Source organism: Salinicola sp. DM10, assembly GCF_017306975.2.
Classification (GTDB): domain Bacteria; phylum Pseudomonadota; class Gammaproteobacteria; order Pseudomonadales; family Halomonadaceae; genus Salinicola.
Map to the genome: position 1 here is coordinate 548,950 of NZ_JAFLEN020000001.1, position 48,734 is coordinate 597,683.

Here is a 48,734-nt window from a genome sequence, read left to right on the forward strand (position 1 = left end):
GGGGTGGATGATGGGGATCGAACCCACGACCACCGGAGCCACAATCCGGGGCTCTACCACTGAGCTACATCCACCATTTCTGAGTGCGTGTCGAAAGTGGGGTGGATGATGGGGATCGAACCCACGACCACCGGAGCCACAATCCGGGGCTCTACCACTGAGCTACATCCACCATCTCGACACTGGCATCGCTTGGAACTACCACACCCCATCCAACACTTCACGACGTGAAGACCATCCGGAGAGTGGCGCGCCCAGCAGGACTCGAACCTGCAACCTACGGCTTAGAAGGCCGTTGCTCTATCCGGTTGAGCTATAGGCGCATTCCAATACCGGCTGCCTGTTCATCGATCGCCGACCCAAACTGGTCGGGGTAGAGGGATTTGAACCCCCGACATCCTGCTCCCAAAGCAGGCGCGCTACCAGACTGCGCTATACCCCGTCGCCGGGCGATGCGATCGATGACGCTACGAGCCCCTCGATGCGCTGCGTATTCTACGGATCATTTCTGTCAGGTCAAGCCCTTACGTGAATTTCAGGCTACCCCGGGTCGCATCTGCCCTGCCCCACTGTCGCCTCAGTGACAGCCATCCTCAACGCCTGCGTTGACTGGATCGGCTGGCGTGCGAAAATTGCCGCCTTCGCCGGCCTGGTCGAAGCCCTGCTTCGCCCAGCGAGACCGGCCGCTATTTCCGCTACTCAGAAAGGACAGTCGATGACCGCTCAGTTGATCGACGGCAAACGCATTGCCGGCGCCATCCGCGAACAGGTGACCACCGAGGTGGCCGAGCGCCTCCAGCTGGGACGCCGACGCCCGGGCCTGGCGGTGATTCTGGTGGGCCATGACCCCGCCTCCGAGATCTACGTGAGCCACAAGCACCGTGCCTGCGAACAGGCCGGCATTCTCTCGTTCAGCCATCGGCTCGATGCCACCATCAGCCAGCAGGAGTTAGAGGCGGTCATCGACGAACTGAATGCAGACGACACGGTCGACGGCATCCTGCTACAGCTGCCGCTACCCGAGCATCTCGACGCCAACCCGCTGCTCGAACGCATCCGCCCGGACAAGGACGTCGACGGCTTCCACCCCTACAACCTGGGGCGCCTGGCCCAGCGCATGCCGCTGCTGCGCCCGTGCACGCCCAAGGGCATCATGACCCTGCTCGAACACAGCGGTATCGAGCTGCGTGGCCTCGAGGCGACGGTGGTCGGCGCCTCCAATATCGTCGGTCGACCCATGTCACTGGAGCTGCTGCTGGCGGGCTGCACCACCACCGTGTGCCATCGCTTTACCCGCAGCCTGGAGGAGAAGGTGCGCCAGGCCGATCTACTGGTAGTGGCCGTGGGCAAGCCGGGCCTCATCGATGGCAACTGGATCAAGCCGGGCGCCGTGGTGATCGATGTCGGCATGAACCGTAACGATGACGGCACCCTGGTCGGCGATGTCGACTTCGCCAGTGCCGCCGAGCGTGCCAGCTTCATCACCCCAGTACCCGGCGGGGTCGGCCCGATGACGGTCGCGACCCTGTTGCAGAACACCCTGCAGGCCGCCGAACTCCACGACGCCCATTGACCCTCGCTGCCACTCAAGGAACCTCGTGATGCAAACTATCGGCCTCATCGGTGCCATGGAGCAGGAAGTCACCCTGCTCGCCTCGCAGCTGGAAGACGCCCGCGTCGAGCGCCACGCCGGCGCCACCTTCCACTGCGGTCGTCGCCACGGCGTCGAGATCGTGCTGCTGCAGTCGGGCATCGGCAAGGTCAATGCCGCCGTCGGCACCACCCAGATGATGAATCGCTTCCGCCCCGATGCGGTGATCAACACCGGCTCGGCGGGCGGTTTCGGCGCCGAGCTCGAGGTCGGCGACGTGGTCATCTCCAGCGAAGTGCGCCACCACGACGTCGACGTCACCGCCTTCGGCTACGCCCTGGGCCAGGTGCCGGGCATGCCGGCGGCGTTCACCCCCGCACCCGAGCTGGTCAGCGCCGCACGCGCGAGCATCGAGAGTCTCGGCGAGCTGCGCGTGTTCGAGGGCCTGATCTGCACCGGCGACAGCTTCATGTCCGACCCGACCAGGGTCGAGGGGCTACGGGCAGACTTCCCCGAGATGCTGGCGATCGAGATGGAAGCGGCGGCGATCGCTCAGACCTGCCACCTCTTCGACTGCCCGTTCGTGGTCATTCGCGCGCTTTCGGATATCGCCGGCAAGTCATCGCACCTCTCCTTCGACGCCTTCCTGGAGCGTGCAGCCACCCACTCGGCACGCATGGTCGATGCCATCGTCGCGCGCCTGGCGACGCGCTGACACACCCGATTTGAGGCGCCCAGAAACCACAGACTCTGACAACGACCGCCTCTGAAAACGAATAGGCCCCGCCGGATCGGCGGGGCTTATTCGTCACTGGCCGGGGCCTATTCGTCACTGGCAAAGACACGGCAACAGTCGCCGACGCAGCTTTCGCGCTCGATCGCGGCCGTCTTCAGCTCAGTCGCCAGCCGCCTCCAGGCTCCAACGGGTACCCTCGCGGGAATCCTTGAGCACGATACCCAGCGCCGCCAGCTCGTCGCGAATCCGGTCGGCGGCGGCAAAATCGCGCTCGCGCTTGGCCTGAGCGCGCGCCTCGATACGTGCCTCGATCTCGGCTTCCGCCAGCGGCAGCGCCTGGGCGCCGGCTTTGAGAAAGTCCGCCGGCTCGCGCTCGAGCAGCCCCAGCACCCCGGCCAGGCGCTTGAGCTCGAACGCCAGCGCCGCGGCCCTCGGGGCATCCGTGTCGCGCAAGCGATTGACTTCGCGCACCAGCTCGAACAGTCCCGACAGTGCTTCGGGGGTATTGAAGTCGTCGTTCATGGCCGCACTGAAACGGGCCGCGTAGTCCGGCTCGACCTCGCCCTGACACGGCTTGACGCCATCCAGCGCGTGATAGAAGCGCTCCAACGAGCGCCGCGCCTCACCGAGGGAGGCCGGCGCATAGTTGATCGGGCTGCGGTAGTGGCTGGCCACCAGCAGATAGCGCACCACCTCCGGATCATGACTCTCGAGCACCTCACGAATGGTGAAGAAGTTGCCCAGCGACTTGGACATCTTCTCCTGATCGACGCGCACCGCCCCGGCGTGCATCCACACATTGACGTAGGGCTTGCCGGTGGCGGCCTCGCTCTGGGCGATCTCATTCTCGTGGTGGGGAAAGGTCAGATCCGGCCCGCCACCGTGAATATCGAACGTCTCGCCCAGGCAGCAGGTCGACATCGCCGAGCACTCGATGTGCCAGCCCGGACGCCCCTCGCTCCATGGCGAGGGCCAGCTCGCCTCATTCGGTTTGGCGGCCTTCCACAACACGAAGTCAAGCGGGTCCTCCTTGTGGGAGTCGACCTCGACCCGCGCCCCGGCTCGCATCTCGTCCAGATTGCGATTGTTGAGCTTGCCGTAGGCGGCGAACCGGCGCACGCGATAGTAGACGTCACCGTTGTCCGCGGCATAGGCGTAGCCGTTGTCGATCAGGCGCTGGATCATCGCCACGATTTCGTGGATATGGCCAGTGGCGCGCGGCTCCAGATCCGGACGCAGTACGCCCAGGCGCGCCTCGTCTTCGTGCATTGCCGCGATCATGCGCTCGGTCAGCGCCGAGATCGGCTCTCCATTCTCCTCGGCACGCTTGAGGATCTTGTCGTCGATATCGGTGATATTGCGCACATAGGTGACGTCGAGCCCGGTCTGGCGCAGCCAGCGGGTGATCACGTCGAACGCCACCATCACCCGAGCATGCCCCAGGTGGCAGTAGTCGTAGACCGTCATGCCGCAGACGTACATGCGCAGCTTGCCGGGCTCGATCGGCTGCAGCGGCGCCTTGCGCCGCGTCAGCGTGTTATAGACCTGCAGCTCGCTCATGCCGTCCCCTGCTGCTTCTGCTGAATCTTGGCCCAGGAGTCCTTGAGCCCGACCGTGCGATTGAACACCAACTTGCCATCGCGACAGGCATGGCGGTCGGCGCAGAAGTAGCCCACGCGCTCGAACTGATAGCGCGCCTCAGGGGCCGCATCGGCCAGGGCCGGCTCGGCGATACCCTGCACGGTAACCAGCGACTCGGGGTTGAGATGATCGAGAAAGTCGGCGTCCTTGTCGCGATCCGGGGCTTCGTCGAGGAACAGGTTGTCATAGAGGCGCACTTCCACCGGTACGCCGTGCTCGGCGCTGACCCAGTGGATCACCCCTTTCACCTTGCGCCCCTCGGGATTCTTGCCCAGGGTCTCGAAGTCGACCGAGCAGTGCAGCGCCGTGATCTCGCCGCTGGCATCCTTGATCACCTCGTCGCAGCGGATCACGTAGCCATTGCGCAGGCGCACCTCCTTGCCCGGCGCCAGCCGGAAGAACTTCTTCGGCGGCTCCTCCATGAAGTCGTCACGGTCGATCCAGATCTCGCGGGTCAGCGGCAGGCGCCGGGTACCCATGTCTTCACGCGCCGGATGCCCCGGCACCTCGAACACTTCGCCGTGGTCGGCGGTGACATTGGTCAGCACCACCTTGAGCGGGTTGAGCACACACATCGCGCGTGGCGCGTTGTCTTCCAGATCGGAGCGAATCGCGAAATGCAGCATGGCGATATCGACCACGTTGGCCGCCCGGCTGACCCCGGTCATGTCGCAGAACTTACGCAGCGAGGCGGGCGTGTAGCCGCGCCGACGCAGCCCCGAGATCGTGGGCATGCGCGGATCGTCCCAGCCGTCCACCACCTGCTCGTCGACCAGCAGCTTGAGCTTGCGCTTGGAGGTCACGGTGTAGTTGACGTTCATCCGGGCGAATTCGGTCTGGCGCGGCTGCGACGGCACCGGCAGGTGTGCCAGGAACCACTCGTAGAGCGGGCGGTGATCCTCGAACTCGAGCGTGCACAGCGAATGGGTAACGCCCTCGATCGCATCCGACTGGCCGTGGGCGAAGTCATAGGAGGGATAGATCTTCCAGGCATCGCCGGTCTGATGGTGATGGGCGTGGCGAATCCGATAGAGGATCGGGTCGCGCAGATTGATGTTCGGCGCGGCCATGTCGATCTTGGCCCGCAGCACCTTGGCCCCCTCGGCGAACTCACCCACGCGCATGCGCTCCAGCAGGTCGAGGTTCTCCTCCACGCTGCGCTCGCGGTAGGGGCTCGGCCGGCCCGGCTCGGTCAGGGTGCCGCGGTATTCACGAATCTCTTCCGGCGAAAGGTCATCGACATAGGCCAGACCCTCGCGCACCAGATGCTGGGCCCAGGCATAGAGCTGATCGAAGTAGCTCGAGGCGTAGCGCACCTCACCGCTCCAGCGATAGCCGAGCCACTCGATATCCTCGCGAATGGCATCGATATAGGCCTGCTCTTCCTTGGCCGGATTGGTGTCGTCGAAGCGCAGATGACAGCGACCGCCGAACTGTTCCGCCAGACCGAAATTGACCCAGATCGACTTGGCGTGACCGATGTGCAGAAAGCCGTTGGGCTCCGGCGGGAAACGGGTCACGATCGTCTGGGTCTGCCCCGATTCGATCTCGTCACGAATCTGATTGCGCAGGAAATTCGGGGCTCCGTGCTGGGTATCGTCGTTCTCGACGCGACTCTCGACGCTCATGGAATGCAGACAACCTCTGTAATTCGTCGGACCGTGCAATGACGGCGCTGGTGAAGGCAGGTTAACACGCGTGCCGGGCGGTTTCTCCCACCCGCGCAAAGCGGCTATTATAGCGCGACGCGCGGTCTCGGCGCCAAGCCGGCGCCGGCCCGGAACACGCCCTTTCGCTCAGGAAATCCCATGATCGTTCTGCACACCAATTACGGCATCATCAAACTCGAGCTGAACGCCGACAAGGCACCCAAGACGGCCGCCAATTTCGAGCAGTACGTCCGCGACGGCCACTATGACGGCACCCTGTTCCACCGCGTGATCGACGGCTTCATGGTGCAGGGCGGCGGCTTCGACACCGACTTCGAGCAGAAGGCGACACGGGCGCCGATCGAGAACGAAGCCGACAACGGTCTCACCAACCAGAAGGGCAGCGTCGCCATGGCGCGCACCCAGGACCCGCATTCGGCCAGCGCGCAGTTCTTCATCAACGTCTCCGACAACGACTTCCTCAACCACCGCGACAAGAGCCTGCCGGGCTGGGGCTACTGCGTGTTCGGCAACGTCGTCGAGGGCATGGACGTGGTCGACCGTATCCGCCAGGTCGCCACCGGGCGCCGCGGCATGCACAGCGACGTGCCGGTCGAGGATGTGATCATCGAACGCGCCGAAGTCGTCTGAACGGCCCCCTTCGCCTCTCCCACCGACCGCCACTGCCATCGAGTCCGCCATGCAACTGCTGATCGCCGACCTGCATCTACAACCCGACCAGCCCGAGATCGCCCAGGGTTTCATCGACTACCTGCGCGGACCCGCCCGCGAGGCCTCGGCACTGACCATTCTCGGCGACCTGTTCGAAGCCTGGATCGGCGATGACTACCGCGGCGAGTTCGAGCAGCGCATCATCGCCGAGCTACGCGCCTGCCATGACGCCGGCACGCGGCTCGCCTTCATGCACGGCAATCGTGACTTCCTGATCGGCGAGGCCTTCGCCGCCGACAGCGGCTGCGCCCTGCTCGAGGACCCCACCGTGGTCGAGCTGGGCGGACGGCGCGCCCTGCTGATGCACGGCGACAGCCTGTGCACCGGTGACACCGCCTATATGGCGTTCCGCCGTCAGGCTCGCGATCCGGCATGGCAGGCACAGATCCTGGCGCTGCCGGTGGAGGAGCGCCTGGCGCTGGCGCGCAAGCTGCGCCAGCAGTCCGGCGAGGCCAACTCCAACAAGGCCGAGGACATCATGGATGTGACACCGGCGGCGGTGGTCGATACGCTGCGCGCGCATGAATCACGCCTGCTGATCCATGGCCATACCCACCGCCCGGCGGTGCACGAGCTGGCGGTCGACGGCGAGAGCGCCGAGCGCTATGTCATCGGCGACTGGCGGCCCAACCAGGGCTGGCAGTTGAGAGTCGAAGGCGACGACATTATGCTGGAGTCTTTCGCCCTCGCCTGAACCGGCCTTTTCCGCCGCCGGCCCCGCCTGAGTCTACGCACAACGGCGTGGCCGGCGGTGCTACCACCCATCCACTGATGTCACTGCCCAACGCTCGTCGCCCCACCCGTGACGGGTGGCGTGCCTTTAGTCAGCCATGCCGCGCCCGAGTCGTGGCGGTCCGCCGGGGACGCTGCGGCGGGCGCGCCTCTCCGCTGAGGTTGTCGAGCAGCGTGCGCCAGCGAATCAGCACCGGCGCATCGCAGAGCGCAATCTCGCCCAGGCGATAGCGCAGCGCCCGCTGACTCTCGGCATCATCGGGATCCACCAGGGTTAGCCACAGCGCCAGGCTGTGAAGCTCGAGATGGGCACAGCCGGCCTCCTCCGCCCACGCCCGCGCCTCGGCGATCAGCGTTTCGATCTCAGCCATTGGCCGGCCCTGACGATGCTGGATCCGGGCCATCTGCAGCAGTAGCTGCGGCAGCATGGTCGAGCGATTGTCACGCGCCTGCGCCAGACAAGGCATCAGGTAGTGCGCCGCGCGCTCGAGCTGATCGAGCGCCAGACAGGCATCGCCGTACCAGAGCGAGGCGCGCTGGTGGCGGGCCCGACCGGTGAGCTCGATCAAACGCTCGACCCCCGACTCGACCTGATCCAGACCGGCCGTATCGCCGGCCAGCGCCTGCCCCCAGCCGAGCACGCAGAGCGCTTCCAGATGCCAGCGCTGCAGATCCTGTGAACGGGTCATCTCGAAGGCACGCTGGCCGCGCTCCAGGGCCAGGTGGACATGCCCCAGCTGACGGTAGAGCGAGGCGGCAAAGATCAGCGCCATGGCCAGCGATGCGGGATGGCCGATGCCCTCCGCCAGCCGGATCGCCGCCTCCATCTGCTGCTCGGCGCGCCGATAGTCGCCGCGCAGGCACAGCGCCCAGCTCTGATAGCAGCTGGCCGCCACCTGCGGATGATCCGAATAAGGCAGCCACTCGAGCACCATCGGCTGACGCAGGGGATCGATCTGCTCCAGATGCTCGAAGGCCCGCCCCACCTCGCCGCTCCAGTACTCGCCGTAGGCGCGGGCATAGAGCGCCAGGCGGCGGTAGCGCGGGTCGTCGATGCGCTGTGCCAGCTCGCGCAGATGCTCGGCCAGAGCGTCGGCGTCGCGGTTGGCGTAGCGCTGGCTGGCACCGACCCATAGGCCCCAGGTGACCAGGAAGGCCTGATCCTCGGCGTCCTCTTCCTGGGCGGGGCCATCACGCCACAGCTGCTGCGCCTCGATAAAGCACGCCTGGGCCGGGCGCGAGCCGTGCCCTTCCAGCGCGTAATAGGCCTGCCCTTGTACCGTCAGCAGGCTGATTCGCCGTTCCACCGCCCCGCCCGGTACGCGCGCCAGACAGGCAAGACCAGCCTCGGCCAGACGCAGTGCGGTGCGATTGGCGCTGGCGCGCAGGGCGCCACGCGCCGCCATCTCGAAGTAGCGGGCGCCGCGCCCCGGGTCACCGCTGCGCTGCAGATGCTCGGCGAAATCGCCGGGATGCCGGCTAATCCAGGCTGGGCGCTGGGACTCGATCAGCCCGACCAGACGGCCGTGCAGGGTCACGCGCACATCCTGGGGGCAGGAGAGATAGGCGGCCTCGTGCAGCAGCGGATGAGTGAACTGGAAATCGAACGGCGCGCTCTCGCACGGCTCGATGATCTCGAGTCGGCGCATCTGTTCGAGCGCCCCCCGCAGCGCCGCATCGGTGGTATCGAGACACGCCCTGAGCAGTGCGGTCTCGAACTGGCGCCCGCACACCGCCGCCATGTGCGCCACGCTGCGATCCTGGTGCAGCTGATCGATGCGGCTGGCGAGCAGACCCAGCAGCCCACGCGGCAAGGCAGCGGCATCGAGGGTGCGCCCCTCCCGGCGGTCGATCTCGAGCCAGCGGCAAATCTCCTGCAAATAGAGCGGCACGCCCTCACAGCGTGCGATCAGCTGCTCGCGCAGGCCCGGGTCCAGCGTCAGACAGTGACGCCGGGCGAGCACGTCGAGCATCTCCGCCGACTGCTCGGGGCCCAGACGCCCGAGCGCGATCTGCTGGTCCCAGTTGAGCCGGATCGAGGGCATCTCGCGGTTCTGGTGCGAGGCCAGCAGCAGCAGCGAGGAGTGGATCGGCAGACGCACCTGCAAGTTGTGCAACACCTTGAGCGAAGGTTCGTCGAGCCACTGCAGATCGTCGATGATCATCACCAGCGGCCGGCGCGAGGCAGTCAGTTGCAGGATCAACGACTGGGTCAGATGGCTGACCAGCTCTACCGCCTCCTCGGCCGCCTCGCGGTTGGTGACTTCACGCATCAGCACGTCGAGCAGCAGGCGGCGCCGTTCGACGCCGACCTTGGCCAGTGTCGGCGTGGCGTCGATCAGCGCCTCCAGACTGGCGAGCGCCGGCTCCGCGCCGAGATGCCAGCGCAGCAGCGACTGCACCAATGCATAAGGCGTCTGACTCGACAGCCGCGTGGTCTGGCGCCAGAACAGCGCGACATCCTCGTGCTGCAGGCACTCGCGAAACCGAATCATCAGCGCCGACTTGCCGATGCCGGTATCGCCCAGCACCAGAAGGCTCTGCCGCAGCCCCAGCGCAGCCCGAGCCAGGGCGTCGCGCAGCTGACGCAGCTCGGCATCCCGACCCAGCAGGCTTGGCACCCGAGCCACCCGATTGCCGTCGCCAGATGCCAGCGCCAGGGCGCGCCGCGCGACCCGCCCCTCGGCACTCAACAGCCGCGGTGTCAGTCGCGCCTGCAGATCGAATGCCGGAGGCAGATGCTGGCTGGCATTGAGCGAGATCATCAGCTCACCCGGCTCGGCCATGGCCAGCATCCCCAGCGCCACCTGTGTGACATCGCCGAGCGGGTCGATGGTATGGCGCTCCGGCAGCCAGATCACCCGGCCACTGTCCAATCCCGCGCAGAGCCTAAAAGCGGGTGGCGGCGTGGGCGCTTGCCAGCACGCAGCCACCTGGGCCGACAGCCCCTGCTGACAGTGGTCGTAGAGCGCCACCAGCTCAGCCAGTTGATGCGTCGGGCCGTGAGTGGCGAAGCAGGCCATCCCTACCCCGCTGCCCACCGCTGCCTGCCAGAAGCCGCCGAGCTGATGGCACTGGGTTTCCAGCCAGCGGAACAGCCGCTCCTGCAGATTCAGACAGGCCAGCGCCTGACCGATATCGTTGCCGCTTTCCGGCGGTTTGAGCGCGATCGCCATGATCGCCACCTGGCGAAAGTCGATCTCCGCCGCCGAGTAGCCCTCGGCCGGGGCGGGAGATGCCGGTGCCGGCAGCGCGACCTCCGCCGCCGGGGTAGTATCCGGCCAGTCACCAGCGAACTGCAGGAAATCCGCGCTGGGCTGCTCACCGGAGAGCGCCAGTTGACGCAGCAGGGCATGAAAGCGCTCGCGCGCGGCGGCCAACTGGCCGTGGCCGGCGAGACAGCGGATCAACTGTTCCTGGAACGCCGCATGCTCGGGGAAGCGTGTCACCAGCGTCCGCAATAGCGCCTCGGGCAGTGTCTGCGCCTGGCTCAGGGCTCGTTCGGCGTAGTCGGTCACCCGGCGGCGCCAGTGACCACGCGCTTGCACAAGCCATTGGCTAAAGGCCTCGCAGTGGGGCAGCGCCAGCTCCGCCACCAGCGCACCGTGATAGTGGCTGAGCAGCCTCTCGAGCCCTGCCAGGTCCGGCGTCAGCGCGAGCTCGCGCTCGATCTCGCGCAGGTCCCATGTCACCGATGCCGGCGGCAGGCAGGCGATGGTCTGGCGGGTGACCGTCAGCGCATCCTCGGCGCACGCGCCCAGGGCGTGACGCAGTGAATGCAGCGCATGGCGCAGATTGGTGCGCGCGGCGTCGAGGCGCTGCTCCGGCCATAGCAGCGCCGCCAGTTGGGCCCGGCTGACCGGCTCGCGCTGCAGCAGTAGATAGACCAGCAGTGCCTTGACCTTGTCGTAGCTGAACTGGGTCAGCGTGGTAGCACCCCGGTGCAGGCCGAACTGCCCGAACAGGGTCAGGGTCGCGCTAGCGGATGGCTGCGTCATGCGTCTCCTCGAATACGCCCAGAAGCGCCTACAGCGGCGTCAGCCGCCGTCATACCGCGGCCGGCACCCCACTGTGGAAGCGAAAGTGAGTGTCCGTCTCCTCGATCAGGGCCCGCTCGTGGGCGGCGAAGAAGGCGATCCGCTCGTCGACCGCGGCGGCACCGGCATAGCGCTGGGCGAGACCGATATAGTCCTCGAAATGGCGCCCTTCCGAGCGCACCAGCGAGCGGTAGAACTTGGCCAGCTGCGCATCGAGCCGCGGGATCAGCCGCGCGAAGCGCTCGCACGAACGCGCCTCGATGAAGGCACCGACGATCAGGATGTCGATCAGGCGCTGCGGCTCGTCACGCGCCACATGGCGTCGCAACCCTTCCGCGTAGCGCGACGCCTGCAAATGGCTGTAGTCGACCCCGCGCTCCTGCATGATCTCCACCACCTGTTCGAAGTGCAGAAGCTCCTCCCGCGCCAGCTGCGACATCTTGGCCAGCAGTTCCGGGCGGTCGACATAGCGGAACATCAGGCTCATGGCGGTGGAGGCCGCCTTCTTCTCGCACTGGGCGTGGTCGATCAGCAGCAGCGCCGGATTGGCGAGCGCCGCCTCGATCCAGCTCTCGGGGGTCGCGCAGGGCAGGAACTCGAGCAGTTCCTGCGGCAGCGCGGCATCGGTCTCGGTAGCGGTATAAGCGGTCATGGCGATGTCGTCCGTGGTCGATCTCGGGCGGCCTCATGTTAGGGAAAGCCCGTGCAAATGTCTCCACGCGCACCTCAGGCGACGCGGCGAGCCCCGTAAAGGGGCCCCACGACACCCGTCGAGCGCCTTCATGACGGGGCCTGCACGCCTCGCCTTAACATTGTCGACAGTTTCACGTAGACTGCGCAGCGCCCACCGCAGCCGGTCGTCTGCCGCCGCTTCCCCCCGCCGTTCACGGCGGAGTCATCGCGCGCCGGCGCCGCCGCTCTCGCTGCGGGCTCTGACATTAGATGAGGGTTCAACCGTGCTCGAAGCTTACCGCCAACACGTCGAGGAGCGCGCCCAGGAAGGCGTGCCGCCGAAACCGTTGACCGCCGAAATGACCGCCCAGCTGGTCGAGCTGCTCAAGCAGCCGCCCGCTGGTGAAGAGGCCTTTCTCCTCGAACTGATCACCGATCGCGTGCCGCCCGGTGTCGACGAAGCCGCCTACGTCAAGGCCGGTTTCCTCACTGCCATCGCCAAGGGCGAGGCGACCTCGCCGCTGATCGACAAGATCCACGCGGTCAAGCTGCTGGGCACCATGCAGGGCGGCTACAACATCGCCACCCTGGTCGAGCTGCTCGACGACAGCGAGCTGGCTCAGGAAGTGGGCGAGCAGCTCAAGCACACCCTGCTGATGTTCGACGCCTTCCATGATGTCGCCGAGCGGGCCAAGAACGGCAACGCCGTGGCCCAGGGCGTACTCGAGTCGTGGGCCGAGGCCGAGTGGTTCCTGGCCAAGCCGGCGCTGGCCGACAAGATCAGCATCGCGGTGTTCAAGGTGCCCGGTGAGACCAACACCGACGACCTGTCGCCGGCGCCGGATGCCTGGTCGCGCCCCGACATCCCGCTGCACGCCAACGCCATGCTCAAGAACCCGCGCGACGGCATCGAGCCGGAAGTGCCGGGCAGCAAGGGCCCGCTGGCGCAGATCGAAGCGGTCAAGGCCAAGGGCCTCCCGGTCGCCTACGTGGGCGATGTGGTGGGTACCGGCTCCTCGCGCAAGTCAGCGACCAACTCGGTGCTGTGGTTCTTCGGTGACGACATCCCCCACGTCCCCAACAAGCGCGCCGGCGGCTTCTGCTTCGGCGGCAAGATCGCACCGATCTTCTTCAACACCATGGAAGATGCCGGCGCCCTGCCGATCGAGATGGATGTCGACAAGCTCGAGATGGGCGACGTCATCGACGTCTACCCGTATGAAGGCAAGGTGACCCGTCACGACAGCGACGAGGTGATCTCCACCTTCGCGCTCAAGACTCAGGTGATTCTCGACGAAGTGCGCGCCGGTGGCCGTATTCCGCTGATCATCGGACGCGGCCTCACCGAGAAGGCCCGCGAAGAGCTCGGCCTGCCCGCCTCCGACGTGTTCCGCAAGCCGGAGCAGCCCGCCGATAGCGGCAAGGGCTTCACCCTGGCGCAGAAGATGGTCGGCAAGGCGTGCAACCTCGAGGGCGTGCGCCCGGGCATGTACTGCGAGCCGAAGATGACCACGGTCGGCTCCCAGGATACCACTGGCCCGATGACCCGTGACGAGCTCAAGGATCTGGCGTGCCTCGGCTTCCAGGCCGACCTGGTGATGCAGTCCTTCTGCCACACCGCCGCCTATCCCAAGCCGGTCGACGTCGAGACCCACCACACCCTGCCGGACTTCATCCAGAACCGTGGCGGCGTGTCATTGCGCCCGGGTGACGGCATCATCCACTCCTGGCTCAACCGCATGCTGCTGCCCGACACCGTGGGCACCGGCGGCGACTCGCATACGCGTTTCCCGCTGGGCGTGTCTTTCCCGGCGGGCTCCGGTCTGGTCGCCTTCGCCGCGGCCACCGGCGTCATGCCGCTGGATATGCCGGAATCGGTACTGGTGCGTTTCAAGGGCAAGCGCCAGCCGGGAATCACCCTGCGCGATCTGGTCCACGCGATCCCCTACTACGCCATCCAGCAGGGGCACCTGACGGTCGCCAAGTCAGGCAAGAAGAACATCTTCTCCGGGCGCATCCTGGAGATCGAAGGCCTCGAGGATCTCACCGCCGAGCAGGCGTTCGAACTCTCCGACGCCTCCGCCGAGCGCAGCGCCGCGGGCTGCACCATCACCCTCTCCGAGGAGAGCGTGACCGAGTACCTGACCTCCAACGTCACCCTGCTCAAGTGGATGATCAGCGCAGGCTACGGCGACGCCCGCACCCTGGAGCGTCGCATTCAGGGCATGGAAGCGTGGCTGGCCAACCCCAGCCTGATGCGCGCCGACGCCGACGCCGAGTACGCCGCGGTGATCGAGATCGACATGAGCGAACTCGACCAGCCGGTACTCTGCGCCCCCAACGACCCGGACGATGCGCGCCTGCTCTCCGAGGTCGCCGGCGAGAAGATCGACGAGGTCTTCATCGGCTCGTGCATGACCAACATCGGCCACTTCCGTGCCGCCGGCAAGCTGCTCGAGAAGCAGCCCGCGGGCAGCCTGAAGACGCGCCTGTGGCTTGCGCCGCCCACCAAGATGGACCAACATCAGTTGACCGAGGAGGGCTACTACGGCATCTACGGCAAGGCCGGTGCTCGTATGGAGATGCCGGGCTGTTCGCTGTGCATGGGTAACCAGGCCCGTGTGGCACCGAAGTCGACCGTGGTATCCACCTCGACCCGTAACTTCCCCAACCGTCTCGGTGACGGCGCCGATGTCTATCTGGCATCGGCAGAGCTCGCGGCGATCGCTGCCGTAGAGGGCCGCCTGCCGACGGTCGAGGAGTACAAAGCGACCATGGGCGAGTTCGATGCGATGGCGGGCGAGATCTACCGCTATCTGAACTTCCATGAGATCGAGGACTTCCAGAAAGCGGCCTCCACCGTCATTCCGGTCGCCCAGGAAGCCTGATACGACTCTTCCGATGCTCGCAGCTTCATGAAGAGGCTACCGAAACGCCCCGCACCGTGCGGGGCGTTTTTTATGCACGAGGGCCGCCGGACCAATGGCGCTAGAGGCTACGTCAGCGTGCCGCCAGCCCCTCGATGCCGAGGCACCAGTGCGCCGCGAAGGCCGCCCCGGCGGGTGCCGCGCGCTCGATCGCATAGCGCTCCGCCGGCGTGGCGTAGACGAGGTAGTCGACCTCGAAGCGGCGGCACAGCGAGAACACCTCGCTGGGGTAGTAGAGCCGCACGCCCTCGACACGAGTGGCGTGCTGCCAAGGCGCTTCGGTGACCATGGCGATCACCTCGTGGGTCGCGCTGAGGTCACGCAACCAACCGTAGTGGCGCGCGTCGCAGCCGCAAAGCACGACACGTGGTGAACGGCGACGGCCCATGGGACGGCCAGCAGTCAGGCGTCGCAGCGCGTCGAGGGGGCGAAAGAAGTCGATAACGGCAGCGCCTCGTGGCGGGATAGTGGGTTGGCCCATTGTCGCGCGCCCCCGTGTCGACGCCAAGCCTGGCCAGGCCAGGGTTGCGCCGGGGCGGTTAGCAAATTAGAGTTTTTAGATAAAAGAACAGCGTTCATCAACGGGATGGAGATGGAAAACATGAAGATCAACACCTGGCTGGCACTCCCGCTGGCGCTGTCGCCGCTGCTGCTGGCACCCGCCGCCCAGGCGGCCAACGCCGATGGCCTGTATGTCGGCCTCGGCGGCGGCTACGGCAAGGTCACCAGCAGCGACAGTGATGTCGGCCGCTTCGCCGGTGCCAGTGGCGGCGGCTATCACGTGGATGACGACGACAGTGTCTACAAGGCCTTCGTGGGCTACGAGTACAACCCCTACTTCGCCACCGAGGCGTTCTACGCCGACCTGGGCAAGCCCAATATCATCCGCGGCGGCAACGTGGTCGATTTGAAGACCCGCGCCTATGGTCTCAACCTGATCGGCAAGTATCCGCTGGCCGCCGGCTTCGAGGTGTTCGCCAAGGCCGGTATGGCGAAGTGGGACGTCGACGCCCGGGGCGATCTCGGCGCGGGCTCGAACCTCGACGACAACGACGGCATCGACCCGGTCTACGGCGCCGGCGTTCAGTACCACTACCAGCATCTGCTGCTGCGCACCGAGTACGAGCGCTACGACTTCGACAGCGACTATAAGGTCGATGCCTACACCGCCTCGGTGGGCTGGCAGTTCTGATCTTGGGTCATCGCGCGACCAAGGCCGCCTGCGGGCGGCCTTGACGTTTCACGCAGATGAAAACGCCTCTCGGACAGGGGGATCACCTGTGCGACTTGCGCCGATGACACTTTGAAGACAAGACTGACAGGGTCACACGGATGATGACCCCACACTGACCAGGACGTCGACGACCGCTACATGCTTGCCCCACGCCCGCTGATCAAGGACATCACGCGCCAGATCGCCGTACACTGGCGCGCGCTCATCGCCTTTCATCTCTTCTTCACCCTACTGGCCACAGCAATCTGGGTGCCACTCTCCGCAGGCACCCTGGCCGGGCTGCTGCAGCGTATCGGCCAGCCGGTGCTCAGCAACGGCCAGATCGTCGATGTCGCCCTCTCCGCCTGGGGGCTGCTGTGGCTGCTGGCGGCCCTGGGGCTGAGCTTCCTGGTGATCTTTCTGCAGCAGGCGGGCATGATGCGCGTGGTCTCCAGCCGCGATGGCGGGCGCTATCGGATCGCCATGGGCGCCCTGTGGCATGTGCTGCGGCGCTTTCCGGCGCTGGCCGCGCTGGCCTTTCTCCAGGTCGGCGCGCATCTGCTGCTGGCGGCGCCCTTCGCCCTCGGCGTGGCCCATCTCTATGCCTGGCTGCTGGGAGATACCGAACCCTATGTACTGATTCGCGTACTACCTGCGGCGCTGTGGCAGTTTCTCGCCCTGGCGCTGCCGTTACTGTTGGTATGGGCAGTGCTCGCCGGCACGCTCTATCTGCGCTGGTTTCTCGCCCTGCCGGCGCTGGTGCTGGAGGGCCTGGGTCCGCTTGCGGCGCTGACCCGCAGCCGTCAGTTGACGCGCCGGCGACGCTGGCGCATGGCCCTGCTGGTGCTGGGCACGGCGCTGTCGGTGGCGGCGATCCCGATCCTCTTCAGCCTGCTCTTCAACGCCCTCGGCGGGCCGCTGCTGGGGCATCTACCCGAGCGCACGAGCGTGCTGATTCCGGCCATGCTCGCGTATCTGGCACTCTATATCGTGGCCACCATCGCGCTGACCTTCCTCGGCGTCAGCGCCAACAGCCTGCTGGTCACCACCCTGTTCCAGCGCGCCAGCGGACGCGCGCCGGTGCTCGACAGCGAGCTCGCACCGCGCCGCTCGGGGGTGATCGCCTGGGGTGCGGAGATTCTAGTGCTGGCGTTCGCGCTGCTCCAGGCGGGCTGGATTCTCCAGGGGTTCGAGATCAACGACACGGTCACCATCACCGCCCACCGCGGCGCCTCGCACCAGGCGCCGGAGAACACCCTGGCGGCGCTGGAAGGCGCCATCGACGCCGGGGCCGACTACATGGAGCTGGACGTGCGCCTGAGCGGTGATGGCCACGTGATCGTCGCCCATGACGACAACCTGCGCCGGCTCACCGGTATCGATCGCCGCTTGAGCGAGATGACCCTGGACGAGATCGCCCAGGTCGACGCCGGGGCCTGGTTCGGCGATGCCTTCGTCGGCGAGCGCATCCCCACCTTTGCCGCGCTGCTGGCGCGCGCCCGCGGGCGGATCGATCTGTACGTCGAACTCAAGCCGGCGCCGCTGAGCGCCGACCGCCTGGCCCGCCAGGTGATCGCCCAGATACGCGCCAGCGGCATGGCCGACCACGTCGTGATCGCGTCGCTCTCGCCGTCAGTGGTGGCGCGGGTCAAGCAGCTGGCGCCGGACATTCGCACCACCCTGTTCATGCAGTTCATCCTGCCCGGGGCGCTGGCGGAGACACCCGCCGACATCATCGGCCTGCGCCATACCCAGGCCAACCCGAGCCTGCTGCGCACACTGCACGGCAGCGGCCGTGGGGTGGCGGTGTGGACGGTGAACAGTCCCGGCGCCATGTCGCGCTATATCGACATGGGCGTCGACAACATCATCACCGACCGTCCCGAAGCGCTCAGTGCCCTGCTCGCCGAGCGCCGCGACATGTCCGACGGCGAGCTGCTGCTGGTCAAGCTGCGCAATTGGCTACGCTCATGACACCACGACACCCATGCAAACGGAGCACCCGAGAACATAAAAAGCCGGTGCGATCGCTCGCACCGGCTTGGATGACGCTACCTCGCGAGGCGAGGCCTGGCTGGCAATCAGCCGAGGGTTTCGCCGGCCAGCATGAACCAGGTCTCGAGCACCGCGTCCGGGTTGAGGGAGACGGAGTCGATACCCTGCTCCATCAGCCACTTGGCCAGTTCGGGATGATCCGAGGGACCCTGGCCGCAGATGCCGACATACTTGCCCTGGGCCTTGCACGCCTGGATCGCCATCGACAGCAGCTTCTTCACCGCCGGGTCACGCTCGTCGAAGAGGTGGGCGATGATCCCCGAATCGCGGTCGAGCCCCAGGGTGAGCTGGGTCAGGTCGTTGGAGCCGATCGAGAAGCCGTCGAAGTACTCGAGGAACTCGTCCGCCAGCAGCGCATTGGCCGGCAGCTCGCACATCATGATCACTTTGAGACCCGGGTCTTCGGGAGATGAAGAGGCGCCGCGCTTGAGCCCGTTGGCCTCGAGCAGCTCGACCACCCCCTTGGCTTCCGCCGGAGTACGCACGAAAGGCACCATGATCTCGACGTTGTCCAGGCCCATCTCGTCGCGCACGCGCTTGAGCGCCTGACACTCCAGCTCGAAACAGGGGCGGAAGTCGTCGGAGAGATAGCGTGAGGCGCCGCGGAAGCCGAGCATCGGGTTCTCTTCGCCCGGCTCGTAGAGCTTGCCGCCGATCAGGTTCTCGTACTCGTTGGACTTGAAGTCCGACAGCCGCACGATCACCCGCTTGGGATAGAACGACGCCGCCAGGGTCGAGATACCCTCGACCAGCCGATCGACGTAGAAGCTGACCGGATCGGCGTAGCCGGCGGTGCGCAGGTCGATGGTCTGCTTGAGGTCGCTGGAGAGCTTGTCGTAATCCATCAACGCCCGCGGGTGCACCCCAATCATGCGATTGATGATGAACTCCAGCCGCGCCAGCCCCACGCCCGCATTGGGCAGCCCGGCGAAGGCGAAGGCGCGATCGGGGTTGCCCACGTTCATCATGATCTTGAACGGGATATCGGGCATGCTGTCGACGCTAGTGGCCCGGCACTCGAACTCGAGCTTGCCGTTGTAGACATGCCCGGTATCGCCCTCGGCACAGGAGACGGTGACCTCGAGACCGTCTTCGAGCAGCTCGGTGGCGTCGCCACAGCCCACCACCGCGGGGATGCCCAGCTCGCGGGCGATGATCGCCGCATGGCAGGTGCGCCCGCCACGGTTGGTGACGATCGCCGAGGCGCGCTTCATGATCGGCTCCCAGTCGGGATCGGTCATGTCGGTCACCAGCACATCGCCGTTCTGCACCTTGTGCATCTCCTCCGGCGATGCCACCAGCCGGACCTTACCCTGGCCGATACGCTGACCGATGGCGCGGCCGTCGACCAGCACGCGCCCCTTCTCCTTGAGGGTGAAGCGCTCGAGGGTGCCGGCATCCTGATTGGAGACCACGGTCTCGGGCCGTGCCTGGACGATATAGAGCCGGCCATCGTCGCCGTCGCGCGCCCACTCGATGTCCATCGGGCGGCCGTAATGCTGCTCGATGGTCACCGCCTGACGCGCCAGCGCCATGACGTCGTCGTCACTCAGACAGAAGCGCTGACGATCGGCATGCGCGACATCCACGGTCTTGACCGAGCGCCCGGCGGCGGCGTCCTCGGTGTAGACCATCTTGATCCGCTTGGAACCCAGGGTACGCCGCAGCACCGCCGGCCGGCCGGCGGCCAGGGTCGGCTTGTGCACATAGAATTCGTCGGGGTTGACCGCGCCCTGCACCACGGTTTCGCCCAGCCCCCAGGCGCCGGTCACGAAGACCGCGTCGCGATAGCCGGACTCGGTATCCAGGGTGAACATCACACCGCTGGCGGCGGTCTCGGAGCGCACCATCTTCTGCACCCCGGCGGAGAGCGCCACGTTCTCGTGGGCGTAGCCCCGGTGCACGCGGTAGGAGATGGCACGATCGTTGAACAGCGAGGCGAACACTTCGTGCACCGCGCGCTTGACGTTGTCGAAGCCGTCGATGTTGAGGAAGGTCTCCTGCTGCCCGGCGAAGGAGGCATCGGGCAGATCCTCGGCGGTGGCCGAGGAGCGCACCGCCACCTTGAGCTGCGGGTAGCGCGCCTGCAGAGTCTGGTAGGCATCCGCCAGCGCCGCTTCGAAAGCCGGCGGCAGCGGCGTATCGATCACCCAGCCGCGAATCTTTTCACCCACCTTGGCCAATGTCTCGGTATCGTCGACGTCCAGCGTGGCGAGTTCGGCATTGATGCGGTCGTTGAGCCCTTCGTGCTTGAGGAATTCGCGATACGCGTGTGCCGTGGTGGCAAAGCCTCCCGGCACGGTGACGCCGGCATCGGCCAGATTCGAAATCATCTCGCCGAGGGAGGCGTTCTTGCCGCCCACCCGCTCGACATCGCCCATACCCAGCTGATCGAAAGTGATGATGAAGGGTTCCAAGGTCCTCTCCTGCTCGTTTCGGCTGACGTTGCGGCACGTCCTCTGCGCCTCGCTGGAGCCAGAAGCTAACAGCCGCCCCCGGGCGGCGCCAGCAGTTTAAGGGCGTAGGGTTTGGAGTATTTCTACAAGAATCCGGCCTTTTCCACGGTTCTTGTAGTCAGCAGGGGGATTCGCGCCGACGTGGTCACAAGTGGTTGCCTGAACAGGAAATCCGGGTCGACAATGGCCTATCCACGCCGAGGAATGCCCACCATGACACGCACCGCCTTCTTCATCTCGGATGGCACCGGGATCACCGCCGAGACACTGGGACGCAGCCTGCTGTCGCAGTTCGAGAATACCGATTTCCACCTGGTCACCAAGCCGTACATCGACACCCTGGACAAGGCGCGCTCGCTGGTCGGCATGATCGAGGTCACCGCCGAGCGCGACGGCGTGCGCCCGATCGTCATCGACACCATCGTCGACCAGTCGGTGCGCGCGATCGTCGCCGAGGCGCCGGCGTTCATGGTCGATATCTTCTCGACCTTTCTCGCCCCGCTGGAGGAGGAGCTGGCGACCCACTCCACCTACACCGTCGGCCGCGCCCACGCCATGGGACGCGACGATGTCTACATGCACCGTATCGACGCGGTGAACTTCGCCCTCGATAACGACGACGGGGCACGCACCCATCAGTACGAGGAGGCTGACATCATCCTGGTCGGGGTGTCGCGGTGCGGCAAGACGCCCACCTCGCTCTATCTGGCGCTGCAGTTCGGTATCCGCGCCGCCAACTATCCGCTGACCGAAGACGATCTCGACGAGAACGGCATTCTGGCGCTGCCGGCATCGCTGGCCAAGCACCGCCACAAGCTGTTCGGCTTGACCATCGATGTCCGGCGTCTGGCCGCGATCCGTACCGAACGCCGCCCCAACAGCCGCTACTGTTCGATGGACCAGTGCATGCAGGAGATCGAGCAGGCCGAGGCGCTCTACCGGCGCCAGAACATCCCGTTCATCGATACCACACGCTTCTCGATCGAAGAGATCTCCACGCGGATGATGAACGAGACGGGCTTACAACGACGCTTCAGCCCCCGCTAGCGGCAACGGCGGGACGCGGAGCAGAGCGCGGGACACCGGCGGGAGAGGCGGCGGGCCGCGATGGAAAGCCTCAGCGGCGGACGCACTGCCTCCAGGCTTACAGGTTCTTGGGCGCGAAGATGCCGGGGGCGTTGCGCCAGTAGCCCTTGTAGTCCATGCCGAAGCCGAACACGTAGCGATCGACCACTTCCAGACCGCAGTAGGTCGCCTTGAGATCCGGGGAGGCCTTGCGGTCGTGCTGCTTGTCGACCAGCACCGCGGTGGAGAGGCTCGCCGCGCCCGCCTCACGGCAGTAGTCGAGAATCGCTGCCAGGGTCGCCCCCTCGTCGAGAATGTCGTCGACGATCACCACATGGCGCCCGGCCATGGGGATTTCCGGAGAGACCCGCCAGAACAGCTCACCGCCGCGGAGCCCGCCGCGATAGCGCGTGGCATGGAGATAGTCGACCTCGAGCGGGAACCCGAGCCGGGTCAACAGGTGCCCGGTGGTGATAAGGCCGCCGTTCATCACGCAGTAGAACACCGGCAGCTTGTCGCCGAGATCGCGGGTGATCGCCGCGGCCATCCGGTCGAGGGCCTGCTCTACCTGGGCCTGGTCGATCAGACAGTCGGCGTTGTCCATGACCTCCTGCATCGAGTTCAGCGCGTCGGGGAGCGTAGATTGAGTCATCGTATTCCGTATCAATAGCAGTCGGCGGCAACCGGCAGAGCCGGCGCCGCCTGGGGACAGAGGGCGGATCACTCCGCCTCGTTGAGGGCTTCCAAACGGGCGTGGGTACGCCGCCAGCGCGAGATCACCGCCAGCGACTCGAGGCTCGGCCGGGCGCGGGCGTAACGCAGCTTGGCGATCCGCGGCGCCTGGCGTCCGCTACACGCATCCACCACCTCCCGCGCCGCCGCGGGGTCATTGCAGATCACCGCCATATCGCAGCCGGCGGCCCAGGCCGCCTCGGCGCGCGCCGCCGGTGATCCGGCAGCGTGGGCCGCCGCCATGGTCACGTCGTCGGAGAAGATCGCGCCCTTGAAGCCGAGCTCTTCGCGCAGCAGCCCCAGCCAGCTGGGCGAGAAGCCCGCGGGGCGCTCGTCGAAGGCGGGAAAGATCACATGGGCCGGCATCACCGCGTCGAGCTTGCTCGCCAGCCGCGCGAAAGGCACCAGATCGTGCGCGCGCAGCGCCTCCAGCGAGCGTGGGTCACGGGCCACCGCGTGGTGGGAATCCTGCCGCGCACCGCCATGGCCGGGAAAGTGCTTGCCGATGGCGACCATGCCGGCATCGTGCAGGCCATCGATGAAAGCACCGGCCAACGCCACGACCACCTCCGGGTCGGGCGAGAAGCTGCGCGAGCCGATCGCCGGCGACTGGTCGTCGTCGAGGTCGAGCACCGGGGCGAAGGTCAGGTCGAAACCGCACGCGGCCATCTCCATGCCCAGCAGCCAACCGGTATCCAGGGCCAGGGCCAGCGCGGCTTCCGGCGACTCGGCGAACTGCCGCCCCAGGGTCGCCATCGACGGCAGTCGGGTCACACCCTGCTTGAGCCGCTGCACGCGCCCGCCCTCCTGGTCGATGGCCACCAGCAGGTCCGGCCGGCAGGCGCGAATCTCGCCGATCAGCGTCTGGGTGGTTCCCGCATCCGGGGTGTTGCGCGCAAACAGAATGACGCCCCCGACCTCGGGGCGCGACAGCAGCCGCCGCTCTTCCTCACGCAGTCGAGTGCCCTCGACGTCCAGCATTACCGGACCCAGCGGTTGTGTCATAGCCGTTACCTGAAACCGTGAAGCGCCCGATTCTAGACGACCCGCCAGCGTCATGACAGAGGTCGGCGCCGCCGCATCAGCTCACTGCGGTCTCCGCCGGCTCCAGCGGTGCCAGCATGGCGGCCGCCACCACCGGCTTGAGGCGCCGGATCAGGTCGCGCACGGTGACATGCTCGTGATACTCGGTGTCGGCGATATCACGCAGCGCATCCAGTCCGGAGAGCGTGAATACCACGGTCCCGAGCATGAAGTGGAGGCGCCAGAAGCGCTCCGCCTCCGGCAACCCTGGCGTGGCCAGACGCAGGCAGGCGACGAAGCGGTGAAAGGTTTCGCCGTAGTGCGCCTGAATGTAGCGCCGCAGATGCCCCTGGGCCTGGGTATAGGCGAGCCCCAGAAGCTTCATGAAGATCTTGAGACTGTGACGCTCCGCCGGGACCTCGAGCACGCTCTCGGCAAGGCGCTCGAGCAGCACCTCGAGCGGGATGGTCTGCCCACCGTAGTGGCGCTCGAGCCCATCGAGCGCAAGATTGAGGCGCTCGGAGAAAGGGTCAAGATAACGCGCGAAGACCGCCTGGATCAGCGCCTTTTTGGAACCGAAATGGTAATTGACCGCCGCCAGATTGACCTTGGCCCGGGTGGTGATGTTGCGCAGCGACGTCTCGGCGAACCCCTTCTCGGCAAACAGCACCTCGGCGGTGTCGAGAATGCGGGTCACGGTGTCGGACTGGGCCATGGACTACCTCTTTCCTGTCGCCATCGGCCGCGGTTGGCTGACATTCCATCCACCGGCCGACGCCTGTCGAATCAGCTAAAAAACGCCTGTTTTAAACGCTCTCGAATCTAACCACTCCCGACGCAACGACACAATCGCGGCAAACGTCGAAGGCGCCCTGCCGCTCTGCTTTCCTTGCCCACCCTTTTCCCTTTCCCTCCCCCCCTTTCCCTGCCCCGCATGACTGGATACAATTCCAGACTGTATACATGACCAAGCCCTGACAGGCCTCGGGGAGACGCCCAATGTCGAGACCGCTCACCGCCCGGCAGCAGAACGTCTACGATTTCATCGTCAAGACGATGACCGAGTTCGGCTATCCGCCCACCCGCGCCGAGATCGCCAAGGCGCTGGGATTCCGCTCTCCCAATGCCGCCGAAGAGCATCTGCGTGCGCTCGATCGCAAGGGTGTGATCCGCATGATCCCGGGCACCTCCCGCGGGATCCGCCTGCCCGCTGCGGCGAGCACTCCGGAACCTCTGGAGCCCGCCGAAACCGGCCTGCCGATCGTGGGTAACGTCGCCGCCGGCAGCCCGATCCTCGCCGCCGAGCACATCGACCGCTACTGCCCACTGCCGCCGGACTACTTCGCCCCCAGGGCCGACTACCTGCTGCGTGTGCGTGGGCTGTCGATGAAAGACATCGGCATCCTCGATGGCGACCTGCTCGCCGTGCATCGCACCCAGGAAGTGCGCGACGGCCAGATCGTGGTCGCCCGGCTCGACGACGAGGTCACGGTCAAGCGCTTCCAGCGGCACGGGCGTCGCGTCACCCTGCTGGCGGAGAACGCCGACTTCGCCCCCATCGAGGTCGATCTGGAGCATCAGCAGCTGGATATCGAGGGTCTCGGCGTGGGCATCATCCGCGGCGGCAACGGCCTGGGCCTGCAGTAGCCGCCAGCGGCCATGCGCAAGATCCTCCACGCGGACTGCGACTGCTTCTACGCCGCGGTGGAAATGCGCGACGACCCCGGGCTGCGCGACCTGCCGCTGGCGATCGGCGGCAGTGCCGACAAGCGCGGGGTCATCGCCACCTGCAACTATCCGGCGCGGCGCTACGGCATCCATTCGGCGATGCCCACCGCACGCGCCCTGCGTCTATGCCCCGAGCTCAAACTGCTCAAGCCTGACTTCGATCGCTACCGCCGCGTCTCGCATGACATTCAAGCGGTATTCCACGAGCTGACTCCGCTGGTGGAGCCGCTCTCCCTCGACGAAGCCTATCTCGACGTCAGCGAGGTCACCCGTTTCCAGGGGAGTGCGACCTGGATGGCGCACTGGCTCAAGCAGGAGGTGCTCGCGCGTACCGGCATCGTGGTCTCGGTGGGCGTGGCACCCAACAAGTTTCTGGCCAAGATCGCCAGCGACTGGGACAAACCGGACGGCCTGTTCGTGATTCCGCCCGCACAGATGGCGAGCTTCATCGAGGGTCTGGCGGTCGACAAGCTGCATGGGGTCGGCCCTGCCACCGCCGCCAAGCTGGCGGGACTCGGCATCGCCACCTGCGCCGAACTGCGCGCGCGGCCGCTGGAGCAGCTGATCGACGCCTTCGGCAAGTTCGGCCAGCGCCTGCACGAGCTGGCCCACGGCATCGACGACCGCCCGGTCAACGTCACCCGCGAGCGCAAGTCGGTCAGCGTCGAAACCACCTACGACAGCGACCTGCCGGACCTCGCCCAGTGCCACCAGGCACTGGCACCGCTGATCGCGCGTCTCGACGAACGCTTGGCCCGCCACGGCAACCCCGATATCGGCAAGCAGTTCGTCAAGGTGCGCTTTCACGACTTCACCAGCACCACTCAGGAGACCGGCGCCCGCGGCGTGATCCACGCCCGCTTCCATGAGCTGCTGGAGAGCGCCTGGCAACGCGGCGAACGCCCGGTGCGCCTGCTCGGCGTCGGCGTGCGTCTGGCGCCGGAGGCCGAACAGCGCCAGCTCAGCCTGTTCGACGGCGAGCGGCCGGCCTGACGCCGCAGACGCGACGCCCGCCATGGGCACAGGAGAAAACGCCGTCCATGGGCTCAGGAGAAGACGACGGTCTTGTTGCCGTGGATCAGCACGCGGTCCTGCAGGTGCCAGCGCAGGCCACGGGCGAGCACCGCCTTCTCCACGTCACGCCCCAGCCGAACCAGATCCTGGGGCGTATGGCAGTGCGACACCCGCTGAATGTCCTGCTCGATGATCGGCCCCGCGTCCAGCTCCTGGGTGACGTAGTGGCAGGTCGCACCGATCAGCTTGACCCCGCGCTCGAACGCCTGGTGGTAAGGCTTGGCGCCGGCGAAGGACGGTAGAAAGCTGTGGTGGATATTGATGATGCGTCCGGCGTAGCGCTCGCACAGCGCCGGCGGCAGGATCTGCATGTAACGTGCCAGCACCACGCTGTCGGCCTCGGCCGCATCGATCAGCCGCTCGACCTCGGCGAACGCGGGCGCCTTGTCGGCGGGGTCGACGCTCACCCGATGGAAGTCGATGCCGTGCCACTCGACGAGGGCGCGCAGATCGTCGTGGTTGGAGATCACGCAGGGAATATCGCAATCGAGCTCCCCCGCCGACCAGCGGTAGAGCAGGTCGACCAGACAGTGCGACTCACGCGAGACCATCAGCACCACGCGCTGACGCCGGCTGGCGTCGCTCAGCCGCCAATCCATCGCGAACTCACGGGCGATGGTCTCGAACTCGGCCCGGAAGGCCGCGGCGCCCAGCGCCTCCGATTGAATGTCGTAACGCATGAAAAAGCGCCCGTTATCCAGGTCGGAGTGCTGGTTGGCCTCGATAATGGAGCCCCCCTGGGCGGCGATGAAGCCCGAGACGCGGGACACGATCCCGACCCGGTCGGGGCAGGAGACGATCAAACGATAATTGTGCGGCATAACTCACGCTGACAGGGTCGATGAAACGAAAAGTCGCCGCGCACCGAGAGGACGCGACGACGCAACCTGCCTCGGTAGCGGCGGCACGACACCCGCCGCGCTCGGGGCGGCAATATTGTACCCGATTCGCCGTGGCTGCGGCGCTCGCCTTTACGCGCGCCGATCCCGGTTTGAGCGGGCCGAGAACGATGCCTTATAGTGAGACGAGACTTTTCCCGTTAAGGAAGCCGATGTTTCGTCCGCGCGCGCAGATCCGCCCCCGTACCTATCCGCCCCTGTTATTTCATCCGTTGGGCGGCTGCGGTGAAATCGGCATGAACCTTTCGCTCTACGGCTACGACGATCACTGGATCGCGGTCGACTGCGGCATGATGATCCGCCAGGATCTGCCCGACGCCCCGCTGCAGATTCCCGACGTGGCCCACCTGGCGGCAGAGGGCATGATTCCCGAGGCGGTGTTCATCACCCACGGCCATGAAGACCATATCGGCGCCCTGGCCTGGATCTGGCCCCACTGGGGCTGCCCGGTCTATGCCACGCCGCTGGCGATCGAGATGCTGCGTGCCAAGTTCCTCGAACGCGGTCTGCGCACTGATGCGCTGCGTCCGGTGACGCCCGGCAGCAGCGTCGAGCAGTCCCCCTTCAAGATCGGCTTCGTGGCGGTCACCCACTCCATTCCCGAGAGCTGCGCGCTGGCGATCGAGACGCCCGGCGCACGCGTACTGCACACTGGCGACTGGAAGCTCGATCCGGCGCCGCTGATTGGCCCGCCGATCGACTCGCGCCCGTTCGAGCGCCTGGCGCCGCTGGATCTGGTGGTGGCCGACTCGACCAATGCCGACGTCGAAGGCCACTCGCGCAGCGAGTCGGAAGCTGGCGCCGCGCTCGAGGCGGTGATCCGCGAGTGCCGTGGACGAGTCGCGGTCAGCTGCTTTGCCAGCAACCTCGCGCGCATCCAGTCGCTGGGGCAGATCGCCGCGCGCTGCGGGCGCCGCGTGGCGCTGCTGGGTCGCTCGATGGAGCGCATGGTCGCCATCGCCCGCCAGCTCGGCTATCTCGAGGACTTTCCGCCCCAGGTGCCGACCTACGATCTCGGCTATCTGCCACCGGAAGAGATCTTGATCATCGCCACCGGCAGCCAGGGGGAGCCACGCTCGGCCTTGTCGCGACTGGCCCAGGGACGCCATCCGCTGCTGGATCTGGAAGCGGGCGATCACGTCATCTTCTCGGCGCGCGCCATCCCCGGCAACGAGCGCCCTATCGAGCGCCTCAAGAACGGCTTCAAGCGCCTCGACGTGCATATCCACGACGAGCACTCGGACCCTGCGCTGCACGCCTCGGGGCATCCCGCGCGGGACGAGCTGCGCCAGCTCTACGGCTGGCTCAAGCCACGCCTGCTGCTGCCGGTGCACGGCGAGCTGACGCACCAGGAGGCCCACCGCGAACTCGCCGAAACCCTCGGCATCGCGGTGCCGGAGCGGGTCGTCAACGGCGACCTGCTGGCACTGGAGAACGGCACGCTGAGCCCCCGCCGCCACTTCCATCTGCAGCCGACGCTGCTCTCGCCGCGCACCCGCGCCGGCCGGCCCGGCGCAGCCAGTACGCCGCGCCGCGCTGCCAGCTCGCTGTCGATCGCACTCACGCTGCTGCCGACCGAAACCGGCTGGACGCGCATCGGCAGGCTACTGTGGGACAGCGAGAGCGCACTCGACCTAGACGAGGAGGCCCTGGCGGACTGGCTCGATCAGCGCATCGACGCCATCCCGGCGGAGTCCCTGCTGCAGCTGCGTCAGCAGCTGTTCGCGCCGCTCAGCGAGTGGCTGAAGGCACATCTGGCCAAACTGCCGGAGCTGCATCTGCAGCTGATGCCGGCGGATCCGCAGCCCGAACACGAGGTGCGCACGGCCTCCGGCTGAATACCCGCTCTCTCCAGGCGTTCAGGCGTTCACCTGGGCGCACGAAAAACGCGCCGGGCACAAGCTCGGCGCGTTTCGGCTGGACAAGAAAGCTACTGCGATGGCGGAAAGGAGCTTGTCGCCCCGGCATGGCAATGTGCGGTGGCGTGATGCTGAATCGACGGCTTTTGCCTGCGGAATCCAAACGCTAGCAGTATACCAAGGGGCGCGGCGCCGGGCGCCAAAGCCCTTTCGATATCGCCCCGAACGCGCCACAGCTCCTCGCTACTCGCACCCGCCAGCTTCTCACTTCATCCGCTCGCATCGGCTGATATCGTCCCGGCCAGCGATCAGGCTTTGCTGGCGTTCTTGGGCGGACGTCCACGCCGCTTGCGCGGCTGTTCGCCGACCAGGTCGTCCATCGACAACCCGGCATCGTTCATCGCTTCACGAATCTCGGCAAGCTTGCGCTGCTTGTCGGCTTCTTCTTGCTGGCGCTGGTGATCTTCATGCTGTTTTTGCTCGATCACTTCATTGATGACTTCGGACAACTTGTGCAGTTGCTCCATGCTCAACTGGCGAGCAGCGGCGCGCGCCACATTTTTATTGCGCGCGATACGTTCCAAAGATTCCGTGGACATCGTCCCTCCTTACCATGCGCATTACCGGCTTTGCGCCGAATCATTTTCAGAAAGTATATTCCCGAGGCATAGTTTGGCAAGGATTTAAATCAAAAAAAGGCCGGCACAAAGTGCAGACCTTTTAATAATCGGCGACACTCGTGCCGGGTGGCGAAGTCGATTAGCCACCCGTCATATTCATGAACCTCACGACCTGCACATCGCCATCGGTAGTGAAGTGATGTCGCTCCGGCTTGAGCGCCATGGCCGCCACGATCTGCTCCTTCAACGGTTCGAGTTCACCGGGATAGCGGCGCAGCGTGTGGCGCAAATCGACCGAGTGCTCGTTGCCCAGACAGAGCAACAAGCGCCCCTCCACGGTGACCCGAACACGATTACAGGTGCTGCAGAAGTTGTGGCTATGGGGCGAGATGAAACCGATTCGGCTGTCGCTGTCGTGCATGCGAAAATAGCGCGAGGGACCGAGCGAAGATTCGGCAGAAGGCAGCAGCGCATGCCGGGTTTCGATCCGCGCCTGGACAGCGTCGCTGGAATAAAAGGTCTCACCGCGCGAGTGATCGGAGACATCCCCCAGCGGCATCTCTTCGATAAAGCTGATATCCAACCCTTCCGCCCTGGCGAAGTCGACCAGGTCGAGAATCTCGTCGTCGTTACGCCCCTTGAGAACCACCGCGTTGAGCTTGATACGCTCGAAGCCGGCATCCTGAGCGGCGTGAATACCGTCGATCACCTTGGCCAGATCGCCGGTACGGGTGAGACGACGAAAACGCTCGGGATCGAGAGAGTCGAGGCTGATGTTGAGCCGCGACAGGCCGCCGCGCTTGAGCGCCACGGCGTGCTTGCGCAGGCTGGCCCCGTTGGTGGTCATGGCCAGTTCGCGCAGGCCCGGCAAGCCACCGATCCGCTCGACGAGGCCGTCGACACCCTGACGCACCAGCGGCTCGCCGCCGGTCAAGCGGATCTTCTCCACGCCCAGCTCGGTGAACGCACGCGCCACCTGCTCGAGCTCCTCCAGGGTGAGCACCTGGGCCCGCGGCAAAAAGGTCATCTCCTCGCTCATGCAGTAGACGCAGCGGAAATCGCAGCGATCGGTGACCGAGATGCGCACGTAGCGTACCCGGCGCGAGAAGTCGTCGATCAGTGCTGTCATGCTCGCTCCCAACGACCGGCATCGTCATGGTCGCTCTGTCGTTCAGAAACCCAGTAGTCGCCACTGGCCGTGTGCTCTTTCTTCCAAAACGGCGCCCGCGTCTTCAATCGATCCATGATGAAGTCGCAGGCCTCGAAGGCCGCCCGCCGATGCGCGCTGGTCACCATCACCAGCACGATCGGATCCCCTGGCGTCAGCCGACCGACCCGGTGGACCACGCCGACCCCCGTGAGCGGCCAGCGCGCCCCGGCATCGCGTGCGATAGACTCGAGCGCCTGCTCGGTCATGCCCGGGAAGTGTTCGAGGGTCAGCGCTTCGACATCGGGGCGCTCGTTGATGTCGCGAACCAGACCGGTGAAGCTCACCAGCGCGCCGATATCACGGCGCCCGGCGGTCAGGCGCTGCTGCATGGCGGCGGCATCGAACGCTGCCTGCTGCACGCGAATATCGATCTGCATACCTTGCTCCCCGGGCTGTTCGCCATCCTGGATCATCTCGCTAGCCGCCGGTCACCGGCGGAAAGAAGGCGATCTCGTCCCCCGGCGCCACCGGCGTCGCGTCGGTGGCCATGACCTGATTGCGCGCCGCCAGCACCCGGCCTTCTGCGAGCAGCGCATAACGCGGATCGGCCGCCATCAGCGCGCGCTTGACCCCGGCGATGTCGGCTGCCGCCAGCTGCGACGGATCGAGCTCGGCCTGCTCTTCCCCCAGGCGCTCACGCAACTCGGCGAGGAAGCGCACCGACACGGCCGTCGTCTCGCCGTGCGCCGGGGGCTCTCCCAGCGGCGCCGGTGGCGCATCGGCCGCCGCTTGCGCCTGGCGCGAGAAGTCACCGGAGCGTCCGCCGCGCTTCTCCTCGAGCTGCACGCTATCGATGATCATCGCCTTATCCACCGCCTTGCACATGTCGTAGAGCGTCAGACACGCCACCGATACCGCAGTGAGCGCCTCCATCTCGACCCCGGTGCGGCCATTGAGGCGGCAAAACGCCTCGACCCAGACGCAGTTCTGGGTGCTGTCGAGCTCGAAATCGAGCGTCACCTTCGATAGCGCCAGCGCGTGGCACAGTGGAATCAGCTCATGCGTGCGCTTGGCCGCCTGGATGCCGGCGATACGCGCCGTGGCCAGCACGTCGCCCTTGGGCAGGCCACCCTCGGTCAGCAGCGCCAGCGTGGCCGGCTGCATACGGATACGGCCCCGCGCCCGCGCCTCTCGCCGGCTCTCCGGCTTATCGGCCACGTCGACCATGTGCGCCTCGCCACGGGCGTTGAGATGCGTCAAGGTCATGACAGGATTCGCCTCGCTTTCAAAGTCTTACGCCGAAACTCTCAGCATAGTTAATTTCCCGGCGTTACGCCCGCGCCTAGGGTCCTTGCAGCACACCTCGCGATCGGATCGGAAACCCGCGCCTTGGACGCCGGTTAGCCCGAAGAGGCGTCTCGCGGCGCGCGGGCCTCGGCCCAGGCCAGAATCCATGCCAGGATGGCCGCATGATCGTCTAGATCGAGCAGCGCCACCCCTGGCGGCACGCGCTCACGCGCCGCATCGACGGTACTGGCCGGCTTGAGCGCCACCGCCTCGACCCAAGGGTCATCACTGGCCAGCAACGACTCCTCGTGCTCGCCTCGATAGAGCTCGAGCTTGGGCAGCGGCCACTGCTTGAACCCCTCGACCAGAATCAGCGCCGGACGCAAGGCAGCCACCTGGCGCACCAGGGCGGGCAGGTCCGGCTCGTCGCGCCCCGGCGTCTCCATCATCAGCGCAAAGCGCTTGCCGGAGGCCACCAGCATGGGCGCCGCACCGGCCTGGCGCAGGCGGTGACTATCCTTGCCGGGCTGATCGATGTCGAAGGCGTGGTGGGCGTGCTTGATCACCGCCGCCGGCCAGCCATGCTCGGCCAGCCGCGGTAGCAACGCCTCGAGCAGCGTGGTCTTGCCGGTACCGCTCCAGGCCACCACGCCGAGCAGCGGAATCCCGCCGGCGCAGGCCGCTAGCGACTCACTCATCTCTCGCCCTCATCTCTCGCTCTCACCGTCACCACCGGGCGAGCGTTCGGCGCGCTCGCGCTCCTGCGGCGTATTGAGATTGGCAAAACTGGCACGGCGGTCGGTGAAGTCGACCTGGCACCAGCGGTGGCGCTGGTAGAAGTCGAGCACCCGCCCCGCGCCGCTTTCCAGCCAGCGTGCCAGATCCGCCTCGAGGGAGGTACGCACCAGCGCCGTCAACGGTTGCAGCCGTTCACCGTCATGCACCACGACGATATCGGCCTGCGCCGCCGCCTGAGCCAGCCGCCGGCAGAGATCGGGCGGCAACTCGGGCGTGTCCACCGGCGCCAGCAACAGCCAGGGCGTGGTGGCGACACGCATGGCAGCGTGCGCGCCGGCCAGCGGGCCGGGGAAATCGGGCACGCCGTCCTCGACCACCGGCACGCCAAAGCCACGGTAGCGTGACAGATGGCGATTGGCACTGATCACCAGTGCGCCGACCTGCGGCCGCAGACGCGCCAGCACATGCTCGATCAGCGGGCGCTGGGCGAGTTCCACCCAACCCTTGTCCTCACCGCCCATGCGCTGTCCGCGACCGCCGGCCAGCACCACGCCGGTGATCTCGGCGGTCGCGATCACCGGGTACCGAAGATCTTGTCGCCGGCGTCACCCAGCCCGGGCACGATATAGCCGTGCTCGTCGAGCTTCTGGTCGACCGCCGCGGTGTAGATCTCGACCTCGGGATGCGCCTGTTGAACGCGCTCGATACCCTCCGGCGCCGCCACCAGCACGATCACCTTGATCTGCTGGCAGCCACGCGCCTTGAGCATGTCCAGCGTCGCTACCATGGAGCCGCCGGTGGCGAGCATGGGGTCGATGACGATCGCAAGACGTTCGTCGAGGGCGCTCACGAACTTTTCGAAATAGGGCACCGGCTCGAGGGTCTCTTCATTGCGATAGAGACCGACCACGCTGATGCGCGCACTGGGAATGAGATCGGTGACGCCGTCGAGCATGCCCAGACCGGCGCGCAGAATGGGCACGATGGTGACTTTCTTGCCCTTGATCTGCTCGACCGCAATCGGCTCGCCGTTCCAGCCCTCGATGGTCGCCGGCTCCAGCTCCAGATTCTGGGTCGCTTCGTAGGTCAGCAGCTTGGCCACTTCGCAGGCCAGTTCGCGAAAACTCTTGGTGCTGATATCGGCAGCCCGCATCAGTCCGAGCTTATGTTGAACCAGCGGATGGGCGATGGGATGAACACTCATGAATAGGCGCCTTCGTCAGCATTGAAAAACCCACCCATTGTACGCGACAAGCCCACCCCGCGGCGACGCGAACTCATGCGTCCGCCGCGAGGATCATCCGCGTCGCCGGCCTGAGCCAGCGCCGCCGCTCACTCGGGTGTCGTCGGCAGCTGCCAATCGATGGGGTCGCGCCCGCGGGCGGCGAGGAAGGCATTGGCCTGGGAGAAGTGGCGCTGACCGAAGAAACCGCGGTGGGCGGAGAGCGGCGACGGATGCACCGAATGCAGCACCAGATGGCGCTGGCGGTCGACGAAACTGGCCTTCTTCTGGGCGTAGCTGCCCCAGAGCAGGAAGACCACGCCCTCGCACTGCTCGTTGACCACCTGGATGGCACGGTCGGTGAAGCGCTCCCAGCCACGGTTGCGGTGGGAGCCGGCGTTGCCCTGCTCCACCGTGAGAACGCTGTTGAGCAGCAGCACGCCCTGGCGCGCCCAGTGCTCGAGAAAGCCGTGGGAAACCGCCGTGGTGCCGACGTCCTGGGCCAGCTCCTTGTAGATGTTCTGCAGCGACGGCGGCGTGGGCACGCCCGGACGCACCGAGAAGCACAGGCCGTGAGCCTGGTTGGGACCGTGGTAGGGGTCCTGACCCAGGATCACCACCTTGACCTGCGACAGCGGGGTCAGCTCGAAGGCGCGAAACCAGTGCGAGGAATGCGGATAGATCACCTTGTGCGCCGCCTTTTCGGCCGCCAGAAAGGCGCGCAGCTGGTGCATGTAGTCAGCGTCGAACTCCGCCCCCAACTGGGCGTTCCAGCTGTCGGGCAGCGGCGTTTTCGCAGGCATGCCGGTGTCTCCGTGGGCTAATGGAAGGCGTAAGGAAAAGCCTAAAGGAAAACGGTGGAAGCTAGTGCCACTGGCAAACGCCGCGCTCACGGCTTGGGCGTGCGCACCTGATCGACCAGCGGCTCGACGTAGGCATGACCCAGGTCCCAGGGGAACTGGATCCAGCAGTCCTGCGCGACCTCGGTGAGATACTGATCGACCAGCGGCCGCCCTTCCGGCTTGGCATAGATCGTGACGAAATGCGCCTTGGGCAGCATCTCGCGTACCGCCCGCGCGGTCTTGCCGGTGTCGACCAGGTCATCCACCAATAGCCAGCCTTCGCCGTCGTGCTCGACCCCTTTCATCACGTCGAGTTCGCCCTGGGACTGCTCGTCGTAGCTCTTGATGCACACCGTGTCGATCAGGCGCACGTTGAGCTCGCGCGCAATCAGGGCAGCGGGAATCAGCCCACCACGAGTGATCGCGACGATGCCCTTGAAGTCACGCTCGACCAGATGGTGGCAGAGCGTGCGCACGTCCCGGTGGAGTTGATCCCAGGAGATCGTGAACAGCTGATGATAACGATTGGCGCTCATGCTCTTTTTCCACCCGATGATGGCGGCGCCGCCGGTGATCGGCGGCGGCGTGAATCACTCGTCTTCGTTGAAGCTGCACACGGAGAAGACGCTGTAGCCCGCCTCGCGAATCTTGGCCGAACCGCCAAGCTCGGGCAGATCGAGAATCGACGCCAGTTCGACGATATGCCCACCGCTGCGGGTGATCAGCGACGCCGCGGCCAGCATGGTGCCGCCGGTGGCGATCAGATCGTCGATGATCACGATACGATCATGCTCGCGGAAGGCATCCGAGTGCAGCTCGACGGTGGATTCACCGTACTCCAGTGAGTAGGTCTCGCTGATCGTCTTGAACGGCAGCTTGCCCTTCTTGCGTACCGGCACGAAGCTGCAGCCCAGCTCGTAGGCCAGCGGCGCCCCGACGATGAAACCGCGCGCGTCGACTGCGGCAATGGCATCGACCTCGAGTTCCTGATAGCGGTGCACGAAGCTGTCGATCAGCTTGCGGAAGGCGGCGCTGTTCTGCAGAAGCGGCGTGATGTCACGAAAGTTCACGCCGGGCTGGGGCCAGTCCGGCACGGTACGGATGACCGACTTGATATAGTCGCCGTAGATACTGCTCATCTAAAGAAACTCCATTGGCCGGAATCGGCGCATCCTGGTGAGGGTACCCGCTCGGCTGACTCTCGGGCACCGCCCCTCTAGGCTTTGTACGAAAACTACCTGCGCTCGGCAATACGGCGTTAAAAATCGGCTCAAAATGCTCATTTACACCCCGTAAACTCCGCGTTTTCGCCGATTTTTGCCTTGTCTTCCCTTCGCTCGCTGACTTTTCGTACAAACCCTAGTGCTGACGTTCTCGTACTGACATTCTGGCGCTGACCACAGCACACGCCAGAAGACGAGGCACAAAGGCGCTTATGTTACCCAAGCCGCCGCAGCGACGCGACCCATGTGCCGCCACACGGACGCAAGGTGGCCAAACTAGCCCCGAGCGGCCAGCACGCGCTCCACCGTCTCGACGATCGCCTGGGTCTGCGGGTCGATCTCGATATTGACCAGATCGCCGGGCAGGCGCTCACCGATGGTGGTACGCGCCAGCGTCTCCGGGATCAGATTGACGCAGAAGCGCTCGCCGCGCACCTCGCCGATGGTCAGACTGATGCCGTCGATACCGATATAGCCCTTGTCGAACACGAAGCGTTCGAGCCCCGCCGGCAGCGCGAACCACAGCCGCCGATTGTTGGGCGCCTCGTCGATCTCGGTCAGCCGCGCCATGCCCATGATATGCCCGGACATGGCATGGCCACCGATCTCGTCACCGAAGCGTGCGGCACGCTCCAGGTTGACCCGATCCCCCACCTTGAGCGCGCCGAGATTGGTCAGACGCAGGGTCTCGCGCATCAGATCGAAACTGACGTGCTCGCCGTCGATCGCGGTGACCGACAGGCAGCAGCCGTTGTGGGCCACCGACGCGCCCAGCGCCAGCCCTTCACGCAGCGCCGGTGACATCGCCACCACATGGGTGTGCAACTGCTCGCGTGGTTCGATGGCGACCACGGTCCCCATATCCTGAACGATCCCGGTAAACATCGCAGCGATCTCCTTTTCACGTTTGAGCCAGCAGTCGAGAGTCAGTCGGGCGGAAAACCCCAGCCCGACAGCTCGCTTGCCAGACCCGCCCAGAGCGCTGCGTAGGGTAGCACGCGAGCGCATGCGCGACATTGACGCCCATCGCGCGGCCTGCCTACTATTGTTGCCCGCATGCATGGTCGCCCGCGTGATCACGACCGCCCGCGTGATCTGGTCCAGCCCCAAGGGAGACCGGCAGCGCAGAGACGGCTCGTTACGCCGCCACATCCGTTCGCCCTAAGCTCCGCTGCTGTGACGCCTGTGCAGCCCTGCTGCTGTAACGCCTGCGCAGCCCTGCTGCTGTGACAAATGTAATGAACGATAGCCATGAGTCAGCGTTACAGCCCATGACCAGCTCTCCTCGACCGGCCACAGCGCGAGCGCGCGCCAGCGAAGCACGGCGCCAGACGATCCTCGACGCGGCGCTGTCGCTGTTTTCCCAGTTCGGCCTGCATGGCGCCAGTCTCGACGCCATCGCCGAGCTTGCCGGCGTCTCCAAGACCAACCTGCTCTACCACTACGCCAGCAAGGAGACACTCTACCTCGCAGTGTTCGAGCGTATCCTGAGCTGCTGGCAAGTGCCGATGGATCTGATCTGTGCCGAGACGCCGCCGGAAATCGCCATCCGCCGCTATATCCAGCAGAAGCTGGAACTCGCACGCGATCAGCCACAGGCATCGCGTCTCTACTGCCTGGAGGTGATCCAGGGTGCGCCGCTACTGGGCAAGGTGCTGGCCGAACAGCGCAGCCTGATGGCCGACAAGGCCCGCGCGGTGCAGCAGTGGATCGACAGCGGCCAACTCGCCCCGGTCGACCCCTATCACCTCATCTACCTGCTGTGGAGCACCACCCAACACTACGCCGATTTCGCGGTACAGATTCAGGCCATCTCCGATCGGGATCTCAGCGATCCGGCGTTCTTCGCCGCCAGCGTCGACAACGTCCAGCGCATCGTGCTCGGCGGCCTGCTGCCGCGGCCGTAGCAGGTGTGATCCGCGCCTGGCGGCCAACCCACGACTGTCGCCCTGCCCTGCCCCGATCAGTATACTAGCGCGCTTCGTCGACGCCGGGGCCGCGCTCGCGCCACGCCCTGCGGCGTCTTACGCCTTCATATGCACGCCCCCAGGGTAGCGATACGTTTCATGATCACACTTGAACGGGTTTCCAAGACCTACGGCAGCGGCGGCCGCGCGGTGCAGGCACTCGAGGATATCGATCTGACCGTGCCCAAGGGCACCATCCACGGTGTCATCGGGCTCTCGGGCGCCGGCAAATCGACCCTGATCCGCTGCGTCAACCTGCTCGAGCGCCCCAGCGCCGGGCGCGTCTTCGTCGACGGCCAGGAGCTGACCGCGCTGAATCCGGCCCAGCTGCGCCAGGCGCGCCATCAGTGCGGGATGATCTTCCAGCATTTCAACCTGCTGACCAACCGCAGCGTCTACGACAACGTGGCGCTGCCGCTGGAGTTGATGCGCGAGTCGCGCGGGGCGATCCGCGAGCGGGTCATGCCGCTGCTCGAACTCACCGGGCTGGCCGACAAGGCACGCCAGTATCCGGCCGAGCTATCCGGCGGCCAGAAGCAGCGCGTGGCGATCGCCCGCGCCCTGGCCAGCCGGCCCAAGGTACTGCTGTGCGACGAGGCGACCTCGGCCCTCGACCCGCAGACCACCACCTCGATCCTGTCGCTGCTGCAGGAGATCAACCAGCAGCTGGGGCTGACGATCCTGCTGATCACTCACGAGATGGAGGTGGTCAAGAGCATCTGTCATCGGGTCGGGCTGATCTCCGACGGGCGCCTGGTCGAGGAAGCCGACGTCGGCGATTTCTTCACCGCCCCGGCGACCCGACTGGGGCGCGAGTTCCTCAACGACTTTCTCGAACTCGAACCGCCCCAGGCGCTGGTCGAGCGGTTGGAATCCGAGGCCGGCGCGCACACCCACCCGGTGGTACGCCTGACCTTCTCCGGCGACAGCGTCTCGACCCCGCTGATCTCCCGGCTGGCGCGTGAGCACGGCATCGACGTCAGTATCCTGCAGGCCAAGGTGGAATCGATCCAGGGCCGCACCCTGGGGCTGATGATCGCCGAACTGATGGGCAGTGCCGAGCAGACACGCCAGGCGCTCGCCACGCTCGAATCCTTCGATTTGCATGTGGAGGTGCTCGGCCATGTCCAGCGCACTGATTGATCTCGTCTGGCAATCCACCCTGGAGACGCTCTACATGGTGGCGGTCTCCAGCCTGATCGCCGCCCTGCTCGGGGTGCCGCTGGGGGTGCTGCTCTACGTCACCCGGCCACGCCAGATCCTGGCTCAGCCGGTGATCAACGGCCTGCTCGGGGTGATCACCAACGTCGGCCGCTCGATCCCGTTCATCATTCTGCTGGTGGCGATCATCCCCTTCACGCGGATGATCGTGGGCAGCTCGATCGGCACCAATGCCGCCGCCGTGCCGCTGACCATCGCCGCTATCCCGTTCGTCGCCCGCCTGGTCGAAGGCGCGCTCAACGAGGTCTCGCCGGGGCTGGTCGAGGCGGCGCAGTCGATGGGCGCCACGCCGATGCAGATCATCCTCAAAGTGCTACTGCCGGAGGCCCGTGGCGGCATCATCAACGGTCTCACCATCACCGTGGTCGCCCTGGTCAGCTACTCCGCCATGGCCGGCGCTGTGGGCGGCGGCGGCCTCGGCGATCTCGGTATCCGCTACGGCTACAACCGCTTCAACCCCACCGTGATGCTGATCACCGTGGTGGTGCTGGTGGTGATGGTGCAGCTGTTCCAGAGCTTGGGCGACTACCTGGTGCGCAAGAGCGATCATAAGTAGGCCCCGCATGATCCACGCTCTTGATCGGCCTTCATAACCAGAATGCATTACCAAGATGGTGGTTATTCCGTTATATTGTTTTGGTAACGTGCGGCCGGGCTGCCGGCCGCCATTCGCTTCATCGATCAGGGAGAGTTTCGTCAATGCCGATTTCACTCACGCGCGCGCTCGGCGCCACCGTTCTCGGCCTGGGGCTGATCACCGGTACCGCTCACGCGGCTGACGACACCATCAAGGTCGGCACCATGGCCGGTCCGGAAAGCGATGTCATGCAGGCCGCCAAGCAGGTCGCCAAGGAGAAGTACGGACTCGACGTCGAGATCGTCGAGTTCACCGACTACGTCACCCCCAACGCGGCGCTGGCCGACGGCAGCCTGGATGCCAACGCCTATCAGCACGAGCCCTACCTGCGTGCGATGATGAAGGACCGCGGCTACGACTTCGCCATCGCCGGCAAGACCTTCGTCTATCCGATCGGCGCCTACTCGGCCAAGTACGACAGCATCGACGAGCTGCCCGACGGTGCCACCATCGCCCTGCCCAACGACCCCACCAACGAAGGCCGGGCGCTGATCCTCATGCACAACAAGGGGCTGATCAAACTCGACGACCCGAGCAATCTCGAGGCCACCCCGATCGATATCGTCGACAACCCGCACGACTACTCGTTCAAGGAGATCGAGGCCGCGCAGATGCCGCGCGTGCTGCCGGACGTCGACATGGCGTTCATCAACTCGACCTTCACCCAGCCGGCCGGCCTGACGCTGGACGACGCGCTGATCAAGGAGGGGGCAGAGTCGCCCTACGTCAATCTGATCGTGGTGCGCGATGGCCACCAGAATGACAAGGCGGTACAGGAGCTGGTCAAGGCCTACCAGTCCGACGCGGTCGAGCAGAAAGCCGAAGACATGTTCAAGGGCGGTGCCGTTCCCGGTTGGAAATGACCCCCGCGAACGCCATCTGAGAACCAGCGCCCCGGCGCTGGTTCTTTCGTTGGGGCGCCGCATCCGGCCCGCCGACGCCTTCATCCACTTCCAGGAGCGCTTTTGCCCATGTCCGCTCGAACCGATACCGACTACGCCAGCCTGGCGCGCCAACTGCACGCCCTGCTCGACACCCGCGACTGGCTCACCAATGCCGCCCAGACCAGCGCCTTCCTGATGCACGCCCTCGACGCGCTCAACTGGGTCGGCTTCTACCTGCAGCGCCAGCCGGAAACCCTGGTGCTGGGACCGTTCCAGGGCCAGCCGGCGTGCAACCCGATCCCCTTCAGCCGCGGCGTATGCGGCGCCGCGGCGCGTTCGCGCACCACCCAGCGCGTCGACGATGTCCACGCCGTGGCGGACCATATCGCCTGCGACGCCGCCTCGCGCTCGGAGCTGGTAGTTCCCATCGTGGTCGCGGATAGGCTATGGGGCGTTCTCGATATCGACAGCCCCCAGGCGGCACGCTTCAGCGCCGCGGATCAGGCCGGGATCGAAAGTCTGTGCCGGGTCTTCGTCGAAGCGAGCGATCTGGACGGCTGAGCGCCCGGACAGGCCGGCGATGATGCCGGGGACGGGCCTTCAGGCCTTGCCCAGAAACACATCGAGCTCGTCATCGCCGCGCAGGCTCGACACGCTCTCTTCGTAGAGCGCCAGCAGATCGAGGGCGAGCGGCCGGCGCACGTCCCGCGGCATCTCGCCCAGGGCATGCTCTTCGCGCTGGCCGTTGGCGACGTCGCGATCGATACCGATAGCCAGGTGCACCGCGGCGGCGTAGGGCGAGAACGGCTCGGCCTCCAGCGGCGCGCTCTGATAGGTCAGCGCGCGGCAGATGGTCTCGGGAAAACGCCAGCGCCGCCCCAGCTCCGCCCCCACCTCGCTGAAGGTGTAACCGAACTGGCTCGACTCCAGCTCGCTGCGCGGTGCGCCCTGGGCCACCAGCGAGTCGATGCGCGCCATCACCTCGGGGTGCGCGATATGCATCAGCGCCGAGCCGACGTGATGCAGGATGCCGCAGGTGAAAGCGGTCTCCGGCGACAGCCCGCCGACCCGGCTGTGGCGCACGATCGCGCGGGCCAGATTGGCGACCGTGAACGATCTCTTCCAGAAGGCGCGCCGATCCAGCCCCGGTACGTGCTCGATCACCCCGACCATGCCCGAGGCGATCACCAACGTGCGCACGCGCTCGAATCCCAGCAGCAGGATCGCATCGTCGATCGAGGCGACGTTGCGCCCGACCCCGTAGCGTACCGAATTGGCCGCACGCAGCAGCTTGAGACTGAGCCCCGGATCCTTGCGGATATTGGCCGACACCTGCTGAATGCTGGCGCGATCGTCGTCGAGACTGGCGATCAGCTCGGCGACTACACCAGGAATGCTGGGCAGGCGGTGAACATGTTCGAACAGCGGCTGGTAGCGCATCGACGACTCTCCTCTTGGGCCGGCATCGACGCAGGACGTGCTGCGCGAAGAGCCAACATTCACTGAAGCTCCATGCACAAGCCGAACCCGCGGCCGCAGCTGCAGATACCCGGCCAGGGAAGGCAGCGGCAAGGCACACGAAAAGGCCCGCCGGGATGGGCGGGCCATGATAGCGCTGCTGGTCGTGGTCAGCGACCGTTTTCCACTTTCGACTCTCCTGCCTCAACTCTCCTGCCTCAACTCTCCTGCCACGACTTGACCATCTCGGCGTAGGGAACGGTCTTGCCCTGCGGCTTCTCGTTCTCGAGCTTGGGCTTGGGCGCGCCCGGCTGGTCGAGCCAGTATTGTGCATCGCGCGGCTCGTTGAGCTTGGGCCCGCACTGCGGCTGAACATTGGCGCGTTCGAGACGCTCCATGATCCGGTCCTGGGCATCGGCCAGGCCATCGAGCGCGTTCTGCACGCTGGTCTCGCCGCTGACCGCACGCGAGATGTACTGCCACCACAGCTGCGCCAGTTTCGGATAGTCGGGCACGTTGGTCCCGGTCGGCGACCACTCCAGCCGTGCCGGGCTACGATAGAACTCCACCAGCCCGCCCAGCTTGGGCGCGGCGTCGGTCATCGCCTGGGACTGGATGTCGGACTCGCGAATCGGGGTCAGGCCCACCAGCGTCTTCTTCAGCGAGACCGTCTTGGAGGTCACGAACTGAGCGTAGAGCCAGGCGGCCAGACGATTCTTCTCCGGGGTCGACTTCATGAAGGTCCAAGAACCCACGTCCTGGTAGCCCTTCTTCATGCCCTTCTCCCAGTACGGCCCCACCGGCGACGGCGCCATACGCCACTTGGGCGTGCCATCGGCGTTGACCACCGGCAGCCCAGGCTTGGTCATGTCGGCGGTGAAGGCGGTGTACCAGAAGATCTGCTGCGCCACGCTGCCCTGGGCGGGCACCGGGCCGGCTTCGGAGAAGGTCATGCCCTGCGCTTCCGGCGGCGCATAGGCGTGCAGCCAGTCGATATATTTCTGGGTGGCAAAGACCGCCGCCGGGCTGTTGGTGCCGCCGCCCCGCGACATGCTCGACCCCACCGGGTGACAGTTCTCGACCCGAATGCCCCATTCGTCGACCGGCAGCCCGTTGGGCAGGCCCTTGTCGCCCTCGCCGGCCATCGAGAACCAGGCATCGGTGAAGCGCCAGCCCAGCGACGGATCCTTCTTGCCGTAGTCCATGTGGCCGTAGACGCGTTTGCCGTCGATCTCCTTGACGTCGTTGGTGAAGAAGTTGGCGATGTCCTCATAGGCCGACCAGTTGACCGGCACGCCGAGTTCGTAGCCGTACTTCTGCTTGAACTTGGCCTTGAGATCGGGATTATCGAACCAGTCGGCGCGGAACCAGTAGAGGTTGGCGAACTGCTGGTCGGGCAGCTGATAGATCTTGCCGTCCGGGCCGGTGGTGAACGAAAGCCCGATGAAGTCGTCGAGATCCAGCGTCGGCGAGGTCACCGCGGCGGCATCGCCCTTGATCATGTCGGAGATCGGGACCACCTTGCCGTAGCGCGAGTGGGTGCCGATCAGATCGGAGTCGTTGACATAGCCATCGTAGATGTTGCGCCCCGACTGCATCTGGGTCTGCAACTTCTCGATCACGTCGCCCTCCTGCAGCAGATCGTGATGCAGTTGAATCCCGGTGATCTCGCTGAACGCCTTGGCCAGCACCTCGGACTCGTACTTGTGGGTGGTCAGCGTCTCCGATACCACATTGATCTGCATGCCGCGGAACGGCTTGGCCGCGTCGATGAACCACTGCAGCTCCGCCATCTGCTGCTCGGGGCTCAGGGTCGAGGGGGTGAATTCATCCTGCAGCCAGCGCTTGGCCGCATCCTGGTACTGGTCGGCCTGGGCCGCACCGCTGGCGAGTATCAGGCTCAGCAGGCCGAGCGTGAGCGGCCGATAGCTGGCGTGGGCTTGTCTGAACATAGCGTTACCTCGGTTTTTGTGTGGTTCTGCGCCCTGACGGAGGCGGCGACCCACGGCCGCGCGTGACTCCGTCAGCGAGTGCTCCGGTGACGTCCAGCTCGGTTTTGCGGTGTCTCACCCCCATTTCAGCAGTGCGATCAGTCCCGCCACGCACACCAGCGTGACGATCCACAGCGGCCAGCCGGTCAGCGCCAGTGCCAGCAGATGGGCATAGGCGGCGGCCAGCAGACCGATGAACAGGCGATCGCCACGGGTGGTGGAGATCGGCAGGAATCCCTTGCGCTGGTGTCCTGGCGACACCGTCTGCCAGACCGACATCCCCACCAGTATCAGCGCGATGATCACGAAGAACGACGCCGTCGGCAGCGTCCAGGCCATCCAGCTCATCAGCGTTTCCTCCTAGCACGAGGGATCGAATCGAATGCCATGTCTCACACCCGCCCCAGGGCGAAGCCCTTGGCCACATGGTTGCGCACGAAGTAGATCACCGCGATGCCCGGCAGCAGCGCGACCACGCCAGCGGCCGCCAGCACGCCCCAGTCGATCCCGGAGGCGGAGACCGTGCGCGTCATCTGCGCCACGATCGGCTTGGCGTCGACCGAGGTGAGGGTGCGTGCCAGCAGCAGCTCGACCCACGAAAACATAAAGCAGAAGAAGGCCGTCACGCCGATCCCCGGACGGATCATCGGAATGAAGATGAAGACGAAGAAGCGCGGGAAGCTGTAGCCATCGATATAGGCGGTCTCGTCGATCTCCTTGGGCACCCCGGACATGAACCCCTCGAGAATCCACACCGCCAGCGGCACATTGAACAGACAGTGGGCCAGCGCCACTGCGATCGGGGTATCGAACAGCCCCACCGCGGAGTAGAGCTGGAAGAACGGCAGCAGAAATACCGCCGGCGGCGCCATGCGGTTGGTCAGCAGCCAGAAGAACATGTGCTTGTCGCCGAGAAAGCGGTAGCGCGAGAAGGCGTAGGCCGCCGGCAGCGCCACCAGCAGCGAGATCGCCATGTTCATCGACACATAGGTGAGCGAGTTGAGATAGCTGGTGTACCAGCTCGGCTCGGTGAAGATGACGCGATAGTTGTCCAGCGTCGGCGCCACCGGCCACAGCGTCAGCCCGCCCAGGATCTCCTGGTTCGACTTCAGCGACATGTTGATCAGCCAATAGATCGGCACCAGGATGAACACCAGATAGAGCAGCATCACCAGACTCTTGCGTACGTGCATGGCGTCTCACCCCTTGTCGTCGTTGTGGGTCATGGCGGTATAGAACACCCAGGTCACCAGCAGGATGATCAGGAAGTAGATCAAAGAGAACGCCGCTGCCCGGCCCAGATCGAACTGCCCCAGCGCCATCTGGGTCAGGGTCTGGCTGAGGAAAGTGGTCGCCGTACCCGGCCCGCCGCCGGTGAGCACGAAAGGCTCGGTGTAGATCATGAAGCTGTCCATGAAGCGCAGCATCACCGCGATCAGCAGCACGTTCTTGAGCTTGGGCAGCTGGATGTAGCGGAATACCGCCCAGGCGGAGGCGCGGTCGATGCGCGCGGCCTGATAGTAGACGTCGGGGATCGAGCGCAGCCCCGAGTAGCACAGCAGCGCCACCAGCGAGGTCCAGTGCCAGACATCCATGATCAGCACCGTGATCCACGCATCCCGCGGGCTGGAGGCGTAGTTGTAGTCGATCCCCAGGCCGTTGAGCAGCGACCCGTAGAGGCCGATGTCCTCGCGCCCGATGATCTGCCAGATGGTACCCACCACGTTCCACGGCACCAGCAGCGGTAGCGCCAGCAGAATCAAGCTGACCGGGACGCCGAGGCCGCGCCGTGGCATCGACAGCGCCACGATGATGCCCAGCGGTATCTCGATCGCCAGCACGCAGAAGGAGTAGATGAACTGACGCAACAGCGAATCGTGCAGGCGCGGGTCGCTGAGAATCTCGCGATACCACTCGGTGCCGACGAAGTAGCGCGTGCTCGGGTCGAAGATGTCCTGCACCGAGTAGTTGACCACCGTCATCATCGGAATGATCGCGCTGAAGGCGACCAGCACGAAGACCGGCAATACCAGCCACCACGCCTTGTTGTTATACGGCTTCATCGGAGATCTCCAGCAGCAGGTCGTTGGCGTAGAAGCGCATCCACGCCTCGGGCAGATGCAGCCCCAACGCCTCCTCGGCGAGGCTCGTGTACTCGTCGACCCGCACCTTGATGAGCTGGGCCGGGTCAGCGGTGAGCGCCACGTCGACGATCTTGAACGAGCCCTGATCCTGGATCAGATCGACGCGCCCGGTCAGGGTCGCCTCGTCAGCCGGCACCAGCTCGACGAACTCCGGGCGGATGCCCAGCTGCAGACGTGCGCCCTCCTGCGCTGCCAGGCGCGCGTGCCACGCCTCGGGCAGCGCCAGCTCGATGCCGTGACAGCAAGCGCGCCCCGCCACGACCTCCAGCTCGAGCAGGTTCATCCCGGGGCTGCCGATGAAGTAGCCGACGAAGGTGTGGCGCGGCGTCTCGAACAGTTCGCGCGGGGTGCCGAACTGTACGATCTGGCCGCCGTACATCACCGCGATCTTGTCGGCGAAGGTGGCCGCCTCGAGCTGATCGTGGGTGACGTAGACCATGGTCACGTTGAAGCGCTGATGGATCTCCTTGAGCTTGCGGCGCAGGCGCCACTTGAGCTGCGGATCGATCACCGTGAGCGGCTCGTCGAACAGGATCGCGGCGACGTCATCGCGCACCAGTCCGCGCCCCATCGATACTTTCTGCTTCTCGTCCGCGGTGAGATTGCGCGCCTTGCGCGCCAGCAGCGGCTCGATCTCCAGCGCCGCCGCCACCTCGCGCACGCGCGCCTCCACGGTCGCCTTCGGCTTGCCCTGGTTGCGCAGCGGGAACGCCAGGTTGTCGAACACCGTCATGGTGTCGTAGACCACCGGGAACTGAAAAACCTGGGCAATGTTGCGCTGCTGCGGGCTCAGCGCATTGACCGCCTTGCCGTCGAACAGCACCTCACCCTCGGAGGGCGCCAGCAGCCCGGACATGATGTTGAGCAGCGTGCTCTTGCCGCATCCGGAGGGCCCCAGCAGCGCGTAGGCCCCGCCCTGCTCCCACACGTGCTCCATCCGCCGCAGGGCGTAATCCTCGGGCGCGCTCGGATTGTCCTGATAGCTGTGCGCCAGCTGGGCCAAGCGAATCTCTGCCATGATCGTCTCCTCAGGCGCACGCCGCAGTGGCAGGGAACACCGGCGAGAGCAACAGCTCCCCGTCCGGCTCGAACACGAACATCTCGGCGCACGGCAGATGTATCTCCAGCGCCTGATCCACTGCCAGCTCGTGGATACCGCCCAGATGTGCGACCAGATCGATCTCGTCGTGGGTCATATGCAGGAAGGTCTCGGAACCGCCGATCTCGGCCACCCGCACCTGTACCGGCAGGCACAGCGTCTCCCCCGTGGCCACCGGCGCCAGGGAGACGTGGTGCGGCCGCACGCCAAGGCGATAGTGCCCCTCCTCGAGATGCTGCCAGGCCGCCGGCAGCGGCAGCCGCTGGCGGCCGATACGACACTCCCCCGCGGTGACTTCGGCTGCCAGCAGGTTGATCGGCGGCTCGCCGAACAGGCTCGCCGCCTCCATGTTGCGGGGCTGGCGATAGACCTCACCGCTGGGGCCGCTCTGGACGATGCGCCCCTCCTTGAGCAGCACCGTGGTGCCACCCAGCGCAAGCGCTTCGGCGGGTTCGGTCGTGGCGTAGACCGCCACGGTGTCGCGCGACGCGAACAGCTTGCGCATCTCCACCCGCAGCGACTCGCGCAGTTTGTAGTCGAGGTTGACCAGCGGCTCGTCGAATAGCACCAGGTCGGCGTCCTTGACCAGCGCCCGCGCCATCGCCGTGCGCTGCTGCTGGCCGCCGGAGAGCGCCTGCGGATAGCGTCCGAGCAGATGGCCGATCCCCAGCATGTGGGCGGTCTCCTCGACCCGGCGCTGGATCTCGGCCCGCGCCACCTTGGCCTGCTTGAGCGGCGAGGCGATATTGTCGAACACGCTCAGGGTGGGATAATTTATGAATTGCTGATACACCATCGATACGTTGCGCTGGCGCACCGGCACATCGGTCATGTCGCGGCCGCCCAGCCATACCCGCCCGCGGCTGGGCGTATCCAGCCCCGCCATCAGGCGCATCAGGGTGGTCTTGCCGGCCAGGGTATGGCCAAGCAGGACGTTGAACGAGCCGCTGTCGAGCTGCAGATTGGCCTCGTCGATATAAGTCTCGCCGCGCACCTTCAACGTCACGTCTTCGAGTTGTAATGACATCGGCCGGGGAACCCCTTTGTTTTCTTTTCCGAGCATCGTAAAACACCCATTCGAAAAAGCCATAGGGTGCGCCCGACGCGCCCGAGAAATAATCTCTTAAACCATGATTATAAAGGACTTTTACGACATTGAACCTTAGTATCAGCGACCATTGGACGAGAGTGAAACCGCCCTTTTATTACGACTAAAGTCGCTATTTTTGTTGGCTTCCGAAAAGCTCGTCTTTTCGAAAAATGACATAGCCGATGCTGCAGGGAAGACTCAGATCGCGCAGGCGTGGGGAGAGCACAAGCAGCAGCAAAAAGCGCCACCACAAGCGCGAAGGGACGAAGGGACGAAGGGTAAAGGCAGACAGACGATACTAACGAAAAACCCCAGGCCAAGAGCCTGGGGTTTCGAGATG

General features: G+C 65.7%; 45 protein-coding genes and 4 tRNA genes. 17 read left to right on the top strand and 32 right to left on the bottom strand.

What is annotated here, in order from left to right; translation table 11 throughout:
• Window positions 1–2 precede the first annotated feature (2 nt).
• The 4 genes from J0A90_RS02540 to J0A90_RS02555 form a co-directional block, all read right to left on the bottom strand.
• A tRNA-His gene (locus J0A90_RS02540) sits at window positions 3–74 on the bottom strand.
• A 23-nt stretch (window positions 75–97) separates the two neighbouring features.
• Window positions 98–172: transfer RNA gene (locus J0A90_RS02545), tRNA-His, on the bottom strand.
• A 74-nt stretch (window positions 173–246) separates the two neighbouring features.
• Window positions 247–323, bottom strand: a tRNA-Arg gene (locus J0A90_RS02550).
• Between the two features lie 42 nt (window positions 324–365).
• Window positions 366–442 (bottom strand) — tRNA-Pro (locus tag J0A90_RS02555).
• A gap of 273 nt (window positions 443–715) precedes the next feature.
• Here J0A90_RS02555 and folD point away from each other — a divergent pair.
• A complete protein-coding gene (gene folD / locus J0A90_RS02560) occupies window positions 716–1,573 on the top strand; it encodes a bifunctional methylenetetrahydrofolate dehydrogenase/methenyltetrahydrofolate cyclohydrolase FolD (RefSeq protein WP_207035922.1) in 858 nt (285 codons plus the stop codon).
• A 28-nt stretch (window positions 1,574–1,601) separates the two neighbouring features.
• On the top strand, window positions 1,602–2,306 hold the full coding sequence (gene mtnN, locus J0A90_RS02565; protein WP_207035924.1) for a 5'-methylthioadenosine/S-adenosylhomocysteine nucleosidase: 705 nt from the start codon (window positions 1,602–1,604) through the stop codon (window positions 2,304–2,306).
• Between the two features lie 180 nt (window positions 2,307–2,486).
• On the opposite strand, the gene cysS is transcribed toward mtnN, so the two are convergent.
• Together cysS and J0A90_RS02575 are read right to left on the bottom strand one after the other, a co-directional pair.
• Window positions 2,487–3,878 carry a cysteine--tRNA ligase gene (gene cysS, locus J0A90_RS02570; RefSeq protein ID WP_207036141.1) on the bottom strand — a complete coding sequence of 464 codons (1,392 nt, stop codon included), beginning with the start codon at window positions 3,876–3,878 and terminating at the stop codon, window positions 2,487–2,489.
• Between the two features lie 5 nt (window positions 3,879–3,883).
• The gene (locus J0A90_RS02575; RefSeq protein WP_207035926.1) at window positions 3,884–5,596 is read right to left on the bottom strand and encodes a glutamine--tRNA ligase/YqeY domain fusion protein; all 1,713 of its coding nucleotides are present in this window, start codon (window positions 5,594–5,596) and stop codon (window positions 3,884–3,886) included.
• Between the two features lie 180 nt (window positions 5,597–5,776).
• On the opposite strand from J0A90_RS02575, the gene J0A90_RS02580 reads away from it, so the two are divergent.
• A complete protein-coding gene (locus J0A90_RS02580) occupies window positions 5,777–6,268 on the top strand; it encodes a peptidylprolyl isomerase (protein WP_035471670.1) in 492 nt (163 codons plus the stop codon).
• A gap of 49 nt (window positions 6,269–6,317) precedes the next feature.
• The gene (locus J0A90_RS02585) at window positions 6,318–7,043 is read left to right on the top strand and encodes a UDP-2,3-diacylglucosamine diphosphatase (protein WP_207035928.1); all 726 of its coding nucleotides are present in this window, start codon (window positions 6,318–6,320) and stop codon (window positions 7,041–7,043) included.
• A gap of 130 nt (window positions 7,044–7,173) precedes the next feature.
• On the opposite strand, the gene J0A90_RS02590 is transcribed toward J0A90_RS02585, so the two are convergent.
• Both J0A90_RS02590 and J0A90_RS02595 read right to left on the bottom strand, forming a co-directional pair.
• Complete coding sequence (locus J0A90_RS02590) at window positions 7,174–11,079, bottom strand: AAA family ATPase (protein WP_207035930.1); 3,906 nt, start codon at window positions 11,077–11,079, stop codon at window positions 7,174–7,176.
• A 49-nt stretch (window positions 11,080–11,128) separates the two neighbouring features.
• A complete protein-coding gene (locus J0A90_RS02595) occupies window positions 11,129–11,770 on the bottom strand; it encodes a tRNA-(ms[2]io[6]A)-hydroxylase (protein WP_035471666.1) in 642 nt (213 codons plus the stop codon).
• A 304-nt stretch (window positions 11,771–12,074) separates the two neighbouring features.
• Between J0A90_RS02595 and acnB the strand changes: the two genes are divergently transcribed.
• On the top strand, window positions 12,075–14,678 hold the full coding sequence (acnB, locus tag J0A90_RS02600) for a bifunctional aconitate hydratase 2/2-methylisocitrate dehydratase (RefSeq protein WP_207035932.1): 2,604 nt from the start codon (window positions 12,075–12,077) through the stop codon (window positions 14,676–14,678).
• 112 nt (window positions 14,679–14,790) lie between these two features.
• On the opposite strand, the gene J0A90_RS02605 is transcribed toward acnB, so the two are convergent.
• Window positions 14,791–15,006: a hypothetical protein gene (locus tag J0A90_RS02605; RefSeq protein WP_233076433.1), complete on the bottom strand. Its 216-nt coding sequence runs from the start codon at window positions 15,004–15,006 to the stop codon at window positions 14,791–14,793.
• 312 nt (window positions 15,007–15,318) lie between these two features.
• On the opposite strand from J0A90_RS02605, the gene J0A90_RS02610 reads away from it, so the two are divergent.
• Both J0A90_RS02610 and J0A90_RS02615 read left to right on the top strand, forming a co-directional pair.
• Window positions 15,319–15,909, top strand: a complete 591-nt coding sequence (locus tag J0A90_RS02610; RefSeq protein WP_035471659.1) for an outer membrane beta-barrel protein — start codon at window positions 15,319–15,321, stop codon at window positions 15,907–15,909.
• Between the two features lie 180 nt (window positions 15,910–16,089).
• Window positions 16,090–17,904: a glycerophosphodiester phosphodiesterase gene (locus J0A90_RS02615; RefSeq protein ID WP_207035936.1), complete on the top strand. Its 1,815-nt coding sequence runs from the start codon at window positions 16,090–16,092 to the stop codon at window positions 17,902–17,904.
• A 107-nt stretch (window positions 17,905–18,011) separates the two neighbouring features.
• Here J0A90_RS02615 and ppsA read toward each other — a convergent pair whose 3' ends face one another.
• Window positions 18,012–20,402: a phosphoenolpyruvate synthase gene (ppsA, locus tag J0A90_RS02620; protein ID WP_207035938.1), complete on the bottom strand. Its 2,391-nt coding sequence runs from the start codon at window positions 20,400–20,402 to the stop codon at window positions 18,012–18,014.
• 252 nt (window positions 20,403–20,654) lie between these two features.
• Here ppsA and J0A90_RS02625 point away from each other — a divergent pair, with 252 nt between their 5' ends.
• Complete coding sequence (locus J0A90_RS02625) at window positions 20,655–21,488, top strand: pyruvate, water dikinase regulatory protein (protein ID WP_035471652.1); 834 nt, start codon at window positions 20,655–20,657, stop codon at window positions 21,486–21,488.
• Between the two features lie 97 nt (window positions 21,489–21,585).
• Here the strand turns inward: J0A90_RS02625 and J0A90_RS02630 are convergent, their stop codons facing one another.
• From J0A90_RS02630 to J0A90_RS02640, 3 genes are all read right to left on the bottom strand, one after another.
• Complete coding sequence (locus J0A90_RS02630; protein WP_233076436.1) at window positions 21,586–22,158, bottom strand: hypoxanthine-guanine phosphoribosyltransferase; 573 nt, start codon at window positions 22,156–22,158, stop codon at window positions 21,586–21,588.
• Window positions 22,159–22,226: 68 nt separating this feature from the next.
• Window positions 22,227–23,243 carry a beta-N-acetylhexosaminidase gene (nagZ, locus tag J0A90_RS02635; protein ID WP_207035940.1) on the bottom strand — a complete coding sequence of 339 codons (1,017 nt, stop codon included), beginning with the start codon at window positions 23,241–23,243 and terminating at the stop codon, window positions 22,227–22,229.
• Window positions 23,244–23,319: 76 nt separating this feature from the next.
• Window positions 23,320–23,976, bottom strand: coding sequence for a TetR/AcrR family transcriptional regulator (locus J0A90_RS02640; RefSeq protein ID WP_207035942.1), 657 nt, complete (start codon window positions 23,974–23,976; stop codon window positions 23,320–23,322).
• A 284-nt stretch (window positions 23,977–24,260) separates the two neighbouring features.
• Here J0A90_RS02640 and lexA point away from each other — a divergent pair, with 284 nt between their 5' ends.
• A complete protein-coding gene (gene lexA / locus J0A90_RS02645) occupies window positions 24,261–24,908 on the top strand; it encodes a transcriptional repressor LexA (RefSeq protein ID WP_207035945.1) in 648 nt (215 codons plus the stop codon).
• Window positions 24,909–24,920: 12 nt separating this feature from the next.
• Window positions 24,921–25,982, top strand: coding sequence for a DNA polymerase IV (gene dinB / locus J0A90_RS02650; RefSeq protein WP_207035947.1), 1,062 nt, complete (start codon window positions 24,921–24,923; stop codon window positions 25,980–25,982).
• A 53-nt stretch (window positions 25,983–26,035) separates the two neighbouring features.
• Here the strand turns inward: dinB and purU are convergent, their stop codons facing one another.
• Entirely contained in the window at window positions 26,036–26,884 is an 849-nt protein-coding gene (gene purU, locus J0A90_RS02655; RefSeq protein ID WP_207035951.1) for a formyltetrahydrofolate deformylase, read from the bottom strand.
• Window positions 26,885–27,198: 314 nt separating this feature from the next.
• Between purU and J0A90_RS02660 the strand changes: the two genes are divergently transcribed.
• On the top strand, window positions 27,199–28,800 hold the full coding sequence (locus J0A90_RS02660; RefSeq protein ID WP_207035952.1) for a ribonuclease J: 1,602 nt from the start codon (window positions 27,199–27,201) through the stop codon (window positions 28,798–28,800).
• A 329-nt stretch (window positions 28,801–29,129) separates the two neighbouring features.
• On the opposite strand, the gene J0A90_RS02665 is transcribed toward J0A90_RS02660, so the two are convergent.
• From J0A90_RS02665 to J0A90_RS02715, 11 genes are all read right to left on the bottom strand, one after another.
• On the bottom strand, window positions 29,130–29,420 hold the full coding sequence (locus J0A90_RS02665) for an H-NS family nucleoid-associated regulatory protein (RefSeq protein WP_207035954.1): 291 nt from the start codon (window positions 29,418–29,420) through the stop codon (window positions 29,130–29,132).
• 160 nt (window positions 29,421–29,580) lie between these two features.
• Window positions 29,581–30,570: a GTP 3',8-cyclase MoaA gene (gene moaA, locus J0A90_RS02670; protein ID WP_207035956.1), complete on the bottom strand. Its 990-nt coding sequence runs from the start codon at window positions 30,568–30,570 to the stop codon at window positions 29,581–29,583.
• Window positions 30,567–31,028, bottom strand: a complete 462-nt coding sequence (gene moaE / locus J0A90_RS02675; protein WP_207035958.1) for a molybdopterin synthase catalytic subunit MoaE — start codon at window positions 31,026–31,028, stop codon at window positions 30,567–30,569. The genes moaA and moaE overlap by 4 nt, the downstream gene beginning before the upstream one ends.
• A 40-nt stretch (window positions 31,029–31,068) precedes the next feature.
• The gene (gene moaC / locus J0A90_RS02680) at window positions 31,069–31,857 is read right to left on the bottom strand and encodes a cyclic pyranopterin monophosphate synthase MoaC (protein WP_207035961.1); all 789 of its coding nucleotides are present in this window, start codon (window positions 31,855–31,857) and stop codon (window positions 31,069–31,071) included.
• Between the two features lie 134 nt (window positions 31,858–31,991).
• Complete coding sequence (gene mobB / locus J0A90_RS02685; protein WP_207035963.1) at window positions 31,992–32,576, bottom strand: molybdopterin-guanine dinucleotide biosynthesis protein B; 585 nt, start codon at window positions 32,574–32,576, stop codon at window positions 31,992–31,994.
• Window positions 32,577–32,585: 9 nt separating this feature from the next.
• The gene (gene mobA, locus J0A90_RS02690) at window positions 32,586–33,194 is read right to left on the bottom strand and encodes a molybdenum cofactor guanylyltransferase MobA (RefSeq protein ID WP_207035966.1); all 609 of its coding nucleotides are present in this window, start codon (window positions 33,192–33,194) and stop codon (window positions 32,586–32,588) included.
• Window positions 33,191–33,820 (bottom strand): uracil phosphoribosyltransferase, encoded by a 630-nt coding sequence (upp, locus tag J0A90_RS02695; RefSeq protein ID WP_035471623.1) that lies wholly within the window; start codon window positions 33,818–33,820, stop codon window positions 33,191–33,193. Before upp ends, mobA begins: the two co-directional genes overlap by 4 nt.
• Before the next feature lie 128 nt (window positions 33,821–33,948).
• Window positions 33,949–34,641 (bottom strand): uracil-DNA glycosylase, encoded by a 693-nt coding sequence (gene ung / locus J0A90_RS02700; RefSeq protein WP_233076439.1) that lies wholly within the window; start codon window positions 34,639–34,641, stop codon window positions 33,949–33,951.
• An 86-nt stretch (window positions 34,642–34,727) separates the two neighbouring features.
• Entirely contained in the window at window positions 34,728–35,216 is a 489-nt protein-coding gene (gene gpt / locus J0A90_RS02705) for a xanthine phosphoribosyltransferase (protein WP_207035968.1), read from the bottom strand.
• A gap of 54 nt (window positions 35,217–35,270) precedes the next feature.
• Entirely contained in the window at window positions 35,271–35,819 is a 549-nt protein-coding gene (locus J0A90_RS02710) for an adenine phosphoribosyltransferase (protein ID WP_035471617.1), read from the bottom strand.
• Between the two features lie 360 nt (window positions 35,820–36,179).
• Complete coding sequence (locus tag J0A90_RS02715; RefSeq protein ID WP_207035970.1) at window positions 36,180–36,788, bottom strand: riboflavin synthase subunit alpha; 609 nt, start codon at window positions 36,786–36,788, stop codon at window positions 36,180–36,182.
• Window positions 36,789–37,174: 386 nt separating this feature from the next.
• Between J0A90_RS02715 and rutR the strand changes: the two genes are divergently transcribed.
• The 5 genes from rutR (at window position 37,175) to J0A90_RS02740 (ending at window position 41,173) form a co-directional block, all read left to right on the top strand.
• Window positions 37,175–37,810: an HTH-type transcriptional regulator RutR gene (gene rutR, locus J0A90_RS02720; protein ID WP_207035971.1), complete on the top strand. Its 636-nt coding sequence runs from the start codon at window positions 37,175–37,177 to the stop codon at window positions 37,808–37,810.
• Window positions 37,811–37,969: 159 nt separating this feature from the next.
• Window positions 37,970–39,013, top strand: coding sequence for a methionine ABC transporter ATP-binding protein (locus J0A90_RS02725; RefSeq protein WP_207035973.1), 1,044 nt, complete (start codon window positions 37,970–37,972; stop codon window positions 39,011–39,013).
• Window positions 38,994–39,647 (top strand): methionine ABC transporter permease, encoded by a 654-nt coding sequence (locus J0A90_RS02730; RefSeq protein WP_035471609.1) that lies wholly within the window; start codon window positions 38,994–38,996, stop codon window positions 39,645–39,647. The genes J0A90_RS02725 and J0A90_RS02730 overlap by 20 nt, the downstream gene beginning before the upstream one ends.
• A 143-nt stretch (window positions 39,648–39,790) precedes the next feature.
• On the top strand, window positions 39,791–40,591 hold the full coding sequence (locus J0A90_RS02735; protein WP_035471607.1) for a MetQ/NlpA family ABC transporter substrate-binding protein: 801 nt from the start codon (window positions 39,791–39,793) through the stop codon (window positions 40,589–40,591).
• 108 nt (window positions 40,592–40,699) lie between these two features.
• Complete coding sequence (locus J0A90_RS02740) at window positions 40,700–41,173, top strand: GAF domain-containing protein (protein ID WP_207035975.1); 474 nt, start codon at window positions 40,700–40,702, stop codon at window positions 41,171–41,173.
• Between the two features lie 39 nt (window positions 41,174–41,212).
• On the opposite strand, the gene J0A90_RS02745 is transcribed toward J0A90_RS02740, so the two are convergent.
• The 7 genes from J0A90_RS02745 to J0A90_RS02775 all read right to left on the bottom strand — a co-directional run bounded on the left by J0A90_RS02745 (window position 41,213) and on the right by J0A90_RS02775 (window position 48,331).
• Window positions 41,213–42,052: an HDOD domain-containing protein gene (locus J0A90_RS02745; RefSeq protein ID WP_035471603.1), complete on the bottom strand. Its 840-nt coding sequence runs from the start codon at window positions 42,050–42,052 to the stop codon at window positions 41,213–41,215.
• A gap of 236 nt (window positions 42,053–42,288) precedes the next feature.
• Entirely contained in the window at window positions 42,289–44,022 is a 1,734-nt protein-coding gene (locus J0A90_RS02750; protein ID WP_207035977.1) for an ABC transporter substrate-binding protein, read from the bottom strand.
• Window positions 44,023–44,136: 114 nt separating this feature from the next.
• Window positions 44,137–44,409 carry a DUF2160 domain-containing protein gene (locus J0A90_RS02755; protein WP_207035978.1) on the bottom strand — a complete coding sequence of 91 codons (273 nt, stop codon included), beginning with the start codon at window positions 44,407–44,409 and terminating at the stop codon, window positions 44,137–44,139.
• Window positions 44,410–44,453: 44 nt separating this feature from the next.
• Window positions 44,454–45,254: a carbohydrate ABC transporter permease gene (locus J0A90_RS02760; RefSeq protein ID WP_035471598.1), complete on the bottom strand. Its 801-nt coding sequence runs from the start codon at window positions 45,252–45,254 to the stop codon at window positions 44,454–44,456.
• Window positions 45,255–45,260: 6 nt separating this feature from the next.
• Window positions 45,261–46,124 (bottom strand): carbohydrate ABC transporter permease, encoded by an 864-nt coding sequence (locus J0A90_RS02765; RefSeq protein ID WP_207035980.1) that lies wholly within the window; start codon window positions 46,122–46,124, stop codon window positions 45,261–45,263.
• Window positions 46,111–47,223, bottom strand: coding sequence for an ABC transporter ATP-binding protein (locus J0A90_RS02770; RefSeq protein WP_207035982.1), 1,113 nt, complete (start codon window positions 47,221–47,223; stop codon window positions 46,111–46,113). The genes J0A90_RS02765 and J0A90_RS02770 overlap by 14 nt, the downstream gene beginning before the upstream one ends.
• A 10-nt stretch (window positions 47,224–47,233) precedes the next feature.
• Entirely contained in the window at window positions 47,234–48,331 is a 1,098-nt protein-coding gene (locus tag J0A90_RS02775) for an ABC transporter ATP-binding protein (protein ID WP_207035984.1), read from the bottom strand.
• A gap of 151 nt (window positions 48,332–48,482) precedes the next feature.
• Between J0A90_RS02775 and J0A90_RS02780 the strand changes: the two genes are divergently transcribed.
• On the top strand, window positions 48,483–48,734 hold a 252-nt coding region (locus J0A90_RS02780; protein ID WP_233076441.1), incomplete at its 3' end, for a hypothetical protein.

Bases quoted from the DNA above. Each gene is read 5' to 3' on its own strand.
- folD (WP_207035922.1), top strand. From the start codon at position 716: ATGACCGCTCAGTTGATCGACGGCAAACGCATTGCCGGCGCCATCCGC.
- mtnN (WP_207035924.1), top strand. From the start codon at position 1,602: ATGCAAACTATCGGCCTCATCGGTGCCATGGAGCAGGAAGTCACCCTG.
- J0A90_RS02575 (WP_207035926.1), bottom strand. From the start codon at position 5,596: ATGAGCGTCGAGAGTCGCGTCGAGAACGACGATACCCAGCACGGAGCC.
- J0A90_RS02580 (WP_035471670.1), top strand. From the start codon at position 5,777: ATGATCGTTCTGCACACCAATTACGGCATCATCAAACTCGAGCTGAAC.
- J0A90_RS02585 (WP_207035928.1), top strand. From the start codon at position 6,318: ATGCAACTGCTGATCGCCGACCTGCATCTACAACCCGACCAGCCCGAG.
- J0A90_RS02590 (WP_207035930.1), bottom strand. From the start codon at position 11,079: ATGACGCAGCCATCCGCTAGCGCGACCCTGACCCTGTTCGGGCAGTTC.
- J0A90_RS02595 (WP_035471666.1), bottom strand. From the start codon at position 11,770: ATGACCGCTTATACCGCTACCGAGACCGATGCCGCGCTGCCGCAGGAA.
- J0A90_RS02605 (WP_233076433.1), bottom strand. From the start codon at position 15,006: ATGGTCACCGAAGCGCCTTGGCAGCACGCCACTCGTGTCGAGGGCGTG.
- J0A90_RS02610 (WP_035471659.1), top strand. From the start codon at position 15,319: ATGAAGATCAACACCTGGCTGGCACTCCCGCTGGCGCTGTCGCCGCTG.
- J0A90_RS02615 (WP_207035936.1), top strand. From the start codon at position 16,090: ATGCTTGCCCCACGCCCGCTGATCAAGGACATCACGCGCCAGATCGCC.
- J0A90_RS02625 (WP_035471652.1), top strand. From the start codon at position 20,655: ATGACACGCACCGCCTTCTTCATCTCGGATGGCACCGGGATCACCGCC.
- J0A90_RS02630 (WP_233076436.1), bottom strand. From the start codon at position 22,158: ATGACTCAATCTACGCTCCCCGACGCGCTGAACTCGATGCAGGAGGTC.
- nagZ (WP_207035940.1), bottom strand. From the start codon at position 23,243: ATGACACAACCGCTGGGTCCGGTAATGCTGGACGTCGAGGGCACTCGA.
- J0A90_RS02640 (WP_207035942.1), bottom strand. From the start codon at position 23,976: ATGGCCCAGTCCGACACCGTGACCCGCATTCTCGACACCGCCGAGGTG.
- lexA (WP_207035945.1), top strand. From the start codon at position 24,261: ATGTCGAGACCGCTCACCGCCCGGCAGCAGAACGTCTACGATTTCATC.
- dinB (WP_207035947.1), top strand. From the start codon at position 24,921: ATGCGCAAGATCCTCCACGCGGACTGCGACTGCTTCTACGCCGCGGTG.
- purU (WP_207035951.1), bottom strand. From the start codon at position 26,884: ATGCCGCACAATTATCGTTTGATCGTCTCCTGCCCCGACCGGGTCGGG.
- J0A90_RS02660 (WP_207035952.1), top strand. From the start codon at position 27,199: ATGAACCTTTCGCTCTACGGCTACGACGATCACTGGATCGCGGTCGAC.
- J0A90_RS02665 (WP_207035954.1), bottom strand. From the start codon at position 29,420: ATGTCCACGGAATCTTTGGAACGTATCGCGCGCAATAAAAATGTGGCG.
- moaA (WP_207035956.1), bottom strand. From the start codon at position 30,570: ATGACAGCACTGATCGACGACTTCTCGCGCCGGGTACGCTACGTGCGC.
- moaE (WP_207035958.1), bottom strand. From the start codon at position 31,028: ATGCAGATCGATATTCGCGTGCAGCAGGCAGCGTTCGATGCCGCCGCC.
- moaC (WP_207035961.1), bottom strand. From the start codon at position 31,857: ATGACCTTGACGCATCTCAACGCCCGTGGCGAGGCGCACATGGTCGAC.
- mobB (WP_207035963.1), bottom strand. From the start codon at position 32,576: ATGAGTGAGTCGCTAGCGGCCTGCGCCGGCGGGATTCCGCTGCTCGGC.
- upp (WP_035471623.1), bottom strand. From the start codon at position 33,820: ATGAGTGTTCATCCCATCGCCCATCCGCTGGTTCAACATAAGCTCGGA.
- ung (WP_233076439.1), bottom strand. From the start codon at position 34,641: ATGCCTGCGAAAACGCCGCTGCCCGACAGCTGGAACGCCCAGTTGGGG.
- gpt (WP_207035968.1), bottom strand. From the start codon at position 35,216: ATGAGCGCCAATCGTTATCATCAGCTGTTCACGATCTCCTGGGATCAA.
- J0A90_RS02710 (WP_035471617.1), bottom strand. From the start codon at position 35,819: ATGAGCAGTATCTACGGCGACTATATCAAGTCGGTCATCCGTACCGTG.
- J0A90_RS02715 (WP_207035970.1), bottom strand. From the start codon at position 36,788: ATGTTTACCGGGATCGTTCAGGATATGGGGACCGTGGTCGCCATCGAA.
- rutR (WP_207035971.1), top strand. From the start codon at position 37,175: ATGACCAGCTCTCCTCGACCGGCCACAGCGCGAGCGCGCGCCAGCGAA.
- J0A90_RS02725 (WP_207035973.1), top strand. From the start codon at position 37,970: ATGATCACACTTGAACGGGTTTCCAAGACCTACGGCAGCGGCGGCCGC.
- J0A90_RS02730 (WP_035471609.1), top strand. From the start codon at position 38,994: ATGTCCAGCGCACTGATTGATCTCGTCTGGCAATCCACCCTGGAGACG.
- J0A90_RS02735 (WP_035471607.1), top strand. From the start codon at position 39,791: ATGCCGATTTCACTCACGCGCGCGCTCGGCGCCACCGTTCTCGGCCTG.
- J0A90_RS02740 (WP_207035975.1), top strand. From the start codon at position 40,700: ATGTCCGCTCGAACCGATACCGACTACGCCAGCCTGGCGCGCCAACTG.
- J0A90_RS02745 (WP_035471603.1), bottom strand. From the start codon at position 42,052: ATGCGCTACCAGCCGCTGTTCGAACATGTTCACCGCCTGCCCAGCATT.
- J0A90_RS02750 (WP_207035977.1), bottom strand. From the start codon at position 44,022: ATGTTCAGACAAGCCCACGCCAGCTATCGGCCGCTCACGCTCGGCCTG.
- J0A90_RS02755 (WP_207035978.1), bottom strand. From the start codon at position 44,409: ATGAGCTGGATGGCCTGGACGCTGCCGACGGCGTCGTTCTTCGTGATC.
- J0A90_RS02760 (WP_035471598.1), bottom strand. From the start codon at position 45,254: ATGCACGTACGCAAGAGTCTGGTGATGCTGCTCTATCTGGTGTTCATC.
- J0A90_RS02765 (WP_207035980.1), bottom strand. From the start codon at position 46,124: ATGAAGCCGTATAACAACAAGGCGTGGTGGCTGGTATTGCCGGTCTTC.
- J0A90_RS02770 (WP_207035982.1), bottom strand. From the start codon at position 47,223: ATGGCAGAGATTCGCTTGGCCCAGCTGGCGCACAGCTATCAGGACAAT.
- J0A90_RS02775 (WP_207035984.1), bottom strand. From the start codon at position 48,331: ATGTCATTACAACTCGAAGACGTGACGTTGAAGGTGCGCGGCGAGACT.